This is a genomic window from Nocardia sp. NPDC004151 (genome assembly GCF_042874235.1).
Lineage (GTDB): Bacteria > Actinomycetota > Actinomycetes > Mycobacteriales > Mycobacteriaceae > Nocardia.
The window spans coordinates 113,345-170,054 of record NZ_JBIAMR010000009.1; the positions used below are offsets into that span (position 1 = coordinate 113,345).

Annotated in this window: 54 protein-coding genes, 2 tRNA genes and 1 pseudogene (2 of these 57 cut by a window edge); 27 read left to right on the forward strand and 30 right to left on the reverse strand. The window is 67.7% G+C overall.

The annotated features are described in order from the left end of the window. On the forward strand, positions 1-576 hold the 3' portion of the coding sequence (locus tag ACFYTS_RS21340) for a cobalamin biosynthesis protein (protein WP_387306886.1). 426 nt of this gene lie to the left of the window's left edge; 576 of the gene's 1,002 nt are visible here — the last part of the coding sequence; its start codon lies beyond the left edge, outside the window; its stop codon occupies positions 574-576. A gap of 202 nt (positions 577-778) precedes the next feature. After that, a complete protein-coding gene (gene sigJ, locus ACFYTS_RS21345) occupies positions 779-1,735 on the forward strand; it encodes an RNA polymerase sigma factor SigJ (RefSeq protein WP_357278237.1) in 957 nt (318 codons plus the stop codon). 57 nt (positions 1,736-1,792) lie between these two features. Here the strand turns inward: sigJ and ald are convergent, their stop codons facing one another. Then, positions 1,793-2,902 (reverse strand): alanine dehydrogenase, encoded by a 1,110-nt coding sequence (gene ald, locus ACFYTS_RS21350; RefSeq protein ID WP_387306617.1) that lies wholly within the window; start codon positions 2,900-2,902, stop codon positions 1,793-1,795. 67 nt (positions 2,903-2,969) lie between these two features. Then, positions 2,970-3,764 carry an MBL fold metallo-hydrolase gene (locus ACFYTS_RS21355; protein ID WP_357278241.1) on the reverse strand — a complete coding sequence of 265 codons (795 nt, stop codon included), beginning with the start codon at positions 3,762-3,764 and terminating at the stop codon, positions 2,970-2,972. 71 nt (positions 3,765-3,835) lie between these two features. Here ACFYTS_RS21355 and ACFYTS_RS21360 point away from each other — a divergent pair, with 71 nt between their 5' ends. From ACFYTS_RS21360 to ACFYTS_RS21385, 6 genes are all read left to right on the forward strand, one after another. After that, positions 3,836-4,792, forward strand: coding sequence for a helix-turn-helix domain-containing protein (locus ACFYTS_RS21360; RefSeq protein WP_357278243.1), 957 nt, complete (start codon positions 3,836-3,838; stop codon positions 4,790-4,792). Between the two features lie 9 nt (positions 4,793-4,801). Beyond that, positions 4,802-5,317, forward strand: coding sequence for a gamma carbonic anhydrase family protein (locus ACFYTS_RS21365; protein ID WP_357278245.1), 516 nt, complete (start codon positions 4,802-4,804; stop codon positions 5,315-5,317). A 140-nt stretch (positions 5,318-5,457) separates the two neighbouring features. Beyond that, positions 5,458-5,631, forward strand: a complete 174-nt coding sequence (locus tag ACFYTS_RS21370; protein WP_213560258.1) for a hypothetical protein — start codon at positions 5,458-5,460, stop codon at positions 5,629-5,631. 144 nt (positions 5,632-5,775) lie between these two features. Next, on the forward strand, positions 5,776-6,405 hold the full coding sequence (locus ACFYTS_RS21375) for a TetR/AcrR family transcriptional regulator (RefSeq protein WP_357278248.1): 630 nt from the start codon (positions 5,776-5,778) through the stop codon (positions 6,403-6,405). A gap of 84 nt (positions 6,406-6,489) precedes the next feature. Beyond that, positions 6,490-7,206, forward strand: a complete 717-nt coding sequence (locus ACFYTS_RS21380) for a vancomycin high temperature exclusion protein (protein ID WP_387306621.1) — start codon at positions 6,490-6,492, stop codon at positions 7,204-7,206. Between the two features lie 423 nt (positions 7,207-7,629). After that, a complete protein-coding gene (locus ACFYTS_RS21385; RefSeq protein WP_357278253.1) occupies positions 7,630-8,406 on the forward strand; it encodes a helix-turn-helix transcriptional regulator in 777 nt (258 codons plus the stop codon). Between the two features lie 93 nt (positions 8,407-8,499). Here the strand turns inward: ACFYTS_RS21385 and gndA are convergent, their stop codons facing one another. Both gndA and ACFYTS_RS21395 read right to left on the reverse strand, forming a co-directional pair. After that, positions 8,500-9,942, reverse strand: coding sequence for an NADP-dependent phosphogluconate dehydrogenase (gene gndA, locus ACFYTS_RS21390; protein ID WP_357278256.1), 1,443 nt, complete (start codon positions 9,940-9,942; stop codon positions 8,500-8,502). Between the two features lie 89 nt (positions 9,943-10,031). Continuing rightward, positions 10,032-10,244 carry a hypothetical protein gene (locus ACFYTS_RS21395; RefSeq protein WP_387306623.1) on the reverse strand — a complete coding sequence of 71 codons (213 nt, stop codon included), beginning with the start codon at positions 10,242-10,244 and terminating at the stop codon, positions 10,032-10,034. A gap of 80 nt (positions 10,245-10,324) precedes the next feature. Between ACFYTS_RS21395 and ACFYTS_RS21400 the strand changes: the two genes are divergently transcribed. Next, positions 10,325-11,056 (forward strand): hypothetical protein, encoded by a 732-nt coding sequence (locus ACFYTS_RS21400; protein ID WP_357278261.1) that lies wholly within the window; start codon positions 10,325-10,327, stop codon positions 11,054-11,056. A gap of 386 nt (positions 11,057-11,442) precedes the next feature. Here ACFYTS_RS21400 and ACFYTS_RS21405 read toward each other — a convergent pair whose 3' ends face one another. After that, positions 11,443-12,033, reverse strand: coding sequence for a TetR/AcrR family transcriptional regulator (locus tag ACFYTS_RS21405; protein ID WP_387306625.1), 591 nt, complete (start codon positions 12,031-12,033; stop codon positions 11,443-11,445). Positions 12,034-12,089: 56 nt separating this feature from the next. On the opposite strand from ACFYTS_RS21405, the gene ACFYTS_RS21410 reads away from it, so the two are divergent. Continuing rightward, positions 12,090-12,575: a nitroreductase family deazaflavin-dependent oxidoreductase gene (locus ACFYTS_RS21410; protein ID WP_357278265.1), complete on the forward strand. Its 486-nt coding sequence runs from the start codon at positions 12,090-12,092 to the stop codon at positions 12,573-12,575. Here ACFYTS_RS21410 and ACFYTS_RS21415 read toward each other — a convergent pair. Beyond that, a complete protein-coding gene (locus tag ACFYTS_RS21415; protein WP_387306627.1) occupies positions 12,568-13,362 on the reverse strand; it encodes a helix-turn-helix domain-containing protein in 795 nt (264 codons plus the stop codon). The genes ACFYTS_RS21410 and ACFYTS_RS21415 overlap by 8 nt on opposite strands. A 406-nt stretch (positions 13,363-13,768) precedes the next feature. Between ACFYTS_RS21415 and ACFYTS_RS21420 the strand changes: the two genes are divergently transcribed. Beyond that, on the forward strand, positions 13,769-14,698 hold the full coding sequence (locus tag ACFYTS_RS21420; RefSeq protein ID WP_387306888.1) for a cutinase family protein: 930 nt from the start codon (positions 13,769-13,771) through the stop codon (positions 14,696-14,698). Positions 14,699-14,727: 29 nt separating this feature from the next. Here ACFYTS_RS21420 and ACFYTS_RS21425 read toward each other — a convergent pair whose 3' ends face one another. After that, on the reverse strand, positions 14,728-15,651 hold the full coding sequence (locus tag ACFYTS_RS21425) for a MerR family transcriptional regulator (protein WP_387306629.1): 924 nt from the start codon (positions 15,649-15,651) through the stop codon (positions 14,728-14,730). Positions 15,652-15,695: 44 nt separating this feature from the next. Here ACFYTS_RS21425 and ACFYTS_RS21430 point away from each other — a divergent pair, with 44 nt between their 5' ends. The 3 genes from ACFYTS_RS21430 (at position 15,696) to ACFYTS_RS21440 (ending at position 18,004) form a co-directional block, all read left to right on the forward strand. Then, on the forward strand, positions 15,696-16,292 hold the full coding sequence (locus ACFYTS_RS21430; RefSeq protein ID WP_387306631.1) for a maleylpyruvate isomerase family mycothiol-dependent enzyme: 597 nt from the start codon (positions 15,696-15,698) through the stop codon (positions 16,290-16,292). A gap of 79 nt (positions 16,293-16,371) precedes the next feature. After that, positions 16,372-17,112 (forward strand): hypothetical protein, encoded by a 741-nt coding sequence (locus ACFYTS_RS21435; protein ID WP_387306633.1) that lies wholly within the window; start codon positions 16,372-16,374, stop codon positions 17,110-17,112. A 154-nt stretch (positions 17,113-17,266) separates the two neighbouring features. After that, positions 17,267-18,004 (forward strand): hypothetical protein, encoded by a 738-nt coding sequence (locus tag ACFYTS_RS21440; protein ID WP_357278280.1) that lies wholly within the window; start codon positions 17,267-17,269, stop codon positions 18,002-18,004. Positions 18,005-18,065: 61 nt separating this feature from the next. Here the strand turns inward: ACFYTS_RS21440 and ACFYTS_RS21445 are convergent, their stop codons facing one another. The 4 genes from ACFYTS_RS21445 to ACFYTS_RS21460 all read right to left on the reverse strand — a co-directional run bounded on the left by ACFYTS_RS21445 (position 18,066) and on the right by ACFYTS_RS21460 (position 21,947). Further along, positions 18,066-19,529 (reverse strand): glyceraldehyde-3-phosphate dehydrogenase, encoded by a 1,464-nt coding sequence (locus tag ACFYTS_RS21445; RefSeq protein ID WP_387306635.1) that lies wholly within the window; start codon positions 19,527-19,529, stop codon positions 18,066-18,068. Between the two features lie 184 nt (positions 19,530-19,713). Then, complete coding sequence (locus ACFYTS_RS21450; RefSeq protein ID WP_357278285.1) at positions 19,714-19,980, reverse strand: hypothetical protein; 267 nt, start codon at positions 19,978-19,980, stop codon at positions 19,714-19,716. 352 nt (positions 19,981-20,332) lie between these two features. Then, positions 20,333-21,532 carry a lipid-transfer protein gene (locus ACFYTS_RS21455; protein ID WP_357278287.1) on the reverse strand — a complete coding sequence of 400 codons (1,200 nt, stop codon included), beginning with the start codon at positions 21,530-21,532 and terminating at the stop codon, positions 20,333-20,335. Beyond that, positions 21,525-21,947 carry a Zn-ribbon domain-containing OB-fold protein gene (locus ACFYTS_RS21460; protein ID WP_387306890.1) on the reverse strand — a complete coding sequence of 141 codons (423 nt, stop codon included), beginning with the start codon at positions 21,945-21,947 and terminating at the stop codon, positions 21,525-21,527. The genes ACFYTS_RS21455 and ACFYTS_RS21460 overlap by 8 nt, the downstream gene beginning before the upstream one ends. A 130-nt stretch (positions 21,948-22,077) precedes the next feature. On the opposite strand from ACFYTS_RS21460, the gene ACFYTS_RS21465 reads away from it, so the two are divergent. The 3 genes from ACFYTS_RS21465 (at position 22,078) to ACFYTS_RS21475 (ending at position 25,543) form a co-directional block, all read left to right on the forward strand. Beyond that, positions 22,078-22,839, forward strand: coding sequence for a GTP-binding protein (locus tag ACFYTS_RS21465; RefSeq protein WP_387306638.1), 762 nt, complete (start codon positions 22,078-22,080; stop codon positions 22,837-22,839). A gap of 470 nt (positions 22,840-23,309) precedes the next feature. After that, positions 23,310-23,882, forward strand: coding sequence for a cutinase family protein (locus ACFYTS_RS21470; protein WP_387306640.1), 573 nt, complete (start codon positions 23,310-23,312; stop codon positions 23,880-23,882). A gap of 107 nt (positions 23,883-23,989) precedes the next feature. Continuing rightward, entirely contained in the window at positions 23,990-25,543 is a 1,554-nt protein-coding gene (locus ACFYTS_RS21475; protein WP_387306642.1) for an acyl-CoA carboxylase subunit beta, read from the forward strand. A gap of 15 nt (positions 25,544-25,558) precedes the next feature. On the opposite strand, the gene ACFYTS_RS21480 is transcribed toward ACFYTS_RS21475, so the two are convergent. From ACFYTS_RS21480 to ACFYTS_RS21495, 4 genes are all read right to left on the reverse strand, one after another. Further along, complete coding sequence (locus tag ACFYTS_RS21480) at positions 25,559-27,598, reverse strand: M3 family metallopeptidase (protein WP_387306644.1); 2,040 nt, start codon at positions 27,596-27,598, stop codon at positions 25,559-25,561. Positions 27,599-27,857: 259 nt separating this feature from the next. Then, positions 27,858-28,139, reverse strand: coding sequence for a thiocyanate hydrolase (locus ACFYTS_RS21485; RefSeq protein WP_387306892.1), 282 nt, complete (start codon positions 28,137-28,139; stop codon positions 27,858-27,860). A 77-nt stretch (positions 28,140-28,216) separates the two neighbouring features. Beyond that, complete coding sequence (gene scnC / locus ACFYTS_RS21490; RefSeq protein ID WP_357278302.1) at positions 28,217-28,930, reverse strand: thiocyanate hydrolase subunit gamma; 714 nt, start codon at positions 28,928-28,930, stop codon at positions 28,217-28,219. After that, on the reverse strand, positions 28,927-29,766 hold the full coding sequence (locus ACFYTS_RS21495) for an SH3-like domain-containing protein (protein ID WP_387306646.1): 840 nt from the start codon (positions 29,764-29,766) through the stop codon (positions 28,927-28,929). Before ACFYTS_RS21495 ends, scnC begins: the two co-directional genes overlap by 4 nt. A 304-nt stretch (positions 29,767-30,070) precedes the next feature. Between ACFYTS_RS21495 and ACFYTS_RS21500 the strand changes: the two genes are divergently transcribed. After that, positions 30,071-30,493 carry a VOC family protein gene (locus ACFYTS_RS21500; RefSeq protein ID WP_387306648.1) on the forward strand — a complete coding sequence of 141 codons (423 nt, stop codon included), beginning with the start codon at positions 30,071-30,073 and terminating at the stop codon, positions 30,491-30,493. 361 nt (positions 30,494-30,854) lie between these two features. Further along, the gene (locus tag ACFYTS_RS21505; RefSeq protein WP_387306650.1) at positions 30,855-30,998 is read left to right on the forward strand and encodes a hypothetical protein; all 144 of its coding nucleotides are present in this window, start codon (positions 30,855-30,857) and stop codon (positions 30,996-30,998) included. Positions 30,999-31,462: 464 nt separating this feature from the next. Here the strand turns inward: ACFYTS_RS21505 and ACFYTS_RS21510 are convergent, their stop codons facing one another. The 9 genes and pseudogenes from ACFYTS_RS21510 to ACFYTS_RS21550 form a co-directional block, all read right to left on the reverse strand. Next, the gene (locus tag ACFYTS_RS21510) at positions 31,463-32,704 is read right to left on the reverse strand and encodes a lipase family protein (protein ID WP_387306652.1); all 1,242 of its coding nucleotides are present in this window, start codon (positions 32,702-32,704) and stop codon (positions 31,463-31,465) included. Positions 32,705-33,182: 478 nt separating this feature from the next. After that, positions 33,183-33,313, reverse strand: a tRNA-Val gene (locus ACFYTS_RS21515). A 20-nt stretch (positions 33,314-33,333) separates the two neighbouring features. Beyond that, positions 33,334-33,498 (reverse strand): annotated as a pseudogene (locus ACFYTS_RS21520) (STAS domain-containing protein); the annotation flags it as partial. Between the two features lie 30 nt (positions 33,499-33,528). Further along, positions 33,529-34,692 carry an alkane 1-monooxygenase gene (locus ACFYTS_RS21525; protein WP_357278350.1) on the reverse strand — a complete coding sequence of 388 codons (1,164 nt, stop codon included), beginning with the start codon at positions 34,690-34,692 and terminating at the stop codon, positions 33,529-33,531. Positions 34,693-34,931: 239 nt separating this feature from the next. Next, complete coding sequence (locus ACFYTS_RS21530; RefSeq protein ID WP_357278351.1) at positions 34,932-36,191, reverse strand: lipase family protein; 1,260 nt, start codon at positions 36,189-36,191, stop codon at positions 34,932-34,934. 401 nt (positions 36,192-36,592) lie between these two features. Then, positions 36,593-36,664, reverse strand: a tRNA-Val gene (locus ACFYTS_RS21535). 28 nt (positions 36,665-36,692) lie between these two features. Continuing rightward, positions 36,693-37,157: a peroxiredoxin gene (locus tag ACFYTS_RS21540; RefSeq protein ID WP_357278354.1), complete on the reverse strand. Its 465-nt coding sequence runs from the start codon at positions 37,155-37,157 to the stop codon at positions 36,693-36,695. A 122-nt stretch (positions 37,158-37,279) separates the two neighbouring features. Next, positions 37,280-37,702 carry a DUF3052 domain-containing protein gene (locus ACFYTS_RS21545; protein WP_357098200.1) on the reverse strand — a complete coding sequence of 141 codons (423 nt, stop codon included), beginning with the start codon at positions 37,700-37,702 and terminating at the stop codon, positions 37,280-37,282. Positions 37,703-37,888: 186 nt separating this feature from the next. Continuing rightward, complete coding sequence (locus ACFYTS_RS21550) at positions 37,889-38,452, reverse strand: hypothetical protein (RefSeq protein ID WP_357278356.1); 564 nt, start codon at positions 38,450-38,452, stop codon at positions 37,889-37,891. Positions 38,453-38,683: 231 nt separating this feature from the next. Between ACFYTS_RS21550 and aceE the strand changes: the two genes are divergently transcribed. The 6 genes from aceE to ACFYTS_RS21580 all read left to right on the forward strand — a co-directional run bounded on the left by aceE (position 38,684) and on the right by ACFYTS_RS21580 (position 47,242). After that, on the forward strand, positions 38,684-41,584 hold the full coding sequence (gene aceE, locus ACFYTS_RS21555) for a pyruvate dehydrogenase (acetyl-transferring), homodimeric type (protein ID WP_357278358.1): 2,901 nt from the start codon (positions 38,684-38,686) through the stop codon (positions 41,582-41,584). A 15-nt stretch (positions 41,585-41,599) separates the two neighbouring features. Then, positions 41,600-42,931: a helix-turn-helix domain-containing protein gene (locus tag ACFYTS_RS21560; RefSeq protein ID WP_357278361.1), complete on the forward strand. Its 1,332-nt coding sequence runs from the start codon at positions 41,600-41,602 to the stop codon at positions 42,929-42,931. Positions 42,932-43,059: 128 nt separating this feature from the next. After that, the gene (locus ACFYTS_RS21565; protein WP_387306656.1) at positions 43,060-43,974 is read left to right on the forward strand and encodes an ACP S-malonyltransferase; all 915 of its coding nucleotides are present in this window, start codon (positions 43,060-43,062) and stop codon (positions 43,972-43,974) included. Positions 43,975-44,070: 96 nt separating this feature from the next. Further along, the gene (gene acpM / locus ACFYTS_RS21570) at positions 44,071-44,370 is read left to right on the forward strand and encodes a meromycolate extension acyl carrier protein AcpM (RefSeq protein ID WP_357098105.1); all 300 of its coding nucleotides are present in this window, start codon (positions 44,071-44,073) and stop codon (positions 44,368-44,370) included. Positions 44,371-44,380: 10 nt separating this feature from the next. Then, the gene (locus tag ACFYTS_RS21575; protein ID WP_357278365.1) at positions 44,381-45,631 is read left to right on the forward strand and encodes a KasA/KasB family beta-ketoacyl-ACP synthase; all 1,251 of its coding nucleotides are present in this window, start codon (positions 44,381-44,383) and stop codon (positions 45,629-45,631) included. A gap of 180 nt (positions 45,632-45,811) precedes the next feature. Next, positions 45,812-47,242 carry an acyl-CoA carboxylase subunit beta gene (locus ACFYTS_RS21580; RefSeq protein WP_387306658.1) on the forward strand — a complete coding sequence of 477 codons (1,431 nt, stop codon included), beginning with the start codon at positions 45,812-45,814 and terminating at the stop codon, positions 47,240-47,242. Between the two features lie 77 nt (positions 47,243-47,319). Here the strand turns inward: ACFYTS_RS21580 and ACFYTS_RS21585 are convergent, their stop codons facing one another. Further along, the gene (locus tag ACFYTS_RS21585; RefSeq protein WP_387306660.1) at positions 47,320-48,711 is read right to left on the reverse strand and encodes an FAD-binding oxidoreductase; all 1,392 of its coding nucleotides are present in this window, start codon (positions 48,709-48,711) and stop codon (positions 47,320-47,322) included. 294 nt (positions 48,712-49,005) lie between these two features. On the opposite strand from ACFYTS_RS21585, the gene ACFYTS_RS21590 reads away from it, so the two are divergent. After that, positions 49,006-51,498 carry a protein kinase gene (locus ACFYTS_RS21590; protein ID WP_387306662.1) on the forward strand — a complete coding sequence of 831 codons (2,493 nt, stop codon included), beginning with the start codon at positions 49,006-49,008 and terminating at the stop codon, positions 51,496-51,498. Positions 51,499-51,559: 61 nt separating this feature from the next. Here the strand turns inward: ACFYTS_RS21590 and ACFYTS_RS21595 are convergent, their stop codons facing one another. From ACFYTS_RS21595 to ACFYTS_RS21610, 4 genes are all read right to left on the reverse strand, one after another. Continuing rightward, positions 51,560-51,979 carry a hypothetical protein gene (locus ACFYTS_RS21595; RefSeq protein ID WP_387306664.1) on the reverse strand — a complete coding sequence of 140 codons (420 nt, stop codon included), beginning with the start codon at positions 51,977-51,979 and terminating at the stop codon, positions 51,560-51,562. 112 nt (positions 51,980-52,091) lie between these two features. Next, positions 52,092-52,625, reverse strand: coding sequence for a DUF3145 domain-containing protein (locus ACFYTS_RS21600; RefSeq protein ID WP_357278377.1), 534 nt, complete (start codon positions 52,623-52,625; stop codon positions 52,092-52,094). A gap of 122 nt (positions 52,626-52,747) precedes the next feature. Further along, positions 52,748-53,560, reverse strand: a complete 813-nt coding sequence (locus tag ACFYTS_RS21605) for a serine hydrolase domain-containing protein (RefSeq protein WP_387306666.1) — start codon at positions 53,558-53,560, stop codon at positions 52,748-52,750. Between the two features lie 9 nt (positions 53,561-53,569). Continuing rightward, positions 53,570-54,976: an amino acid permease gene (locus ACFYTS_RS21610; RefSeq protein WP_387306668.1), complete on the reverse strand. Its 1,407-nt coding sequence runs from the start codon at positions 54,974-54,976 to the stop codon at positions 53,570-53,572. A gap of 262 nt (positions 54,977-55,238) precedes the next feature. Between ACFYTS_RS21610 and ACFYTS_RS21615 the strand changes: the two genes are divergently transcribed. Next, a complete protein-coding gene (locus ACFYTS_RS21615; RefSeq protein ID WP_387306670.1) occupies positions 55,239-56,429 on the forward strand; it encodes a serine hydrolase domain-containing protein in 1,191 nt (396 codons plus the stop codon). Between the two features lie 3 nt (positions 56,430-56,432). Here ACFYTS_RS21615 and ACFYTS_RS21620 read toward each other — a convergent pair whose 3' ends face one another. Next, a protein-coding gene (locus ACFYTS_RS21620; RefSeq protein WP_387306672.1) for a DinB family protein crosses the window boundary here: on the reverse strand, positions 56,433-56,710 show its 3' portion. It continues 304 nt past the right edge of the window; 278 of the gene's 582 nt are visible here — the last part of the coding sequence; its start codon lies off the right edge, out of view; the stop codon is at positions 56,433-56,435.

Consider the following 56,710-nt stretch of genomic DNA (forward strand, 5'->3'; position numbering starts at 1 on the left):
TCGCTGTGCGGGCGGGATCCCGAGGCGCTCGATGCGGATGGGCTGGCGCGGGCCGCGCTCGAATCCATCGCCGAGAACACCTCGGACGCGACTGTCGCGCCGCTGTTCTGGGGCGCGGCGGCGGGTGTTCCGGGGCTGCTGGCCTATCGGGCGATCAATACCCTCGACGCGATGGTCGGCTATCGCAATGAGCGGTACGAGCGGTTCGGGTGGGCGGCGGCGCGGACCGATGATGTCGCGAACCTCGCGCCCGCGCGGGTGAGCGGGCTGCTCACGACCGCGCTCGCGCCGGTGATCGGTGGCCGCCCGGGTGATGCGTGGCGGGCCTGGCGGCGGGATGCCGCGAAGCATCCGAGTCCGAATGCCGGTGTGGCGGAGGCGTCCATGGCGGGGGCGCTCGGGGTGACGCTCGGCGGGCGCACCGAGTACCGGCACGGGATCGAGATGCGGCCCACACTGGGCGACGGCCCGGTGCCACGGGTGCGCGATCTCCGCCGCGCGGTCCGGCTCTCGGAGGCCGTCCAGCTCGGCACGGCGCTGGCCGCGGCGGCGGCTGTGTACTGCCGCCAACGCTGACCCACGTCCTCGGGGCATGGCCCTGACGCCGGAACGGCCCCGCGCTTCGCGTCCGTTTCGGCGGTCGCTCCGACCGCAATCGCGAGACCGGACAGTCGGCTTGGCTAAGTTCATCGGGTGAATGTCACACTCCGATGAGCTGTGTCGTCGGTGTTGTGAACGGTTCGCCCAACAGGCGGGCGTAAGCGAAGGCGAGGGTGCGATGAGTGGTGGGCAGCGGCCGGACGGGCCCGATCAGGCCGAGCTGGCACGGCAGTTCGAGGAGCATCGCGGCTATCTGCGGCGGGTCGCGTACAGCACGCTCGGCAGTCTCAGCGACGCCGACGACGTGGTGCAGGAGGCGTGGCTGCGACTGGTCCGGTACTACGAGACCAGCCCCGAGGACGCGCAGATCGAGAACCTGCGCGCCTGGCTGACCACGGTCACCGGGCGGCTGGCCCTCGACTACCTGGGGTCCGCCCGTGCGCGGCGCGAACAGTATGTGGGCGAATGGCTTCCGGAGCCCGAGGTCACCACCTGGGACGACCCGGCCGACCGCATCTCGCAGGACGAGCGGGTCACCACCGCGCTGCTGGTAGTGCTGGAATCGCTGTCGCCCGCCGAGCGGACCGCGTTCGTACTGCAGGACGTCTTCGGCATGACCGGTCCGGAGGTGGCCGAAGTCGTGGGCCGCACCCCCGCCGCGGTGCGCCAATTGGCCTCGCGCGCCCGTAAACACGTGGAGAACGGCACTCCCCGCTTCCCCGCCAGCGCGGACGAGCACGAGAAGGTGGTGTCGGCGTTCGCGGTGGCGTGGCGTTCCGGCGACCTGAGCGCGCTACTGGGTGTGCTCGACACCAATGTCACCTTCACCTCCGACGGCGGCGGCAAGGTGCAGGCGTTCCTGCACCCGATGCACGGCGCGGACAAGGTCGCCGCGACGCTGCTCGGGTTCCTGGAATTCGCGTCGAAGGTCGGCGGCGCGTGGGGTCGCCCGGTGCTGGTCAACGGCCGTCCCGGTCTGGTGGTGTTCGACGGCAAGAACACCGGCGTCTTCTCGTTCACCATCGACGAGGGCCGGATCACCAAGATCGACGTGGTGCGCAACCCGGACAAGCTGCGCGACCTCCCGGCCGACGGCGCGGGACCCGATTGGGCGCTGGGCTCGTCCGAGTCCTGAGCGACGGACACCGCGGGCCCGCAACCGGATTCCCCCGGTCACGGGCCCGCCGCCCGGTCAGGATGAGGTGTAGGTCGCCGGCCCCAGGCCGTGCGCGGCCGCCACCTCCGGCGAGTAGAGCCGCCCGGCGTCGGCGGTGAGCCCTTGCGCGAGACCGGGATCCGCGGCGCACGCGCCCGACCAGCCCAGGTTCGCGATGGCGCGCGCGTACGGCAGCGTCACATTGGTGAGCGCCACGGTGGACGTGTGCGGGACCGCGCCCGGCATGTTCGCGACGCAGTAGAACAGCGTGTCCGCCACGTGGAACGTCGGTTTCGCGTGCGTGGTCGGATGCGAGCTCTCGAAGCAGCCGCCCTGATCGATGGCGATATCGACCAGCACCGCGCCGGACCGCATCCGCGCGACCAGACTGTCGGGCACCAGTTTCGGGGCCCGCGCACCCGGCACCAGCACCGACCCGATCACCAGATCGGCGGCCAGCACGGCCTTCTCGACCTCGGCGGTATTCGATCCGATGGTGGTGATCCGACCGCCGAACCGGGCGTCCAGTTCCCGCAATCGCGCGATATTGGTGTCCAGCACCGTGACCCGCGCCCCCATGCCGACCGCGACGGTCGCCGCGTTGCTGCCCGCCACGCCCCCGCCCAGCACCACCGTGTCCGCGGGCCGCACGCCCGGCACCCCGCCGAGCAGCAGCCCGGACCCGCCCTGCGGCGCCATCAGGTGATACGCCCCGACCATGCCGCCGAGCTTGCCCGCCACCTCGCTCATGGGCGCGAGCAACGGCAGGGTGCCGTCGGCTGCGCGCACGGTCTCATAGGCGATGGCGGTGATACCCGAGCGCAGGATGGCGTCGGTGCATTCCCGCGAGGCGGCCAGGTGCAGGAAGGTGAACAGCACCTGCCCCGCCCGCATGCGCGAATACTCCTCGGCGATCGGCTCTTTCACCTTCAGCACCAGTTCGGCCGCGTCCCAGACGTCGTCGGCGGTAGGCGCCGTGCGGGCGCCCGCCGCGAGGTAGTCGGCATCGTGGAAGCCGGACCCGAGGCCCGCTCCGGCCTCGATCAGCACCTCGTGGCCGCCCCGCACCAGTTCCCCGGCGCCGGCCGGGGTGAGGGCGACGCGGTACTCCTGCTCCTTGACCTCCCGTGGAACCCCGATTCTCATACCGCCATCGTTCCCCGGCCGGGGCCGCGCCGCCATCAGCGCCACGGCCCGAATTCGGCGGCCGTTCTCAGCGCGCGACCGCGGCGGGGAGCTCGAGGGTCAGGGTCTCGCCGGGGCTCGGGATGCGCAGGCGGTCGGTCTGTCCCGCGAGCATGAAGCGGTGGGTCAGGTAGTCGAGGTGCTCGGAGAAGTGCGCCCAGCCCTCGGCGTGCACCGGCACGATCAGCGCGTCGCCGAGCGCGAGCGAGGCCTTGGCGGCGGTGCGGCCGTTGAGGGTCAGATCCAGATCGCCGAAGCGGTCGACGTTCGCCGCCCCCACATTGAGGATGGCGATGTCGATGCGCCCGAAGCGTTCCGCGATCCGCTGCACGTTCTCGACCGAGGCGTTGTCGCCGGAGACGTACACGGTCGGCAACCCGTCGGCCTGCAGGACGAACCCGGTGACCACACCGGTGAGCGGCTCGCAGCCCTCCGGTCCGTGCAGCGCGGGCACGCCGGTGACGGTCACCGCGCCGATCCGCACCGATTCCCAGTTCGCGAGTCCCCGAACGCCTTCCATGCGCTCGGCGGCGTCGGGGGTCGACAGCACGTGCTCGACGCTCGGCAGCAGCGCGCGACCGGCGGCGTCGAGGTTGTCGGCGTGCTGGTCGTGCGAGAGCAGCACCACGTCGATCGGGCCGATCTGCGCGACCGGGACGGCGGGTCCGGCCAGCTTGTAGAGGGTGACCGGGCCGGGGTAGTTGCCGGGCTCGTCGAAGGTCGGGTCGGTCAGGAAGGTCAGGTCGCCGTAGCCGAAACGCACGGTGGGACCGCCGATGTGGAGGATCTCGAGGGCGGCCGCGGTGTCGATCTTGTTCGTCATGGCATCGAGTTTCGTCCGCGGGACCGAGCGCCGACAGTGGCCCGAAGGCCGCGTATCGATAAGATCGGGCCATGCGTGCCGAGCACACCGTCGCCGTTCTGGCGCACGACGGGATCAGCCCCTTCCACCTGTCGGTCCCCACCCTGGTGTTCGGCCGGATCGGCGCGGGCGGCCCCGACCACAGTCCGTACCGCGTGGTGGTGTGCGCCGAGCAACCCGGAACCTTCGCCACGCCCGCGGGATTCGACATCGTCGTCGGCCACGGGCTGGAGGCGGCCGAGACCGCCGACACCTTCGTGATCCCCGCGTGGGACCGCGATCGCCCACTGCCCGAACCGGTTCGCGACGCCCTGCACCGGGCCCACGCCCGCGGCGCCCGGATCGTGGGCCTGTGCCTGGGCGCGTGGGCGGTGGCGGCCAGCGGCCTGGCCGACGGGCGCGAGATCACCACCCACTGGTCGGCGGCCACGGAGCTGGCCCGCGCCTATCCGGCGGTGCGGGTGCGGGCCGACCGGTTGTGGACCGACGACGGCGATCTGATCACCTCCGCCGGCACGGCCGCGGCACTCGACTGCTGCCTGCATCTGGTGCGCACCGATCACGGCAGCAGAATGGCGGCCGAGCTGGCGCGCAGTCTCGTACTGGCCCCGCATCGCAGTGGCTCACAGGCGCAGTACATTCCGGTCGCGGTGCCCGAATCGGTGGACGAGGATCCGATCGAGCACGCCATGGTCTGGGCCCGCACCCATCTCGACGAGCCCGTCGATCTGGACGGCTGGGCACGCACGGCGCTCATGTCGCGGCGCACCTTCACCCGGCGATTCCGCGACCGCACCGGCGCGAGCCCGCAGCAGTGGCTGCTGCAGCAGCGCGTCGATCACGCCCGGTTGCTGCTGGAATCGACCGACGACACCATGGATCGCGTCGCCGCCGATTCCGGACTGGGCACCGGCGTCAATCTGCGCCATCACTTCCACCGGCTGCTGGGCACCACCCCCGCGGCCCACCGCGCCCTGTTCCGCCGCTAAGTTCGCCCCATGAGGATTCAGCTGGGTGAGCACGCGCCGCAGATCGACGAGACCGCGTGGATCGCGCCCAACGCCACCGTGGCCGGCCGGGTGCGGCTGGAAGACGAAGTGAGCGTCTGGTATTCGGCGGTGCTGCGCGGGGACATGGACCAGATCACCGTGGGCGCGCGCAGCAATATCCAGGACGGCTGCGTGCTGCACGCCGATCCCGGCTTCCCGTGCACCGTGGGCGAGGGTGTCTCGGTCGGGCACAACGCGATTCTGCACGGCTGCACCGTCGGCGATGACGTGCTGATCGGGATGGGCGCGACGGTGCTCAACGGCGCGGTGATCGGCGAGGGCAGTCTGATCGCGGCCAACGCGCTGGTGCCGGAGGGCGCGCAGATTCCGCCGGGGTCGCTGGTGGCGGGCGTCCCGGGCAAGGTGCGCCGGGAGCTGAGCGAGGCCGAGCGTGATCACATTCGCCTGAATGCGGCCGCATACCTGCACAACTCGGCGCTGCATCGCCAGGGTCAAGAGGCGTGACTGAAGGGGGCGTGTGAGAAGCCCCACACTGATCAAGTGACCAGTCAGTCCGCTGCTAGCATCGGCGGATGCGTTCCCGGCGGCCCGCGCTGTGCAGCCGCTAGCCGGGTGCGCGCTCGGGGCTAGCAGGAGGTTTCACGGTGTCGTACAAGCACGACGGTATGCACCGACAGCGCATCAGCGTGGCCGACATCGCCGCGCAGCCAGGGGGATTCGAGGCGCTGCAACGCCGAGTCCACGAACTACGTTCCAGCGGCATCGATTTCGCGGCCAATGCCATCGAGAGCGAAATGGCCGCCCTCGACGTCCGCTGACCGGACCGGGCGTTCACTGATCGGACGGGGTACGAACCGCGACCCCGCGGCAATGAGATACTTTCGGATCGGCCTGTGCGCTACCGCGCCTCGGCCGTTCACCGCGCTGTCGCGGGGTCGTCCACCCGATCGACTGGAGACTCGATGCCGTCCGTTCCCACCATCCTGCAACGCATTCTCGAAAAGCCGCGGAGCGAAGGCGAACAGCTATTGGAAAGCGCGCTGTCGGCGTTCCTGGACTTCGGGATCAAGCGAACCAGCATGGGGGAAATCGCCCGTCGCGCCGGGATCAGCCCTGCCACCCTGTACCGGCGATTCGAATCCAAGAACGATCTGGTCGCCGCGGTCGGCGTGCGCGAGGCGCAGCTGTTCATCGCCGAGATCGACGAGCGGGTGCGGATCGCCGCGGGCGGCAAGTCCGGGCAGGCGCAGCTGGTGGAGGTATTCGCGGCGTTCATCATTCAGCTGGCCAACAACAAGCTGCTGCGGCGGCTGCTGCGCACCGAGCCGGAGACCATCCTGCCGCGGCTGACCACCGAGGCCGGGCCGGTGCTCGCGGTCGGGCGCACCTATCTGGCCGAGAAACTGCGCGCGCTACAGGCTTCCGGGGACGTGCCGGACTTCGACGCCGATCTGGTGGCCGAGGTGTTCGCGCGGCTGGGGCAGTCGCTGGTGCTGACGCCGGACGGGCTGATCCCGCTCACCGACGAGACGGCGGCACGCGAGTTCGCGCGGCGCACGGTGCTGCCGATGATCGGCGTGCAGCCGGTCTGAGCCGGAACCCTCTTCGTCTCCACGGCACCGACACGGGCGAAAAGTCGTTCGATCGACGCGGGGAGTTCCGGCACACTGGCGACCATGCAGTTGCGTTCCGCTCTCCGCTCCGCCCGCGGCCGGGTCGCCACGTGGTTGCCGCTGCGGCGGGTGGTGAAGATCTGCGCCGTGATCGCGGTGCTGGGATTCACGGTGCTGGTCGCGTCGGATCTGTGGATCCGGATGGCGCACCGGAAGTACGAGTACAGCGTGGAGAGCGCCCCGTCCGCCGATGTCGCCATCGTGCTCGGCGCGGAGGTCAAGGCGAACGGGAAGCCGTCGGACTACCTGAAGGCCCGCCTGGACCTGGGCCGGCAGCTGCTGGAGGCCGGGAAGGTGAAGGCGCTGCTGCTCACCGGCGACAACGGCCGCTCCACCTACGACGAGCCGACCGCCATGCGCGCCTACCTGATCGAGCAGGGTGTGCCCGCCGCCAAGATCGCGCTCGACTACGCCGGATTCAGCACCCACGAATCGTGTGTGCGCGCCCACGACATCTTCGGCGTCACCTCCGCCATCGCGGTCACCCAGGATTTCAGCCTGCCCCGCACCATCGCGCTGTGCCGCGCGGCCGGGATCGATACGGTCGCGGTCGGTGACGACACCATGCCGCACACCACGGTCTATCGCCAGAATTGGCTGCGCGAGCAATTGGCCGACACCAAGGCCGTCTATTCCATTCTCCTGCACCCCGAGCCGACATTCCGTGGCGCACAGGAGAGTTCGGTCCGCGACGCGATGGCCGCGGACCCGCAGCCCTGACCGGTCAGATATTCCCGGCCAGCGATCCCGCACTACCCGCCGCACCCGCGGCCACCGCACTACCCGTCATGAGACCGACCGCGGCGAGAACCAGAGCCCACATATGTAGAACCTTTCGAGAGCGAAATTGAAGACGCCTCGAAAAGTAGTGCGGCCCACCATGTCCCGACGAGAGCCGAACCCGGATTCTGCGCCGACTCCATGGCGATACCCAGCACCTTCCCAGTACCCGATCGAGGCCCGATGTGGTAAGCGCGAATATCACGCGCTGCACCGCCGCCACAAGCGCTCCGACACACACAAACAGGATCTAATGCATGACCGTCGAGAAACGAGTTATGTGGCAGCATCCCGTTATGGGTTGCTCGTCGGTGACTGCGAGCGGGAATCGGCGATGAGCATGCAGTGGGAAGGCGGGCATCGGTGACCGGAGACGGCGACCGGCTGGCGGATGACATCTCGATTCCCAGCTTCGGCCAGGCCTTACGCCGCCTCCGCGACGAACGCGGCTTCTCCCGCGAACACCTGGCCTACTCCGCCGGCGTCAGCGCCAGCTACGTCACCCTGCTCGAGAAGGGCGAACGCGGCAACCCGACCCGATCCGTCGTCGAAGCCCTCCTGCGCTGCCTCGACACCAAGGCGCCGCTGACCCCCACCGACCGCCGCCACCTCTTCGACCTGGCGGGCCTGCGCGTGGACGACGCCCCCACCTCCGAGGACCTGTACGACTCCCTCACCCCCGACCAACGCGAGGCCCTGGCCCTGTTCCACCCCGCCCTCGCCGCCTACATCGCCCCTGGCGGCGACGTCCTCGACGCCAACGACGACTGGTACGCCGCCTTCCCCGGCCTCCGCGAGGACCGCAATATCTTCCACTGGCTCTTCGGCAACCCGATAGCCAAACTCGTTGAACCCGACTGGCAAACCGAGGCCCGCCTCTACGTCCAATGGCTCCGCATGACCGTCGGCCGCCTCCCCGACGATCCCTCCCTCACCACCCTGGTCGCCGATCTGGCCCGTTACCCCCACTTCCGCCAATACTGGTCCGAAGGCACTGTCGACTTCACCCCGCCCGTCCGCACCCTCCGCCTCCGAAACCCCAACTCCGGCACAATCCGCGAATACAACGTCCAAGTAGGCCCCATCCAAAGCGAAACTTACCCCGACCGAATAGTCCTATTGCTCTGTCTCCCCCTCTGAGGCGATTCAGCTCGCAGTCGACAACGAAGGCGGGGCAGGCGCCGATTGGCGCCTGCCCCGCCTTCGTTATGAGACCGGTTGTCCTACCGCGACTTACGCGGGGACTTCGCTGCGGTCGCCGCTCCACAGGGTGTGGTACTTGCCTTCGGCGTCGATGCGCTCGTAGGTGTGGGCGCCGAAGAAGTCGCGCTGGCCTTGGGTCAGGGCGGCCGGGAGGCGTTCGGCGCGGAGGCCGTCGTAGTAGGAGAGGGAGGAGGCGAAGGCCGGGACCGGGATGCCGAGCTGGGTGGCGACGACCACCACGCGGCGCCAGCTGTCGATGGCCGTCTCGATGGCCTCGCGGAAGTAGGGGGCGAGGATCAGGGACGGGAGGGCCGGGTCGGCTTCGTAGGCTTCCTTGATGCGGTTGAGGAAGCGGGCGCGGATGATGCAGCCGCCGCGCCAGATGGTGGCGAGGTCGCCGGGGTGCAGGTCCCAGTTGTATTCGGCGGAGCCGGCGGCGATCTGGTCGAAGCCCTGGGCGTAGGCGACGATCTTGGAGGCGTAGAGGGCCTGGCGGATCGCCTCGGTGAATTCGGCGACGTCGGTGGGCTTCTCGCCCAGGACGCCGGAGGCGAGGCCCTTGGCTGCGGCGCGCTGGGTGCGGGAGCCGGACAGGGCGCGGGCGAAGACGGCCTCGGCGATACCGGTCACAGGGATGCCGAGGTCGAGGGCCGACTTGACGGTCCAGCGGCCGGTGCCCTTCTGCTCGGCGGCATCGACGATGACGTCGACCAGCGGCTTGCCGGTCTTGGCGTCGACCTGGTTCAGCACCTCGGCGGTGATCTCGACCAGGTAGCTCTCCAGGTCGCCGGAGTTCCACTGGGTGAAGACGTCGGCGATCTGCTTGGCATCGAAGCCCAGCGCGTCACGGAACAGGTTGTAGGCCTCGCCGATCAGCTGCATGTCGGCGTACTCGATGCCGTTGTGCACCATCTTCACGAAGTGGCCGGAACCGTCGGGGCCGATGTGGGTGCAGCACGGGACGCCGTCGACCTGCGCGGCGATCGACTCCAGCAGCGGGCCCAGCGACTCGTAGGACTCCTTCGGGCCGCCCGGCATGATGGCGGGGCCGTTCAGGGCGCCCTCCTCACCACCGGAGATGCCGGCGCCGACGAAGTTCAGGCCGCGCGCCTTCATCGCCGCCTCACGGCGGATGGTGTCGGTGTAGAGGGCGTTGCCGCCGTCGATGATGATGTCGCCGGGCTCCATGGCCTCGGCCAGCTCCTCGATGACGGCGTCGGTGGCGTCGCCCGCCTTCACCATGATCAGCACGCGGCGCGGCTTCTCCAGCGCGGCCACGAACTCCTCGACGGTCTCGGTGCGCACGAAGTCGCCGTCACCGCCGTGCTCGGCGAGCAGGGCGTCGGTCTTGCCGATGCTGCGGTTGTGCAGGGCCACGGTGTAGCCGTGCCGGGCGAAGTTGCGGGCGATATTGCTACCCATGACCGCCAGGCCGGTCACGCCGATCTGGGCGCGCGCTTCCGAGGTCGCCATGAAACAGCCTCTCCGTTCAGATGTCGATGACCGCACGAAGTCTCCTCGGCGGCGGCATCAGCGGATGCGTCCACGACGCCATACCTTTTCTACCGCACGCCCGATTCCGGGCTGAGCGCGGCTTCGGGGCGCGCGGCCGCGAGCCGTGCGGCCCGGCGGGCCCGCGCAGCCGCGTACCCCGCCGCCCGCGCGCCACCGCATCGGGCACGGGTGCGGCCGGACTCGACGATCCGGATCCGGCGCCGGGCGCAGGCGAGCAGGATCGGGACCCGTACCCGACCGCGAAGTCGCAGCGGACTCACAGACCACACCGTCTACCACCACCGATGCGCGGGCCGAAAACGCCTGGCCGACAAGAACGATCCACCGATACAGTGCCCGAATGACACGTTTGAATCAGATTGTCGCCGTCGAGAAAGGGATCAAGTCCCGTACCTTCTCCGAGCTCACCGAGGCCCATCACAAGCTGGCCAAAAACCCTCTGCTGAGCGGCATTTCGCGCACCTACCGTCCCAAGGACGAGGAGGGCGAGCAGCTGCCGCCCGAATCGACGCGCGTCCAGGTGAGATCCGAGGAAGTCCTGCACACCACGGCGGAAATCCTGACCAAGCTGTTCGATGTGGTGGCCACCAAGGACTGGGCGAACTGCGCCGCCACCGCCGACGTGGTCGTCGACGGCCGCACCCTGGTCGAGAACGCGCCCATCACCTACCTGCTGTTCCTGGAGAAGCAGCTGGTCGACCTGCACACGTTCGTCCGCAAGCTGCCGGTGCTGGACGCCGCCGAGTCGTGGGAGTACGACGCTGCCGCGGACTGCTACGCGACCGAGCCGGTACAGACGGTGCGCACCAAGAAGATTCCGCGCAACCACGTGAAAGCCGAAGCGACGGACAAGCATCCGGCGCAGGTCGAGGTGTATCACGAGGATGTGGTGGTCGGCTATTGGCGGACCATCCGGTTCTCCGGCGCGCTGCCCGCCAAGCGCGTCAACGAGCTGACCGAGCGCGTCGAAAAGCTCCAGCACGCGGTGAAATTCGCGCGCGAGGAGGCCAACAACGCCGAAGTCACCCAGCGCAAGCTGGGCGAGAACGTCTTCGGATATTTGTTTGGCTGAGTAGCGCGGCTGCGGCTACAGTCGGCAGTGCGCAAGGAGCGCAAGCTGAAACAGAAGTTCAACTGTGACAGGCACAGCGGCCCAGTGGAGGTTCGAATCCTCCTCCCGCCATACACGGCGGGATAGCCCAACCGGCAGAGGCACCGCGCCTTCAAACTCACACTATCGCTCCAGTTTCAGTATTCGCCGCCGAACGCCGAATCGAAGGAACGGCTTGTCAGCGTGAAGGTTGCGGGTTCAACTCCTGCCGGCCCAGCCACCAATGGGCTGTAGCTCAATCGCAGAGCGTCACGTTAACTTCAGACTCAACCCGTTCTCAACCGTGTCGGCGTGCCGCAAATGGGCGGCCACCGAGACCCCGGGGCAGGCTAGGCCCCGGGGTTTCCCTAAAGCAGTGCGGGCGCGACCCACTTCGAGAGATAGTCGCGCAACTCCGCGCCCCGTCGCGGCGGGCAGCCCGGATCGATGACGAACGACTGCACGATGCGCAGCATGTGCTCGACGAGTTCGTCCAGATCACTGTCCGAGATCCCGGCGCCCACCCAATCCACCGAGAAGCGTTCCAGCAGCGAACGCCCGAAAGACTTTGCGGTATCGGAAGTTACGCCCGCCGAGAAGGCGCTGGCCCGCCCCGGACGCAGTAGCAGACCGAGGTATTTCTCCTCCGGCAGCCGTTCCAGGGTGTAGGCGATGCCCTCCACGACCGCAGTCGCCGGTTCACGAATCTCAATCAGCCGCTCGGCCAGCACGTCCAGGAAATGCTCCGTCTGCGCGATGGCCGTCGCCGTCAAAAGCGTTTCCGCGCTGGGGAAATAGCGGTACACCGTCTGCCGGGTGACGCCGAGGTCGCGGGCCACCTCCGCGATGCTGAACTCGTCGCCGGAGCGGTCGATGGCGCGGCGGGCGGCGGCCACGATGCGGTCGACCGCCTCCGCGTCGTCGGCGGGAGCTGATCCGGACCATCCATGCGTGCGCACGCCTTGACCATACACATGGTGCTGACTGTATGGTCGAGGGGCGTGAAAGGAAGCCCATGACCACCACCCCGCCGCGGCCCCCGCAACTCGACTCCCCGGTCCTGCCCAAGATCTTCAAATACACCGGCCGCGCGCAGGTCTGGATCTACCGCCGCACCGGTGGCCGGATCGGCGGGAAATGGCGCATCGGCGCGGGCTTCCGCAAACCGGTGCCGACGCTGCTGCTCGAGCACCGCGGCCGCAAGTCCGGCACCGTCTACACGGTCCCGCTGCTGTACATCGGCGACGGCGCGGACACCATCGTGGTGGCCTCACAGGGCGGGCTGCCCAAGCACCCGCAGTGGTACCGCAATCTGTGCGCGAACCCGGACACCCACATCCAGATCGGCCGCGACCGGTTCGCGGTGCGCGCCCACACCGCCGACGCCGATCAGCGCGCCCGGCTCTGGCCGCGACTCGTGGAGGCCTACGCCGACTTCGACACCTACCAGGCGTGGACCGAGCGCGAGATCCCGGTCGTGATCCTGACCCCGATCAACTAGCCGAACCGGTGGGCAGCCCGACCGTGGCGACGATCAGGCCGGGATGCGCCACGGATTCCAGCATGCCCACCTGGATCCGGTACAGCTTCAGCTCGCCCGTGCCCCGATCACGCAACCGCATGGTCCGCACGGGCGGGGCGAACCCGACGTCACCGGTGGACCAGAAGCGCCGGAACTCCGCGAACTCGCCGAGCTCGCGCATGAGATCGCCGAACACGGTGGGGTCTGTCAGCGAGCCGACACTCCCGCGCAGCCAGCTCACCGACTTCCGCGCGTCGGCCTCCCAATCGGCCATCACCTGCCGGGCCGCCGGATCGGCGAACATCCACCGGTACAGATTCCCGTTCTCGGCCAGTCCCGGAAACGCCTGCGCCCATTCGATGTTCCCGGCCAGCACATTGCCGCGGGTGTCGTAGAACGCCGCCAGCTTGGGCCGGTGCATGGCGAGGACGCGCAGCGCGTCGGCGCCGATCGATCTCTTCAACTCCGCGACCGTCGGATATCCCGAGCCGGTGAGCCCGGCCAAATCGTAGAGATATCGACGCTCGATGTCCGACAACGGATTCCGCTGATTCATGCATCTGACGAGCGCGTCGACCACGGCCTGGGTGGGCTTGGCTTTCCCACCCTTCTCCAACTGCGTGACATAACTGGCGCTGACCCCGGCCGAGAATGCCAGCCGCTCCCGGGAAAGTCCGCGCTGGTCGCGCAACCGCCGCAACACATCACCGAATGTGGGCAGCGTGATGCCCTGATGTTCCCCGATATTCGTTGCCCGGATACTCATATCCGCCGGTTCCCTCCTGCCCTGTAGCGAATCGACGGCTCAGCGTCCGCGACCACTGCCAGAACTTCTCCCGGACGGAATACTCCCACATAATCGGCCTGGAGTCCGACCTGCCGGGCGGCGCGTCGATTGCTAGCAATGAGGAATCGGCTACCGGCCCGCGAATTAACCTCGGCGAAATCGGCGCGGCACAATGGAATTGGATTTCGCCCGCGCGCCGCCACGCCGGACAATGGGAACAGGTGTCAATTTATCCCATCCGTCCGGTTCTCGGCGTTTCCCGCGCAATCAGTCTCGAGACCGGCCCCCACCTTTGGTATGTTCTGCTCGACGTGCCGCCCCCGGCACCGACCATGCGGTGGAGAAATCGTCCGAACGATTCGAACAAGGGGTGTGGACTTTGTCCATTCGATTAACCCGAGCCTTCAGAACGGCGAGCAGCGCGCTCGCGGCGGTGGCGACCGCGGCCGGAATCCTCACGGCCACCGGCGCACCCGGCGCACAGGCCACGCCGGCGGATTGCCCCAACCTCAATGTGATCGCCGTCCCCGGCACCTGGGAAACCTCTGTCGACGATCCGAAACAGGGCATGCTCTCCCAAGTCACGCGCGGCCTGCCCGGCTCCGTGCGCACCGACTACGTCAGCTATCCGGCCACCGCCTTCCCCTGGGACGGCGAGGTCTACGGCCGCTCCAAGCACGAGGCCGTGAGCAATGCCCGCGGGCTCATCTCCGCCATGGCCGCCCGGTGCGCGGCAACACGTTTCGCGCTGATCGGCTACAGCCAGGGCGCGGACGCGGCGGGCGACCTGGCCTCCGAGATCGGCACCGGCCTCGGTGTCGTCCTGCCCGATCGGGTGGCCGCCGTCGGACTGGTCTCCGATCCGCGCCGCTCCCCCACCGACGCCCTGATCGGCCCCCACGTGGCCGGCACCGGCGCGGGCGGCGCGCGGGCGGGCGGCTTCGGCTGGCTCAGCCCGCGGGTCCGCACCTTCTGCGCGGCGGGCGACCTGTACTGCTCGGTCCCCACCGACGACCTGGCGGGCCGCTCGGCCGGGCTGCTCACCCAGCTCACCGCCCAGGACCCGGTTCAGATTCCCAGCTATGCGCTGACCTTCCAGTCCATCCTGTCCGAGGCCCTGGTCCAGGGCGGCACCGCCATCATCAACGCGCCGGGCGACAACCCGGCGGGCGAGCAGTGGATCAAACAGGTCCAGGACTTCCTGGACTCGGGCGTGCACCAGTCGTATCCGCGGTACGTCGTCGACAGCAACGGCACCACCGCCACCGTCTGGCTGCGCAACTGGCTGGCCGAGACCGCGGGCGAAACGCACTGATCCCTGGCCGTTCCGGTGGGCCGGACCACCTACTCCGGCCCACCACCCACCGATCGTTCCAACGCGCCGTGCAGCCATTGCTGCGCGGCGCCGGTCGTCAGGGCACCCGTCACCTCCGCGGTCAGGCTCCAGTAGCGCAGGACCAGTTCGTCGGAATCGATTGCGCCGGACAGTAGCCGCCGCCGGAAACCGGGACTGTCGCTTTCGCCGCGCGCCCGGGCGTGGACGTCGACGAACTGGTCGAGTTCCGGTCCCGGGCCCGGCGGCCGGTTCGCCACCACCTGCGGCCCGGCCGCCGCGCACGCCCACGCGACACCGTCGAGCAGCGCCCGCCGATGCGTGATGCGCTCCTGGTCCGCCCGCCACAGCTGCCGCGAAACCGCCTGATACAGGCCGGGATCCCCGACCGCGTTGACCAATTCCGCGAAGGCCAGCAGTTCCGCCGAGGTGGGATCGATCGGCTCCGGGACGTTCATATCGACGAACGCGTCGAACATCTCCGGTGTCAACGGCTCCAGGACCCGACGCCAGAACCGCACCACCGTGTCCGTGGCGCGTCCCCGATCCCGCACCACCGCAACCAATTCGAGCCGCCTCGCCCGCTCCCCCGGCGGCGCGTCCGCCACTGCCGTCAGCGCCGCCTGCCGCCACGTCAGCGCGGCCAGTTCCGCCTCGACGACCCGCCGCTCGCCGAGCACCGCGTCCTCGACACTGCGCCGCCCGTCCACCACCTCGATGATCGCCGCGAGTCCCACCCCGACCGCCCGCAACCGCCGGACCAGCAACAACCGTTCGAGCGCACTCACGGGCTCGAACATCCGATGCCCGCCGGTACTACGCCGCGCCGCCAATACCCCTTCGTCGCAATAGAACCGGATGGTCCGGACCGGCACTCCCGATCGCCGCGCCAATTCGCCGATCCCGATCAGCCGCTCGCGTGTGTCGTGGATCACGTTCACTTGAACCTCCACCCCGGTGGAATTCCTACGGTACGGGAATGACAACTCCCACCCTGACCACCGAACAGATCTGGCGGGCGGTCGCCGCCGAACGCATCAGCCTCCACGACCTGCTCGACTCGCTGTCGGAAGCCCAGTGGAATCATCAATCCCTGTGCGCGGATTGGCGAATCCGCGACGTGGTCGCGCACGTGGTCCTGTCCGCTCAGCCGAGCACCGCCGCCATCCTGATCGGCCTGGTCCGCGCGGGCGGCAACCTGCACACCATGATCCGCGACACCGCCATCCGCCACGCGGCGACCTCGACCACCACGCAACTGCTCGACGAACTGCGGGCCACCGTGCCCGCCCGGGCGACCGCCCTCGGCTCCACTCCCGCCGACCGCCTCATGGATCTGCTCGTGCACGGTCAGGACATCACCATCCCCCTCGGCATCCCGCGCGACGTCCCGATCGACGCGGCACGGGTATCGCTCGATCGGATCTGTGCGGCGGGGACTTTCGGGATTCGCGAGACCCTGGCCCGGCAACGGCTCGTCGCGACCGACACCGAATGGGCTGCGGGCGGCGGCCTCCCGGTGCGAGCTCCGATCGGCGAGTTGCTGCTGCTGGCCACCGGCCGTTCGCGGCCATGAGTTTCTCGTTGGTCGTTCATTGGTAGCGGCCCGCATTCTCGGTGCATCCGCCCCCTCCGATAACGAAGGAACCGCACCGATGATCGCCACCCACGCCCGTACCGCCGCCCGCGCCGCGCTCGCAGCGGCCATCGTCGGTTCCGCCAGTTTCGGTTTGTTCGGCAGCCTCACCGTCGCCAACGCGGGCGGCGACTACGGGCCCGACACCTGTCAGGAAGGCTACGTGTGGCGGGAGGCCAACTCGGCCGACCACGTGTGCGTCAGCCCCGGCACCCGGGATCAGGCGCGGGCCGACAATGCCGCGGCCGCGTCCCGGAAGGCGGGCGGCGGCGCGTACGGGCCCAATACCTGTGTGAACGGGTATGTCTGGAGGGAGGCCTACACCGGTGACGTCGTCTGCGTCACCCCCGCCGTGCGGCAGCAGGCCAAGGACGACAATGCCGCGGCGGCCGCCCGCAAGGCGTCGCTGCACATCTGGCTGACCACCTACACCGCGGGCAACAAATGCGACGGCGACGTGTGCACCTCGGTCTCCGATGCCGGAGCGCAGTTCAAGATCAACGGTGATCACTTCGACAATGGGACGGTCACGCTGATCGTGAATCGGAACAACGGCACGCGGCTGGCCACGTACACGGTGAAGGCCGGGCCGCACAACGGCTACGCGGGCGCCTCGTTCGGCTATCAGACCCCGATGTGGGATCCGAAGTCGGGCTTCCACGGGCCCTGCACGGGCGGCGACGACTCCTACATCCAGGCCTACGATCCGACCTCGCAGCGCTGGTCGGAGCGGCTGTCGTTCAAGCACGACTGCCACTGACCGGGGACGTGCGGGATCACCTCGGTGGTCCCGCACAGCAGTGAGCACACTCCGAAAAAATCGGAAACAAGTTCATTTAAAAACAGCCCGGCCGGTACCCCACTCGAGGTACTTTCCTGCCGAGTCCGTCACCGGACCGGAAGGGTTGAAACACGTGTTCATTGGGCAAATCGGGTCGACCGCGATCCTTGCGGCCGGAGATTCGGCCGACTCCTCCGGCTTCTCCGCCGGCAGCCTCCTGATCCCAGCGGCCGGCGTGGTCCTGCTGATCGTGGGGCTCGTACTGCGCAACCGGTCGAAGACGACCCCCGTCGCAGCGGAAGAGGGCGGCCTCCCCGCCAAGACCGCGTCATCCGGCCTGCCCAAGCACACGGGCACCATCGTCGCCGTCGCCGGCATCCTGGTCCTGGCGCTCGGCCTCGTCGCGGGCCTCACCAAGTCCGGCACCATCTCGGCCAAGGATCCCGAACTGGCCGTGGGCAACTGCGTCACCGCCACCGACTACCGCGGCGCCCAGATCGGCAAGATCAAGCCGACCGCCTGCGAGGACAACTCCGCGGTCTACGAACTGGCCGCCTCGGTGAAGAACGGCGCCACCTGCCCCGACGGCAAGCTGCGCGACGCGGGCTACTTCGTGCTCACCAATGGCAATAGCTCGCTGTGCTTCGCCCCCAACGTCAAGGTGGGCAGCTGCTACAGCATGCAGCCCGACGTCAACCAGATCGCGCCCATCGACTGCGCGGCCAAGAACGGCACCGCCATCACCGTCCAGATCGGCGGCCGCTTCGACGGCACCACCGACACCAACCAGTGCGCCATCCCGGCCGGCGCGACCGTGACCCCGCAGCCCGCCCGCGTGGTGTGCTGGCAGCCGGTCACACCGGTCAGCTAGTCGACACCCAGCGAAGGGCCCCGGCGGTCACACCGCCGGGGCCCTTCGTCACATCCGGGGACTAGCCCGCCGCGACCGCGACACTCTCCGCGCCCACGCGCGGGTAGGTCGGGTACTCGATGCCCGAGATGTACTGCACGGTCCGCACGACCTGGCACGAGTAGCCGAACTCGTTGTCGTACCAGAGGTAGAGGATCGCGGTGTCGCCGTCCACGATGGTGGCGTTGGCGTCCACGATCGACGCGGCGCGCGAGCCGATGAAGTCACTCGAGACCACATCGGTGGCCGCGGTGAAATCGAGGTTGCGGCTCAACGGACCCGACAGCGACATCTCGCGCAAGTACTCGAGCACCTCGTCCTTGGAGGTCGCGCGCTCGAGTTGCAGGTTCAGAATCGCCACCGAGACATCCGGGGTGGGAACGCGAATCGAGCTGCCGGTGATCTTGGCCGAGAAGTCCGGCATGGCCTTCTTGACCGCGGACTGCGCGCCGGTCTCGGTCAGCACCAGGTTGAACGGCGCGGAACGGCCGCGACGGTCGGAGCTGTGGTAGTTGTCCAGCAGGTTCTGGTCATTGGTGAACGAGTGCACCGTCTCCACGTGACCGCGCACGATGCCGAACTCGTCCTCCATCGCCTTCAGCGGCGGGACGATCGCGTTGGTGGTGCAGGACGCGCAGGAGTAGATGGTCTGCGACAGGTCCAGCTCACGGTGGTTGACGCCGTGCACGATGTTCGGGACGTCGCCCTTGCCGGGCGCGGTCAGCACGACCTTCGAGATGCCCGGGCGCAGGTGCTGTTCCAGGCCCGCGCGGTCACGCCACTTGCCGGTGTTGTCGATCAGGATCGCGTTGTCGATCCCGTACTCGGTGTAGTCGATCGAGGTCGGGTCGTTGCTGTAGATGAACTTGATGGCGTTGCCGTTGGCGATGATCGTGTTGTTCTCGGCATCGACCTTGATGGTGCCGTTGAACTGGCCGTGCACCGAGTCGCGGCGCAGCAGCGACGCGCGCTTGACCAGGTCGTCCTCGCCGCCCTTGCGGACCACGACGGCCCGCAGGACCAGGCCGTTGCCGGAGCCGACCTTCTCGATGAGCAGGCGCGACACCAGGCGGCCGATGCGGCCGAAGCCGTACAGCACGACATCGCGCGGGCCCTGCGCCTCGGCCTTGTTGCCGTCGGTCACCTCGGCGAGCACGTCGGCGGTGAACTCGGGGACCGACAGGCCGCGCTCGTCGGCGCGGTAGGCCATCACCAGACGACCCAGGTCGATCTTGCTGGGGCCCAGGTCGAGCGAGCGCAGCGCCTCCAGGAAGGGCAGCGTCTCGTCGATCGACAGTTCCTCGCCCTCGATCTGCCGCGCGAACCGGTGGGTCCGCAGGATGCTGATCACCGACTTGTTCACCAGTGACCGGCTGTGCAGCAGAATCGTCACCCCCTTGTCCCGATACAAGCTGCCGATGATCGGAATCATCGCCTCCGCCGCAGCCTCGTGAGCGTTCCAGCGGTCAAGATGGTCGGTAGTCAACACAAGTCCTCGGGGTTTCCTCGATCTGCACGTGCTGTCGACTCTATCCAGCCCCGAAGTCGCACAATCCTCGGCTACCCGCATGTGAGATCCACGTCGCCCTCACGAGGGGAACGGTCGCCGTGACGCACGACGGCGGTCGCGGGGCCAGAACCGCCCTGCGACCGCCGTCGCGACTCCGACGCTAGTGCGAGGAGATGCCCGCCGAGAGGGTGCTGAGGACACCGTCCGCGTACCCACCGCCGAACGCGCTGCCCAGGCTCGCGCCCAGCGCGGTCAGGCCCACCGACCCGGTGCCCACCGCGTTGCCGAGCTCCGAGGCCGAACCGGACGTGACGGGCAGGTCCACGGGGGCGGCCGGGGTCAGCGGAATCCCGTCCGCCGCAGCCGTTCCGATGCCGGCCCCGAGCAGCGCCGCCGACGCGATGCCCACAAGAATCGTTCGTTTCATAAACTGTCCCTCTTATCCAGGTTGTCGGAGCGGGACGCGGTCGTCCCACTCCGCGGGCCAGAGCATATGAAATATCGCTAATTCACATGAGTGTTTTGGACCGTTTGGTATCCCAGCCACAGTCGATCCCGGACCGCGGTTGTGAATAGTCCCGATTAGCGAATAAATCGCCGGGAAGCACTGGGGCGACACGATTTCCGTGAACCGAAGGGTTGTCGGTATGAAAACCTGACGCGGGATCTTTGCCGATGGCAACCGGCAACCGGCACTACGACCCCGGGCACGAAAAAAACCCGGGCCTGGGCCCGGGTTTTTTCGGAGTGGACTCGAACTCAGCGCGTCACGAGGGTCCTCAGCGCGTCACGATGGTCGCCGAACCGTGGCCGAACAGGCCCTGGTTCACCGCGATGCCGGCGCGGGCGTTCTCCACCTGACGGCCGTCGGCCTGCCCGCGCAGCTGCCAGGTGAGCTCGCAGATCTGCGCGATGGCCTGGGCGGGGATGGCCTCGCCGAAGCAGGCCAGACCGCCGGAGGGGTTGACCGGGACGCGACCACCCAATGTGGTTGCGCCGCTGCGCAGCAGCGCCTCCGCGCCACCGACCTCGCACAGGCCGATGTCCTCGTACCAGTCCAGCTCCAGGGCGGTGGACAGGTCGTAGACCTCGGCCATCGACAGGTCCTCGGGGCCGATACCGGCCTCCTCGTACGCGGCGTGCGCGAGGGAGGACCGGAAGGTGTGCGGCGGCGGCTCGACGGCCAGGGCCGAGTCGGTCGCGAAGTCCGGCAGGTCGAGCACGGTCTTCGGGAAGACCGGGGTGACCGTCGACAGGGCGCTGATCCGGACCGGGTCGGCGATGCCGTGCTTGCGCGCGTAGTCCATCGAGGTGAGGACCAGGGCCGCGCCGCCGTCACTGGTGGCGCAGATGTCCAGCAGCCGCAGCGGATCCGAGACGATGGCCGAGGCGGCGATCTCCTCGACCGACACCTCCTTGCGGTAGCGCGCGTACGGGTTGTTCAGGCCATGGCGGGCGTTCTTCACCTTGACCGCGGCGAAGTCGTCGAGCGTGGCGCCGTGCAAGGCCATGCGGCGGCGGGCGTACAGCGCGAAGTAGATCGGGTTGGTCGCGCCGAGCAGGTGGAAGCGCAGCCAGTCCGGGTCGTCGCGGCGTTCGCCACCGACCGGCTGGAAGAAGCCCTTCGGGGTGGTGTCGGCGCCGATCACCAGCGCCACATCGGTGAGCCCGGCCAGGATCTGGGCGCGCGCGTTGGCGATGGCCTGCGCACCGGAGGCGCACGCGGCGTAGCTGCTCGAGATGCGCGCACCGGACCAGCCCAGCGCCTGGGCGAAGGTCGCGCCGGCGACGAAGCCCGGGTAGCCGTTGCGGATGGTGTCCGCGCCGGCGATGTAGCCGACGTCCTCGTGCTTGATTCCGGCGTCGGCGAGCGCGGCGCGGGCGGCGACCAGTCCGTATTCGACGAAGTTGCGTCCCCATTTGCCCCACGGGTGCATGCCCGCGCCGAGGACGGCGATATCGCGATTCGTGTCAGTCATTGACCGGCCTCCACTTCCACACCGTGTGCTCCGCCTCGTCGTCCTCGTACAGGGTGCCGATGGCGAGTTCGACGGGCATGCCCACGGCCAGGTCGTCGACGGTGAACCCGCGCACCACCTGTCCGAGAATGACCATCTTCTCGACCTCGAGCTCAACCGCCGCGATCACGTACGGTTCGAACGGGTCACCCGAGACGTACGGGGCGGGCGGCTTGTACCGGGCATCCGCGTACGACCAGATCCGGCCACGGGTGGAGAACAGGTAGTCCTCCAGCTCGGAGCCGTCTTTCGGGCCCGCGCACCAGGGGTTCCGGCAGGCGAGGGTGTTCTTCGGGAAATACGGTGTGCCGCACTCCTTGCAGCGGCTGCCGCGCAGCCGCGCCACACCGTCATCCGCAGTGAACCAGTCGGCCACGGCGGGGCGTTGTTCTTTCTGCACAAGCCCGACGGTATAGGAACACGTTCTACTTTGGGGGCGAATTCCCCACGCGCGATCCACCCCCGGAGGTACGGTGAACCCTCGGATTGAGGAGTAACCCACCGCGATGGCCACCAAAGCTATTGACCCGCAGTCGATCCGCAACGTGACGCTCATCGGCGACCCCGCCGACACCACCCGACTGCTGCACCGCCTGCACGGCTCCGCCCACCCCGGCCCCGAGCTGCGCTGGTCCGCCGACCGAGCCGATCACACGATCCGCCTGTCCGAGGTCTCCAGCCACGCCCCCATCCCGATCCTGCAACGCGCCATCCGCGTCGCCGACAGCGTCATCGCGGTCGTAAACGCCGCCGAAACCAACGCGCCCCGCCTGGAGACGATCCTCCAGATCGCCGACGACCACCAGGTCGCGCGCCTCTGCCTCGTCACCTCCCTCGACCACGCCGCCGCCAACTTCCCCCGCTGCCTCCGCACCATCGCCGACACCCGCGGCGCCATCCCGCTGCCCCTGCAACTCCCGCTGGGCGCCGGCCCCACCTTCGAAGGCGTCATCGACCTCCTCCCCCTCTGGGCCCTGGAACCCCTGGCCGCCGAAATCTACGGCCCCCATTGGAAGTCCGCCGAACACGGCTACCGCGCCCTGATCCGCACCCTCACCGAGGACACCGAGAACTCGACCCCCGCCGAACTCACCCTCGACCACCTGCACCACCGCATCCGCTCCCTCACCCGCCTCGGCGACGTGGTCCCCATCCTGTGCAGCGCCGCCCCCCGAAGCAACGACACCGCCCCCCTCCTCGACGCGATCGTGCGCTACCTTCCCTCCCCGCTCGACGTCTGCCAACCGGAGCACGCGCTCGATTACTGATCCGGGTCAGATCCAGACCGGCGCCACCGGAACCGTGTCGGCGCCATCGGCCACCAGATCGGTGTTCTCACGGTGAGCCGACCTACCGTCGCGATGAATCGTTCGGTCGATGCCGCGATCGGTTCGAGCCATCCGGTCCTGGTATTCGACACGAACGCTTCTGCCAATTCCACTCCAATTTCAAGAAGTTCACGCTATTGGCACTCAATTATGTTGCCCTCGAGTCACTTTGCACCGGGCAGCCTCGCTCGGTCAAGGCGGAAGGAATGATATACGAGGGGCCTCGCCCGGCATTCCGGGTCCGCGGGTGCCGGCATTGCCGCCCGGACCGACCCATCCGCTGCCCGAGCCGCACCCTGGTCGAGCCACGGCACCGGTCGGATCATTTTTGCGTAAGCTGAAGTCGGATTCGCCGTGTACGAGGAAGTACGACTATGCGTAGAGCAACGGCGCTCCTCGCCGGACTGCTGATGACCATCCTCTTCCCCATCGCCCCCGCGATGATTCCCCAGGCTGGCGCGGACAGCTGTACCGGGACCTGGACGATCGGAATCGGTGGTGGCGACAGTGTCCAGTCGGCATTCGCCCCCTATACCGACCGGGTCATCACCTACAGTTCCGCCGCCTTGGCAGCGGCGCTCGACGAAGTCGACCGGCTCTTCTGGTCGCACCGTGCAGAATGCCCGGGCGACCATATTCGCTTGATTGGACACAGTCAGGGCGCGGCCATATTGCACGCGTGGATTACGGCGCACCCGAACGCCGCCAACACGAACGCCATTCTCCTGGCCGACCCCAAGCGTGCCCCTGGTCCCGGCGAAGGCGGGGTGTCCGCGACGCCCGGCAATTCGCTCGTCGGCTACCCCCTCTCCGGCGTGGACGATTGGTTCGGGAGCGTCCCGGTTCTCAGCGTCTGCAACCACGACGACCCGATCTGCGACACCTCGGCCGATTGGCAGGGTTACGCCGCGGGCGCCCACATCCGCTACGACTTCGACGTCCACGACTACGGCGACTGGGATTCCGGAGTCTGGTACCGGTAGCCGACGGGCTCCGACGGCCGTGCCGAGGAAAAGGTGGGCCCCCGTTTCGGGGCGATACCGATTAACCTCGCTGGCGCACAACGGTTCGGCTCAGAAGGTGGCACTAAGTGATCGGTACGCGGGCGAAGCTCGATGAACTGGCCAAGATCCTGGAGATCGCGGCGGAACCGGCGGGGGAAGCCGGGATCGTCAAACGGGAGAAGAAGGGAATTCCGAGCGTTCGGCAGCGGGTGCACATGCTGCTCGATCCCGGGACGTTCATCGAGACCGGGGCGCTGGCTCGCCAGCCGGGTCAAGCGGACGCACTGTACGGTGACGGGCTGGTGACCGGTCGCGGCCTGATCGGGGGCCGCCCGGTGGTGGTGATCTCGCATGATCAGACCGTGTACGGCGGGTCGGTCGGGGTGACGTCGGCGCAGAAGTTCATGCGGGCATTGCAATTCGCGTTCGACACCGCGTGCCCGGTGGTGACGATCAACGATTCCGGCGGTGCGCGCATCCAGGACGCGGTGGGTTCCATCGCCTCGTTCGGCGATATCTCCCGGGTGCTGGAGAAGCTGTCCGGCTATGTGCCACAGGTGTCGATCATTCTGGGGAAATGCGCCGCCGGTTCGGTGTACGGGCCCATCAATACCGACGTGCTCATCGGCACCAAGGATTCCTACATGTTCGTCACCGGGCCGGACGTGATCAAAGCCGTCAATGGCGAGGACGTGAGCGCCGAAGAACTCGGCGGCGCGGAAGTGCAGGCCAAACGCGGCACCCTGCACCACGTCGCCGACACCGAGGACGAGGCCTACCGATGGGCCCGCGACTACCTGAGCTATATGCCGACCAGCTGCCTCGAGCAGCCGCCGATCGTGAATCCCGGCCTGGAGCCGGAGATTACGGCGCACGACCTGGAACTCGACACGATCATCCCGGATTCCGATCGCGCCGGTTACGACATGCACGAGATTCTGCTGCGCCTCTTCGACGACGGCGAATTCCATGAAATCCGTGCGGCATTCGCGCCGAATCTCATCACCGGATTCGCCCGCGTCGACGGCTATCCGGTCGGTGTGATCGCCAATCAGCCTCTGGCGCTGGGCGGTTCGATCGACGCGGCCTGCTCGGACAAGTCGACCTACTTCATCCGGCTGTGCGACGCGTTCAACATCCCGCTGGTGTTCGTCGCCGACACCCCGGGCGTGCTGCCGGGTCTCGCGGAGGAGGCGGCCGGCGTGATCATCCGCGGCGGTCGCACGCCCCGGGCGATCATCGAGGCCACCGTCCCGATCATCAACCTGGTGGTGCGCAAGTCCTACGGCGGCGCCTACGGCATGATGGCGGCCCGGCAGGTCGGCGCGGATATCAGCCTCGCGTGGCCGACCGCCCGCATCGCGGTGATCGGCGCCGACAGCGCGGTCGACCTGCTCGGCAAACGCCAGTTGGCGGCGATGCCGGAGGAACACCGCGCCGCCGCCCGCGAATTCATGGTCAACCAGTACAACGAGACGATCGCCACGCCGTGGATCGCCGCCGAACGCGGCTACATCGACGCGGTGATCGAACCGTCCCGGACCCGCCTGGAAATCCGCCACGCCCTCCGGCTGCTACGCGACAAGCCGAGGGTGAAGCCGGAATTCAACCCGCGCAAGCACGCCATCTACCCGATGTGAGCCGAGGCGGCCCGGTCAGGCGGTCAGTCCTCGCCGGGTCAGCAGGGGTTCGATGATCGGCGGGCGGCCTCGGAACGATTCGAAGGCCGCCATCGGGTCGACCGCGCCGCCGCGGGAGAGCAGTTCCCGGCGGAACGCCTCACCCTTGTCGCGGATGGACGCGGCCTCGTCCTCGAACCAGGTGACGGTGTCGGCGTCGAGCACCTCGCTCCAGATGTAGGAGTAGTAGCCGGCGCCGTAACCACCCGCGAAGATGTGCGAGAAGTAGGCGGTGCGGTAGCGCGGCGGGATCGCGGGCAGGGCGACGCCCGCCTTGCCGAGGGCTTCGGCCTCGAAGGCTTCGGCGTCGACGCCGTCGGTGGCCCCGGCGGGCAGGCGATGCCAGGCCCAGTCCAGCAGCGCGGCCGCCAGGTATTCGACCGTCCGGAAGCCTTCACCGAACTGGCCCGCCTCGAGCATGCGCTCGACCAGCTCGGCGGGCATCGGCTCCCCGGTCTCGACATGCTTGGCGTAGTTGGCCAGCACCTCCGGGCGCGACATCCACATCTCGTTCACCTGCGACGGGAACTCGACGAAATCGCGGGGCACCGCCGTCCCGGAGAAGAACGGGTACCGCACACTCGAGAACAGCCCGTGCAGCGCGTGACCGAACTCGTGGAACAGGGTGCGCACATTGTCCCAGGTGAGCAGGGCCGGTTCGCCCTCCGGCGGCTTCACGATATTGAGGTTGTTGACGACGACCGGGCGCGTGCCCAGCAGGGTCGACTGACCGACCAGGCTGTTCATCCACGCGCCGCCCCGCTTGGACGGGCGAGCGAAGAAGTCGCCGAGGAACAAACCCAGCCCGGAGCCGTCGGCGTCGAAGACCTCGAACACCCGGACTTCGGGGTGATAGCCGATCAGATCCGGGCGCTCCTGGAAGGTGACGCCGTACACCTCACCGGCCGCGAAGAAGACGCCGTCCCACAGCACACGTTCGAGCTCGAAATAGGGACGCAGCGCCTCGGCGTCGACCGAGAATTGTTCCGCGCGAATCCTTTCCGACCAGAACTGCCAATCCCAGGAGCGAAGCTCCTCGTCGTCGCCCGCCGCGCGCATGGCCGCGGTGAGTTCGCCCTGTTCCCGCTCGGCATTGGCCACCGCGGGCGGAACGAGCTGCGCCAGCATCTCTTCCACCGCGTCCACCGTCTTCGCGGTCTGATCCTCGACCACGTACGCCGCATGATCGGAGTACCCCAGTAGCGCTGCCCGCTCGGCCCGCAACGCCGCCATCCGCACCGCCAGCTCGGCATTACCCCCGTCGCCGAAACCGCGCCCCAGTGACGCCGCCATCATGCGTTCCCGCACGTCGCGGTCTGCCAGCTCGGCCAGCACCGGCTGGTTCGACACGTTCTGCAAACTCAACGCCCACGCCCCCGCGTGCCCGAGCGCCGCCGCGTTCTCGGCCGCGGCCGCCACCGCCGCGTCCGCGAGCCCCTCCACCTGTTCCGCGCGATCCAGAATCAGCACCGCGGCGTTGGTGTTGGCCAGATTGTTCTTCTTGAACAGCGTCGACGCCGACGCGAGTTCGGCATTCAACTCCCGCAACCGGGCCTGCTGCCCCGCGTCCAGCCGCGCCCCCGCCCGCACGAACCGCAGCCGATATCGCTCCAGCAGCCGCACCTGCTCCGCATCCAGACCGAGCTCCTCCCGCCGCTCGTACAGTCCCTCGATCCGCTGGAAGAGCTTCCCGTCCAGCAGAATCGAGTCCTCGTGCGCCGCCAGCCGAGGCGACACCTCGGCCTCGATCGACTCGGTCCGCTCCGTCGAATCCGACGACGCCACATTGAAGAACACCCGCGACACCTGCCCCAGCAACTGCCCCGAGAGCTCCAGCGCCTCAACGGTATTCGCGAAGGTCACCGCCCCCTCCCCCGCCGTGATCCCCGCGACCTCGGCCAGCTGCTCCGCCATTCCCCGCTCGAACGCGGGCAGATAATGCTCGTCCCCGATCTCCGCGAACTCCGGAAGCTCATACGGCAGCACACTGCGCTCAAAGAAGGGATTCCTCGACATACGCGCCACCCTACGTACTCCCCACCCCCACCGCCCATCCGTAAGTAGTCGACCAGCAGAAATACCGGAAACTACGGATTCCTCCCCGGCCCCGACACCCCACTATCGATATCAGCAAGTACTTGGCAACACCGTCACCCCCATTCGGCGGAATCGCCCGACAGATCTCGCCGACGACGTCGAGATCAGGCTCGACGAAGCGCCGCAGTCGTCCGACCAACCGAATGGGGTTGTCACATCCTCAGCTCACCCTCCGTGGTCAGGCTTCCAGTCTGGCTCGGATGGTGGCGAGGCGTTCCTGGAGTTCGGATTCGTCGATGACGCCGCGGACCACCAGCGAGTGCGCCAAGGCGACGAGCTGGTTTTCCGGGTAGGGCAGGTCGGCGTAGATGGTCGACGACAATGAGTCCTCTTCGTCGCGGCGCTCCTTGAAATCAGGGATATTCGCCGCGCAGGCCGCATTGTCCAAGGCGTCGCACATACCGTCCAGGCTGGTCTTCCAGGGCGGCACCGGGTTGCTGACCCCGTATTTCGCCGCCATCCGCGGCCAGACCTGGTTTCGTTCCACAATGCTCCGCAGCGACGAGATTTCTTCCGTGCTCACGATTGCCCGCTCCTTCAGTCGACCGGATGGATGGCCGGACGCGTGTCGGTGATGACGTTGCTCGTCACGCCCACCTTCGGCAGCGCGACACCGATCAAGCAGTCGCGCGTGACGATGTCGGCGAGCTGGTCTTCGTCCCAGCCGTTGGTTCCCTCCGGCCGCATGGGCATCACCATGAACCGGTGCTTCTGGTTGGAGTCCTGCACTCGCACCGAAACACCCTCGGGCAGTTCGAGACCGAATTCCGACAGCACTTGGCGCGGCCAGCGGACCAGGCGCCGCCGGTAGTTGGGCGTGCGATACCACTCGGGGGAATTGCCGAGGATCGGCCGCGGATAGCACGAGCACAAGGCGCAGACGATCACGTTGTGCAGGGTCGGCGTGTCCTCGAGGATCTCGAATGCGGTGAAATCGCTGGGTGTTCCGAAGCCGGTGGGTTCCAGCCAGTCGACGCCGACTTCGCGGCTGGCGGTCATGGGTTCGGCGAGAGCGAGCGCTTTGAATTCGGGGTCGAGCCACGCCCGGGCCACCAGGTGCGCGGCCGGGGTGGGCCCGATCTGCTCGGCGAATTCAGTGAAGCGGCGGTGCTCCTCGGCCGTGAAGATGCCTTTCTCGATGCACAGTTCGCGTAGTGCGATCTCCAGGACTTCGAAGTCGGTTATCTCGTCGACCATCGGCGCGACCGTGCGCGCATGGTCATGGTCATGGTCGTGATCATGGCCGGTCATTCGATCCCTTTCAGCCAACGCTCGGGCAGCTCGGTTTGCAGGGTGTCGGTGCTCGTTCCGGTGTAGCCGTACCACAATTCGGAGAGATTGAACCGAACGACGTAGAACCACTCCGGTTTCGCGTCGGGCCGGTCCCAGGTTTCATCCTCGGCGGCCGGGCTTTCATAAGCGACAGAGGCGATTTCACCTGTGGCGCCGCGGACGTACTCCGGTGTCCGGGTGTAGAACAGTGCCGGCAGTTCGCGCACCATCACGGTATCGCCGACGCGGAACTTCGGTTCACCGGCACGCCCGGCGAACACCTGCGGATCGCCCCTGCCAACCGCCTCGATGTGATGCCGGTTCCGTTCGACCCCTGAACCGTCCCCTTCGAACTTGGGGCGAGCCTCGATGGGCCTGCCGTTGAGACCACCCGCGTAGCGGTCCTGGACCTCGACCATCCGCTCGCTCAACTCGGTGAGGCCGATGTGGTGCTTCTCGACCAGGACGCGCGCCACGGCCAGCAGCCAGCGAGCGTAATACGGAATCCCCAAGTAGATCGCGCGACCGACGTCGACATTGCCCATCCGGCGCCGCTCCTCCGACAGCCAGATCCCGCGCCAAGCGAGCACCTCGCACATCACATAGGTGTTGTGCTCCCACACCTCGTACTGCTTGTTCTCATACTTCATCGGCGCATCCGGCTCACCGCCGACGTCATGCACCGTCTTCATATAGGCCGCCAAGTGCTCGTGATCCAGGAGATCGGGAGTCGGCGCGTCCGGAATTTCGGAATACGAAGATTTGAGTCGAGCGACCAAATCCAGCTGGGCTGCCCGTTCCGCTGCAGTGCTCATCACGGCTCCCTTCCTCGGCGGATAGCAAACCAAGGCAGATCCGGGCCGCACCACATCAGGTGTAGAAGGAGGTCAGAGCTGAGACACGAAGACCCAGGTGCGCTTCCGACCTGGACCTAGGCACATCATCCTACGCGGCCCGCTCCCCGCATACCGCGCTCGCTGCGGCCCCTAGGTCTCACGGACCTCCGCCGGCACCGGCCGCGCTTCGGGTCGGAGACCCTGTCGGCCGCACCGATTACTTTCTTCGTGCGGCCCCGTCTGCACCCACGACCCCCGGTTACCGCGAGGAAGAAGGACAGCCATGACCACCGGAAAAGATCTCGTACTCACCCACGTCGCCGTACTGGTCGGCGATCAGCAGCAAGCCCTGGAGTTCTACCGCGACGTGATCGGCCTCGAGGTACGCCAGGACATGCCGTTCTTCGGCGACGTCCGCTGGCTCACCGTCGGCCCGGCCATCCAGCCCGGCATCGAGTTCCTGCTCGAAACCCCCACCATGAACCCGAACGAGGCTGCCGTCCAAGCCAATCGCGCCCGCCTGGAAAGCCGCGCCATGGGCACCCTGATCTTCGTCACCGAGGACGTGGACGCGACCTTCAAGCGCCTCGAAGCCGCGGGCGTCCCGGTCGAGCAGCCGCTGATCGACCAGCCGTACGGCATGCGCGACTGCGGTTTCGCCGACCCCTGGGGCAACCACCTGCGCTTCTCCCAGCCGCAGGGCTGATCCGTTCGAGGACAACGGGACCCGCGCATTCTCTCCGCCCGGGTCCCGCTGCCGTCCGCTGCCGACTGGCATCGGCTGCGAGGGTCTGGGATTCACATGCCGATCAGGGCTGCGGATACAGCCCTGATCAGGTCATCTATCGAACTTCGTTGGCTTTCCGGCTAATTCGACCGAGACTCCTGATGCCCGTGACTAACCGCTGCCCGAGGCGGAGCCGCTGGGCAGGCGCGGGAATCGCATTGGGGAGTAGGGGATTCCGGCGGCGTTGGTGCCCGCGCCGTCCTTGGCGTACCTGCTCTGGCCCGGTGGGGCGGTCAGGGTGTTGAGGTGCTGTTCGCTCCGTGTCGCGCCGCGGGGTGTCTTGCTGCAAGTTCTGTTCTTCTCCGGATTCGACTACGAGAACAGAGACTTCGACGTTCTCATCCTCGGTGCGGCAGCCAACCGGGACCCGCTGTTCACCGAAGAATTGGGCACCAACATCATCGAAGAGACCGTCGACCGGTAAGGCACGCGCCCGGGTGTGTGCCGGATCGGTAACCATCCGGGCAGACGTCGGGCCCACTGCCCGATTGGGATGCGGGGGAAGAGGAGCTTTCGTACCGCCAAGCCCAGCTCGAAGCGATAATCCGTCCGGTAACCGGCGAGGAAGCCGCCGACTGGCCCAGCGCTTCGGGCCGGACGATCGTTACGGTCTCGCGTGGACTCTATTGCACCTCATCGAGACCGGCCCCAAACTAGGCCGGCATCAGGCCATCCCGACAAACGGGGGCAGATGCTCTCCTAAAGCGGGTGTGCAGGTTCGAATCCTGCCGAGGGCACATTTATCCAGGTCAGAGCGTCGAGCTCGGCGGACCCCCGCCGGGGCGGGAAGCCGGAGCCGCCCGATCCCGTCTGCTCGGCCCGGTCCGGGCGACCTGCCAGGCCGCCCGGACCGTCTGAGAACGCCGGCCGTGAAGTCACGGCAACCCGTCAACAGTTACTGGGTGCCGGCTCGCCGCGAACCCGGCCGTTGAGCCACGCCAGGACCTCAGGGGCACCCATCACCGCTCCCGACAGATGCTCGGGCGCGGGAACGTGCAGCGTCTGCACCGGAACGCCGGCCGCACACCACCGGTGGTTGGTGTTGTCGATCGCTTGGACCGGAATCAGCGGGTCGCCAGGTGAATGCCATTCGAACACCGGTGTTTGCGGCACTTCGCCGAAGAGTTCCAAGCTGTTCTCCCTCAGCACCTCCCGGCCTTCACGGACGTTGAAGCTCGAGGCATCGGTCATCAATGCCCCCGCGCCCTCGCCGACGCCCTCGGCGAGGATCTGATTGGTGCAGTCATTGGCCATGGCATCGCGGATCGCCAAGCCACGCTGGTTGAGGTAGGAGCTGATCGGCAGTTGGCTCGGATATTCGCGCTCGAGTCCGATCGCCGCCGCCATGGCCAGCCCGAAGGCCGGGTGCGGGTCGTAGCCCAACGCCTCGACCATCGTCTCCAGGTTCATCGGGGCACCGCCGATGGCCGCGCCCGCGAGTTTCAGCTCCGGCGCGTACGACGGTTGGAGCGCCGCCGCCGCCCCGGTGGCCATGCCGCCGCCGGAGTAGCCGGCCAACGTAATCGGACTCTGCGGGGAAGCGAGTTCCGGGACCTGTTTCACCGCTCGGACGCCGTCCAGAACGATCCGGCCACCCAGACGCGACGCGCCGAATGCGAAGTACGGACCGAGATGATCCGGCAGCGCGATGCTCCAGCCCTGCGCCAGTACCGCATTCAGAATCGACGCCGTCACCAAGAGATTCGGATCGTCGGAGTACAACATATGCGACACCGCGCAACGGGTGCCGAGCGCATTGATAAAGTGCTGATACGACATCAACGGCGCGTCGGGCTGGTGACCGATCGGAGTGAGGACCGTGGTGGTAGCCGCGATCGGCTCATCCTGGGAGTTGGTGGATCGGAATTGCACCAGAGTAACGGTGGCGCCGGGAAATACGGCCACCGGCGGCAGTTTCTGCGTGCGGAGCACATCACCGGGCCGATGTGCCGCCAGATCCGCCGGCGCGGCGTAGAACGGATCCGGATCGGGGATCGGATATATCGGATCCGCCGCAGCCGTCGTCGTCATCGACAATCCGAGAACCACACCACCCAGCGCAGCCACAACTTTCGCCGACCCGCTGCGGAGGAAAAAAGGAAACCGAGCAAGCACGTGTCTGACCTCCATGAATAGTTCACGTCGTTCGACAAGCCAGTCCGAGTTCTGACGCGACTATATAGGCCAACTTCCAGCAACACATCAAAATACGCGTTTGTGTCATTGATCAGCCAACAGTCCTCCCCGAGACCGGGATTCACCTGCTCGCCTGCCCGACGCCGGCCACCCGATCAACGAGCCCTCGCGCCTGCGCAACCCGAGGACCCCTAATCTCGTAGGGCGCACAGGTCATTCATAGACATCCCCGAATTGGCAATGCCGACACGAGGGGCAATCCCATAACGACACGCGGTGGGCCGACGTGAGTTCGGCGTTTCATCCACTGATTCACAAAAGCCGTCAACCCTGCGTATAGCCTGGACACCCGATTCGAGATGCCCTGGGTCCCTCACAATCACAGGAAGGATCGGAAAAGGACTGCTTGGATTGGCCGCAGCCTTGACTGGAACCCTCATCATGGTCGGCGGAGACGCCACGAACTCGGTGCTGGGCGCAGAGGGGATCGAACCCCCGACCGCTGGTATGTAAAACCAGTGCGGCGGTGCGGCGGGTGTCCGCCCACAGTGCCGCCAGGGTTGCCCCTGACGGGACTGTCGCGCGACCACCCCGCCACCGCCCGGGGCGCAGATGCCGGCCACGCCGAAGAATGTCACCGCGGTCAGGTCGACGACGGTCGTTTCTCCGATGGCGATGCTGTCGAACAGCGCCTTCCGCAACATCGGGGCGGCCCGGACATCGATCTCGCCGCTGACGGTGCAGACGTGGATGTCGTCGAGGGTGGTCGTGATCGAGGTGGTCAGCAGAGCAGGGTTGGGGTCTTACCGGGTCCCGAGTCAACGGTGGCCGGCATACCAGAGCGCAGGGAGTGGGAAGCGGCGTGCGGCTTCTGGTTTGGTGTTCATGAGGGACTGGTCGCCGCCGTAGTGCTCGAGGACGCGGTGGTCCATGACTGCGCGCCAGAGTGGAGGAACGACGGCGAGCAGGATCATGGTGGCGTATCCGGCCGGGAGTTGTGGTGCCTGTTCGGAGCTGCGCAGGGTTTGGTAGCGGCGGCCTGGGTTGGCGTGATGGTCGCTGTGGCGCTGGAGGTGGAACAGCAAGATGTTCGTGACGAGGCGATCACTGTTCCAGCTGTCGCGGGGGGAGCACCGTTCGTACTTGCCGTTGGCGCGGCGCGGGCGCAGCAGTCCGTAGTGCTCGATGTAGTTGACGGTTTCCAACAGGCCGGCGCCCAGCATTGCCTGCACTACGAGATACGGAATCAAGCCGGGGCCGAACATGAGGATCAGAGTGCCCCACAGGGCAACGGACATCATCCAGGCCTGCAAGAGCTGATTGTCTAGGCTGAGCCAACGTTTTCGTTTGCGGTGCAGTCGTTCCCGCTCCAGGTTCAGGGCGGAGCGGAAGCCACCCATCGCGCTGCGTGGCAGGAATCCCCACAGGGACTCGCCGAAGCGGGCACTGGCCGGATCTTCGGGCGTCGCCACGCGCACGTGATGGCCGCGATTGTGTTCGACGAAGAAGTGCCCATAACACGATTGTGCCAGTGCAACTTTCGCGAGCCAGCGCTCCAGGTGTTCGGCCCGGTGCCCCAGTTCATGGGCGGCATTGATGCCGATCCCCGACACGAACCCGAGCGTCACAGCCAATCCGAGCTTGTCGGCTACGCTTAGCTCGGGACTTGCCCACAAATATCCTGCCACGAACAGCCCGGTGAACTGCAGCGGCAGAAAAAGAAACGTACACCACCGGTAATACCGGTCCTCGGACAACGACTGGTAGTCCTCGTCGCGTGGATTGCTCCCGTCATCGCCGACCGAGAGATCCAGCAGTGGGATCAGGCCCAGCACGAAAACCGGACCGATCCACCAGAATATGGGGAGCCCGGTGCGGGCTACCAATTGCGACGGAACCACAGCGCACGACGGAGCGATCAGCCCCAGAATCCATAGGTACCGCTTGGGGTCGCGCGCCCTCGAATCCTGAAAAATTGACATGTGTGTGCCTTCTGATCCAACGGAACAGCACTTGGGTCGAAAGTGTGTGCGGTCGAAATCGTTTGGGCCCAAACCTTGATCCAGGCTAGCGGTTTCCACCGCGAATTCTGCTGGAACTGCCAAAAATACGGACTGACCGGGCAAATCAACCTTGTGCTCGAACGCGTGATGCCCGGTAGCCGGATCGGCAAGAGCACCGAATCGCAGCTACCGGGCATCGTGGCCCGAACGTCACAGGTTCAGGGCAGCGCCCAGCAGTTGTTCGGGGCGGGCACGCCGGCGAGCCGATCGGTCACCCACTGCTGTGAGACTGCCAGCGCCGGGAAAAAGGCCATCACATGCGTTCCCACCATGCCGGAGACGGAGGGGATCTCGGCGTTGGCGTCGAGCTGGACAGGCACTCCGTTACCACACCACGCCGCCGCCATCGCCCGCACCGGCGCGTACGGCGCCCCTTCGTCGTTCAAGGCCGAGGCGGTGAGGACCGGTACCGACGGGGAAAGCGTGCCGAGGCGCTGTTCGGCGAAGGCCGATTGCAGCGCGGGGTTCCGATCGATGACCACGGTGATCGGATCGCCGCTGGTAGTCCATTCGGAGGTGCTCGGATGTGCCTGGGCCAAGCCGATCGGGACAGCGCATTTGCCCAGAGATTCGTACAGGATCGCCTTACCGGTGTCATTCAGCTCGGCGTCGAGGATCGGGCGGGTTTCGGGATAGTCGGCGGCAATGCCGTTGAGGATCCACGCGGTGGCAGGTGCCATCAAGGATCGTCCGTCGTTGTACCCGATGAAGTACTCGTCATCGACCACCGGACCGCCTACGTAGGCACCGCGGACATTCAGCTCCGGCGCGTAGCTCGACTGCAGCTCGGCCGCTCCCGCAGAGGCCATCCCGCCCTGGGAGTATCCGTAGAGAGCGACCGGCGTACCGGGGTTGAGGCCGCTGCCGGGTAATTGCACCGCGGCGCGCGCCGCATCCAGCAGGGCGTAGGCCTGTGCCTTGCGATTGAGGTAGTCGTGCACGTCAGGGGTACCGAGCCCGTGATAGTCGGTGACCACCACCGCCATTCCGCGGATGAGCAGGGACGTGATCGCCAGCAGGTCGTATTCGAATGTGATGTCGGCCGGAGGCTGGTATTGCACGATCTGCGTCATCAGTTTCGACGGCGCGCATTGGTCGCCCTGGCCCTTCGTACCTCCCGCATACGCGATCAACGGGCGCTCGCCTGGGCCGGTCCACGGCACAGTCGGCTGCAGGTAGGTGCCCACGACCGCCGTCGGCGCATCGTGGGTATCGCTGCTGACGTACATCAGCCGCGTCGCAGCGGCCGGAACGACGCCCGGCATTCCCGGCGCGGAGAGAGCCACCTGCGCCGGTTCCGCGCGCACGATGGCTCCCGGTACGGGCGGCAGCGGTGGCGGCAGGTAGAAGTCGTCCCCTGCTGCGACGGGTTCTGCCCTGGCGAGTAGCGCCGTGTTCGCGGCACCCCCTCCGATCATGATGAGAGTTCCTGTCAAAGCTGCTGCCAGTCCAAACAGTCGGCTCCGCAATTTCTCTTCCGATCCTTCCTGCGATGTGAGGGACCAGGGCATCGAATCGGGTGTTGAGGCTATAAAGGCTATACGCCGGTTTATCGAATCCTTGTGAACTAGCGGAAGAAACGCCGAATTCTCAACCATCTACGGCGATTCGACTGCGTATCGCTGCGGGGCCGCCGGCGGTGCAGGTGTCGGACGATGTCCGCGAAAGACCACGATGTCGGCAGGCGCCGAGCGCACGGTGTCGAGTGGGCATGGGACAGGGCCGGCCGACGGCCGAAGCCTCCCAAGGACTTCGAGCGGCGCGTCATCCCTATCGGTGAATCGATGAGGACCGAGGCCGTGACCTGCTTCTCCAAGAGTGGGCGCAGAGGGTTTCGAACCCCCGACCGCTGGTGTGTAAAACCAGAGCTCTACCACTGAGCTATACGCCCTGATCGCCCGAACATGCCGGGCGACGGGTTATGAATCTAATGTGGCGAGGGCTTTTTCCCAAGCCTGCTGGTCACGGGGCTCGCCGGGGCCGTTCATTTCGGCGAAGCGGATGATGCCGTCCTTGTCGACGACGAAGGTGCCGCGGTTGGGGTAGCCGGATTTGGCGTTGAAGACGCCGTAGGCCTGGGCTACCTCGCCGTGGGGCCAGAAGTCGGAGAGCAGGGGGAAGGTGTAGCCCTGTTCGGCTGCCCAGATCTTGTGGGTGGGCGGAGGGCCTACGGAGATGGCGAGGATTTCCGCGTTGTCGTTCTGGAACTTGGGGAGTTCGTCGCGGACCTTGCACAGTTCGCCCTGGCAGATGCCGGTGAAGGCGAGGGGGTAGAAGACGATGAGGACGTTCTTCTCACCGCGGAAGCTCGACAGGGTGACTTCCTGGTTGTTCTGGTCCTTCAACGTGAAGTCCGGTGCGAGCGTACCGATCTCGAGCGGCATGCGTTCCCCTCCATCCTGATGTGGCGACGCAGCGTGCGACGCGGCGCCGCGTGCGACCCGGCGGATCGGACGAGCCGATCCACCGGGTGCACCCGGTTCACCGAAAACCTTAGTGGAAGGCCTCAGCGCTGCTTGGAGGGTGTCTTGGGCTGGGTGAGCTTGGTGCCCGTCCAGGTGCCCAGGGAGACCGGAGTGGTCGAGGTGAGGCCGGCGGGGGTGGCCGACTCGGCGATCTCACTCGGATCGACATGGCCGGATTGACCGGTCTTGGGCGTGAGCACCCACACGACGCCGTCGTCGGCGAGCGGGGTGATCACATTGAGCAGTTCATCGACCAGGTCGCCGTCACCGTCCCGCCACCAGAGCAGCACGACGTCGACTACCTCATCGGTGTCCTCGTCGAGCAGCTCGGATCCGGTGGCCTCTTCGATGTCGGAGCGAAGCGCGTCGTCGGCGTCTTCGTCCCAGCCCAGTTCCTGAACCACCATGTCGTGTGAAATGCCAAGCTTCTGAGCGTAGTTCTGCGCGTCCGCCGCGGCGACCACGGTGGTGTCCTCCTCAATTCCCGACAATAGGTAGTTGCAAGCGAACATGGTAAAAGCCCCCAGCGCAAGCCGATCGGCCGAAATCGCACCCTAAATGTCGTATGTGAGACCGCCGGGGCTCAGCGGACAGCCCGCTCACACCCCCTCCGACCTGGTCGATCGATCGGGCTCGAGCGGGACCGGCGTTCAGACCGGACAGGCGTTGCGAACCGCGGTCAACGTGTCGTTGACCTTCCGGCTCGCGTCGTTCAACGGCGCGACGGAGGAATTGGCGGTCAGCTTCCGCACCGACGCCGCCAGATCCCGGGCCGCGGACACGTAGTCGGTGAACTTCTGCGCCACCTCCGGCGCCAGGTCCGGCCCCGACGCGGTCACCTGAGCCTCGACCGTCTTGGCCGCGTCCTCGAGCGCCTGGGCCGCGGTGTCGCGCTTGGCGTTCTTGTCGGCCGCGCTCACGTCGTTCGCGTCGTGCGCGTCCACGAACTCGTTGTAACGGTCGACCTGGGTGCCGGTGGTCTTGCGGAACGGACCGCAGTTGTCCGCGGTCGCCTTCACCTTCGCCGCGGCCGCCTTCGAGGAGCTGGCCGCCGCCGCCGAGGTGGCCGCGTCGGCCTTGTACGACGACACCTGAACCTGATTCGCCGTCGGGGTACCCTCGACCGTGTTCGTGCACCCGGCCAGCGCCAGTCCGGCCGCCACCGCCGCGGACGCGCACAGCAGTCCGAACCCCCTCGGGTTCAGCAGCTTCACTCGGTTCCTCCCCGATCCAGCCCGGAAGTGATGGAACCAATCGCGAGCGGCGCGGTTCCCTGCGCCACCGTACTGGATTTCCGGCTGACATGATGACCTGGGCCGCATCATCGGCAAGGATGTGAGATGCGCCCCAACCAATCGTTAACGGGTACGCCGCGCACCAACGGCTACCCGGGGTATTGACGCCACACCAGATGTCCCACCCCATGTGTACGAGGAGCAATCGTCTTGACCGACTTGATGCACCCTACGTCGTCGAACTCCACCAACGGGTCACAGGAACCCCAGGGCGGATCGGCACGCAAAAGCCCGGCGGGGGGCCGGGTTCGAGTGATTCGCGAGGGGGTGGCGTCATACCTGCCGGACATCGACCCGGAGGAGACCAGCGAATGGCTCGACTCCTTCGACGAAATGCTGACCCGCGAGGGCCCCGGCCGCGCCCGCTACCTCATGCTGCGCCTGCTGGAGCGCGCCGGTGAACGCCACGTCGCGATCCCCGCGCTGACCTCCACCGACTACGTCAACACCATCCCCACCGAGAACGAGCCGTGGTTCCCCGGCGACGAGGAAGTGGAGCGCCGCTTCCGCGCCTACATCCGCTGGAACGCCGCCATCATGGTGCACCGCGCCCAGCGCCCGGGAATCGGTGTGGGCGGCCACATTTCGACCTACGCGTCCTCGGCGGCGCTCTACGAGGTCGGCTTCAACCACTTCTTCCGCGGCAAGGACCACGCCGGCGGCGGCGACCAGGTGTTCATCCAGGGCCACGCCTCCCCCGGCATCTACGCCCGCGCGTTCCTCGAGGGCCGGTTGTCCGAGGATCAGATGGACGGCTTCCGCCAGGAGTACAGCCACGGCGGGCCCGGCGCGGGCCTCTCGTCCTACCCGCACCCGCGCCTGATGCCGGACTTCTGGGAATTCCCCACGGTCTCCATGGGTCTGGGCCCGATGAACGCCATCTATCAGGCCCGCTTCAATCACTACCTGCACGACCGCGGCCTCAAGGACACCTCCGATCAGCACGTGTGGGCGTTCCTCGGCGACGGCGAGATGGACGAGCCGGAGTCGCGCGGCCTGATCCAGGTGGCCGCCAACGAGGGCCTCGACAACCTGACCTTCGTCATCAACTGCAACCTGCAGCGCCTCGACGGCCCGGTCCGCGGCAACGGCAAGATCATTCAGGAGCTGGAGTCGTTCTTCCGCGGCGCCGGCTGGAACGTCATCAAGGTGGTGTGGGGCCGCGAGTGGGACTCGCTGCTGCAGGCCGACCGCGACGGCGCGCTGGTCAACCTGATGAACACCACCCCCGACGGCGACTACCAGACCTACAAGGCCAATGACGGCGCCTACGTGCGCGAGCACTTCTTCGGCCGCGACCCGCGCACCAAGGAACTGGTGAAGGGCCTGTCGGACTCCGAGGTCTGGAACCTCAAGCGCGGCGGTCACGACTACCGCAAGATCTACGCCGCCTACGCCGCGGCCATGGCGCACAAGGGCCAGCCGACGGTCATCCTCGCCAAGACCATCAAGGGGTACGGCCTGGGCAAGCACTTCGAGGCCCGCAACGCCACCCATCAGATGAAGAAGATGACCCTCGACGATCTGAAGGCGTTCCGCGACGTGCAGCGCATTCCGATCACCGACGCCGAGCTCGAGGCGAATCCGTACCTGCCGCCGTACTACCACCCCGGCATGGACGCCCCCGAGATCCAGTACATGATGGCCCGCCGCGGCCAGCTCGGCGGTTTCGTCCCCGAGCGCCGCACCATGTCCAAGCCCCTGCAACTTCCGGGCGACGAGGCCTACCGTTCGGTCCGCAAGGGTTCGGGCAAGCAGAGCGTGGCCACCACCATGGCCTTCGTGCGCCTGATGAAGGAGCTGTTGCGCGACAAGGAAATCGGCAAGCGCATCGTCCCGATCATCCCCGACGAGGCCCGCACCTTCGGTATGGACTCGTGGTTCCCTTCGTTGAAGATCTACAACCGCAACGGCCAGTTGTACACATCGGTCGACGCGGAATTGATGCTCGCCTACAAAGAGTCGAGCGTCGGCCAGATCCTGCACGAGGGCATCAACGAGGCCGGTTCGACCGCCAGCTTCACCGCGGTCGGCACCTCGTACTCGACGCACGGCGAGCCGATGATCCCGCTCTACATCTTCTATTCGATGTTCGGCTTCCAGCGCACCGGCGACGGCCTGTGGGCGGCCGCGGATCAGATGGCCCGCGGTTTCGTGCTCGGAGCAACCGCCGGGCGAACCACACTGACCGGTGAGGGCCTGCAGCACAACGACGGTCATTCGCTGCTGCTGGCGTCCACCAACCCCGCCTGCGTCGCCTACGACCCGGCCTTCTCCTTCGAGATCGCCCACATCGTGCGCGACGGCATGCGCCGCATGTACGGCGGCGGCGTGGCCACCGGGTACCAGGAGGCGCTGCCGGGCACCGATCCCGAATCGCACTCGGTGCACCACGAGTTCGGCGGCGAGGACATCTTCTACTACATCACCCTCTACAACGAGCCGTATGTACAGCCGGCCGAGCCGGAGAGCATCGACGTCGAGGGCCTGCTGAAGGGCATCTACCTCTATCAGCCCGGTTCGGCGGGAATCCTGCGCGCGAACATCCTGGTCGCGGGCGTCACCATGCCCGACGGCCTGCGCGCCCAGGAGATGCTGGCCCAGGACTGGAACGTGCAGGCCGATGTCTACTCGGTGACCTCATGGGGCGAGCTCCGCAAGGAGGCGCTGTCCAAGGAGATCGCGAAACTGCGCCACCCCGACCAGGATCAGGGCCTGCCGTACATCACCGAGGTGCTGTCCAAGGCGCAGGGACCGTTCGTGGCGGCCTCGGACTGGATGCGCGCGGTGCCCGATCAGATCCGCCAGTGGGTGCCGGGCGAGTACATCACCCTGGGCACGGACGGTTTCGGTTTCTCCGACACCCGCCCGGCCGCGCGCCGCGTCTTCAATGTGGATGCCGCGTCCATCGTGGTGGCCGCGCTGCAGGGACTGGCCAATCAGGGCCGGATCGCACAGGCGACGGTGGCCGAGGCGGCCCGCCGGTACGGCGTCGACGACGTGAACGCCGCGCCGAAGGCGGCACCCGGTACCGAAGGCGGCGACGCATAGCCGAACATAAGAACTGTGGAACGTAAACCGCCGAGGCCGCGCCGGATAAACGAAGAGGGCACCTCCTCCCACGAGGTCTATCTTCCGACCGGCGCGCTCTCCCCGAATCGGCAGACGCGCGACCCGCTTCCGGACACCCTCCTGAAACGGGTCAAGCAGTTCTCCGGTCGCCTGTCGACCGAGGCCGTGGCCTCGATGCAGGATCGGTTGCCGTTCTTCGCCAATCTGGATGCCGCCCAGCGGGCCGGGGTGCAGATGCTGGTGCAGACGGCGGTGGTGAACTTCCTGGAATGGCTGCAGGACCCGGAGTCCGACATCCGGTTCAGTCTCGATGCCTTCCAGGTGATTCCGGACGATCTGGCGCGGCGGCTGACGCTGCGCCAGACCGTCGACATGGTCCGCGTGGCCATGGAGTTCTTCGAACAGTGGCTGCCGGCGCTGGCCCGCAACGACCGGCAGCTGGTGGCGTTGACCGAGGCGGTGCTGCGCTACGGGCGTGAGCTCGGGTTCGCCGCCGCCTCGGTGTATGCCTCGGCCGCGGAGTCGCGCGGCGCGTGGGACACCCGATTGGAAGCCTTGGTCGTCGACGCCGTGGTGCGCGGCGACAACGGCCCGGAGATGCTCTCCCGCGCGTCCACCCTCAATTGGGATGCGACGGCACCGGCCACGGTCCTCGTCGGCACTCCACCCAAAGATCAGGTGGCCGTTGTCAGTTCCGTACATGCGGTGGCCGCCCGGCACGGCCGTAACGCGCTCGCAGTGGTGCAGGGTTCGCGGCTGGTAATGGTAGTCAGCGGACATCTCGGGGACCCGATGTATCCGTCGCAGTTCCTGGCGGATCTGCTGGCGGATGCCTTCAGTGAGGGCCCGGTGGTGATCGGCCCGACCATGCGCGCACTGTCCGCGGCGCACGTGAGTTCGGTGGAGGCGATGGCCGGGATGGAGGCCGTGGTGGGCTGGCGGGGAGCCCCCCGACCAGTGCATGCGTCCGAATTGTTGCCCGAACGTGCCCTGCTCGGGGACCGCGCCGCCATCGACGCCCTGAACGAGCTTCTCGTGCTACCGTTGGCCGCCGCCAGCGCCGATTTGTCGGACACGCTGGACGCGTATCTGGATTGCGGTGGAGCCGTCGAAACCTGCGCCCGCCAGCTGTTCGTTCATCCAAACACGGTGCGCTATCGCCTCAAGCGGATCGGCGACATCACAGGTCGGGATCCGATGAATCCGCGCGATGCCTATGTGTTACGTATCGCGGCCACAGTAGGCCGGCTGACACGAACCCGTAACGAATCACCCACTCCTGCCACTGATATGACTCCCGTCACAGAGCCCAAGGATGGGGTGTAACGAGATTCGGGGATCGGGCGATCCGGGCAACCCACATGGTCTTTTGTGGACTCCTCACAAAACTGCCAACGAAGCTTCATTCGCGCCGACATCTCGTGAGAGCCGCCTCACAGTGTTTTCTTAAACCCGTGATCGCATTGCTCACGCCCGGACAGGGCTCACAGACACCCGGCATGCTCACCTCATGGCTGGAGCTTCCCGGCGCCGCGGACCGCGTCGCGCTGTGGGGCAAGGCCGCGGGGCTGGACCTGCTGCGGTTGGGCACGACTGCGACCGCCGAGGAAATCGTCGACACGGCTGTCACCCAGCCGCTCGTCGTCGCGGCCGCCCTGCTGGCTTTCGCCGAAATCCCGCAGGATTCACTGCCCGCCGATACAGTCGTCGCCGGACACTCGGTCGGTGAGTTCGCCGCCGCCGCCGTCGCCGGAGTCATCTCCGCCGACGACGCGGTCACCTTGGCCGCCATCCGCGGTGCGGAGATGGCCAAGGCGTGTGCGCTCGAGCCGACCGGAATGTCCGCGGTGCTCGGCGGTGACGAAGCGGAGGTTCTCGCTCGCCTCGAGGAACTCGGCCTGGTTCCGGCCAACCGCAATGCGGTGGGTCAGATCGTGGCCGCGGGTAAGCTCGAGGCGCTCGAAGCCCTGGCCGTGAACCCGCCCGAAAAGGCCCGCGTCCGTGCTCTGCCGGTCGCCGGCGCCTTCCATACCGCGTTCATGGCACCCGCCCAGGACGCGGTGGCGGAGGCCATCGCCCAGATCGTCCCGAACGAGCCGGTCCGGACCCTGCTGTCGAACTTCGACGGACAGCCGGTCAGCTCGGGCAAGGATGCGATCGACAAGCTCGCTGCTCAGGTCACGCGCCCCGTGCGCTGGGACCTGTGCACCGAAACGATCCGTGCGGCAGGGGTTTCCGCGGTGGCAGAGTTGCCGCCGGCGGGCACCCTGGTCGGCATCGCCAAGCGGGAGCTCAAGGGCACCCCGAACCTGGCGCTGAAGACCCCCGCGGATCTCCCCGCGCTCGCCGAGCTGACTTCAGCAAGCTAGCTTGGCTGGCGGCCCGCTCCCATCAACGGCGATGGAGCAAACCGGGTCGCAAACAATGAATCCCCACCCCTCTACAGAAGATAAGGAGCCACCACAGTGGCCGCTCTGACCCAGGAACAGATCGTCGAAGAGCTCGGTAAGATCATCGAAGAGGTGACCGGTATCGAGCCCTCCGAGGTCACCATCGAGAAGTCCTTCGTCGACGACCTGGACATCGACTCGCTGTCGATGGTCGAGATCGCCGTCCAGACCGAGGACAAGTACGGCGTCAAGATCCCGGACGAGGACCTGGCGAGCCTGAAGACCGTCGGCGACGCGGTGGCGTACATCCAGAAGCTCGAGGCCGAGAACTCCGAGGCTGCCGAGGCCCTCAAGGCCAAGCACCAGGGCGAGTAGGACCGACACCGTGACCACTCCTTCCACCTTGAACGGGAACTTTCCCAACGTCGTCGTAACGAGCATGGCGGCGACCACGTCGATCGCCGGTGACGTCGATGCGACGTGGAAGGGCCTCCTCAATGGCGAGAGCGGCATCGAGACGCTCGAGGACGACTTCATTGCGGAGTACGACCTTCCGGTTCGTATCGGCGGCCACCTGAAGGTGTCGCCGGACACCCTGCTCGAGCGGGTCGAGATCCGCCGCATGGCGTATGTCGAGCGACTGGCCACCGTGCTCGGTCGTGAGGTCTGGAAGAACGCCGGCACCCCCGAGGTCGACCCGCTGCGGCTGGGTGTGGCCATCGGTACCGGTCTCGGCGGCGGCGACGCGCTGATCGATTCGGTGGACAAGCTGAAGAACGGTGGCTACCGCAAGGTTTCGCCGCTGGCCGTTCAGATGGTCATGCCGAACGGTCCGTCCGCCGTGGTCGGCCTCGAGCTCAAGGCCCGCGCGGGAGTGGTCACTCCGGTCTCGGCCTGCTCGTCGGGTTCGGAGGCCATCGCCAACGCCTGGCGGATGATCGTCATGGGTGACGCCGACATGGTGGTCACCGGCGGTGTCGAGGGCTTCATCGACTCGATTCCGATCGCCGCGTTCTCCATGATGCGGGCCATGTCGACTCGCAACGACGATCCGAAGGGCGCCTCGCGTCCCTTCGACAAGGATCGCGACGGCTTCGTCTTCGGCGAAGCGGGCGCGCTCATGGTCCTCGAGACCGAGGAGCACGCCAAGGCTCGTGGCGCCACCATCCACGCCCGCCTCATGGGCGCGGGTATCACCTCCGACGGGTTCCACCTCGTGGCTCCCGATCCGGAGGGCAGCGGTGCGGCTCGCGCCATGCAGCGCGCGATGCAGACCGCGGGTCTGTCCGCTTCGGACATCACCCACGTGAACGCTCACGCGACCGCCACCCCCGTGGGTGACACCGCGGAGGCCAACGCGATTCACAAGGCCGGCGTCAAGCACGCCTCGGTCTACGCACCCAAGTCGGCCCTGGGCCACTCGATCGGCGCCGTCGGCGCACTCGAGTCGATTCTCACGGTGCTCAGCATCCGGGACGGTGTCGTCCCTCCGACGCTGAACCTCGAGAACCAGGATCCGGCGATCGATCTGGACGTCGTGCACGGCACAGCGCGCCATCAGGACATCCAGTACGCGATCAACAACTCCTTCGGTTTCGGTGGGCACAATGTCGCGCTCGCCTTCGGCCGGTACTGACGCGCAGTTTTCACGATCAACCGTCTAGACGAACCGCGCACTTCTAGAACCGGTCAGTAAGACAAGCGGTCCCGGCAGGGGATTTTCGGATCGAGATCCCAAACCTTGATCCCCTGCCGGGATTTCGACATTTCGCAGCCGCTCTCAGCGACCGCATTTTCCTCATGAGGAGAGTTTGCGATGACCATCATGGCCCCCGCACACGCGGACACCACGACCGATCCCCGTGACCCGCTGGGTCGGTTGCAGCGCTTCTTCGATCCCGGAACCGTTCTCCCGCTCCACCCCCGCGACAAGTCCGGCGTGCTCGCCGCCATCGGTGAGATCGACGGTGTCCGCACCGTCGCCTACTGCTCCGATGCGACCGTGATGGGCGGCGCCATGGGCGTCGAGGGGTGCAAGCACATCGTCGATGCGATCGATACCGCCATCGACTCCAAGATTCCCGTTGTGGGCCTGTGGCATTCGGGCGGGGCGCGACTGGCGGAGGGCGTCGAGGCCCTGCACGCCGTCGGCCTGGTCTTCGAGGCCATGGTCCGCGCGTCCGGTCAGGTCCCGCAGATCTCCGTGGTGCTCGGCTTCGCCGCCGGTGGCGCCGCCTACGGCCCGGCGCTGACCGACATCGTCATCATGGCTCCGGAAGGCCGGGTCTTCGTGACCGGTCCGGACATCGTGAAGACGGTGACCGGTGAGAGCGTCGACATGGAGACCCTGGGCGGCCCGGTCACCCACGGCAAGAAGTCCGGCGTCTGCCACATCGTCGCCGATGACGAGCAGGACGCGATGCACCGTGCGCGCCGCCTGGTCTCGATGTTCGCCGAGCAGGGCGAATTCGACCTGGCCGCCGCCGCGCACGGCGATGTCGACCTCAAGGCCATGATGCCGGAGTCGGCCAAGCGCGCCTACGACGTCAAGCCGATCATCAACGAGCTGCTCGACAATGTCGACGGCGAAAGCACTTTCGAGGAACTGCAGGGCGGGTACGCCCGGTCCATGGTGGTCGGTCTGGGTCGCCTCGGCGGCCGCACCGTCGGCGTGCTGGCCAACAACCCGATCCGCCTGGGCGGCTGCCTCAACTCCGAAAGCGCCGAGAAGGCTTCGCGTTTCGTGCGCCTGTGCAACGCGTTCGGCATCCCGCTGATCGTCGTCACCGACGTGCCGGGCTACCTGCCGGGCGTCTCGCAGGAGTTCGAGGGCGTGGTGCGCCGCGGCGCGAAGCTGCTGCACGCGTTCGCCGAGGCCCGCGTCCCGCGCGTCACCCTGGTGACCCGCAAGATCTACGGCGGCGCCTACATCGCCATGAACGCCCGCTCACTGGGTGCGACGGCCGTGTACGCGTGGCCGGGTTCCGAAGTCGCGGTCATGGGTGCCAAGGCCGCCGTCGGCATCCTGCACAAGAAGGCTCTCGCGGCCGCCCCCGAGGAGGAGCGCGAGGCCATGCTGGAGCGGCTCACCGAGGAGCACGAGCGGATCGCGGGCGGCGTCGAGCGCGCCATGGCGATCGGGGTCGTGGACGAGGTCGTCGACCCGGCCAAGACCCGTTCCACCATTGCCGCCGCGCTGGCCGCCGCGCCGTCGCGGCCGCAGCACAACAAGAACATTCCGCTGTAATTCGTTACGCGGCAACGTCATAGCGGGCGGTCTCTTCGGAGACCGCCCGCTTTGCGTTGCGAGGGAACCGATCCGGGTCAGACCGGAGGAATGTTCGCGTTGTGGTGGAAGACGTTGTCCGGATCCCACTCGGCCTTCAGGGCGGTGAGGCGGGAGTACTTCTCGCCGTAGGATTCCTGGAGACGGGCGGGGTCGTCGTCCACGAGGAAGTTGACGTAGCTCGCCGAGGAATTGGCGTACGGGCGCAAGGCATCCCAGAAATCGCGGGTCCACTGCCGTTCCGACGCGAAATCGGCCGGGTCCGGGGTGATGGCGCTGATGTTGATGGCCCAGCAGGGGTTGCGGGAACCGCTGAATGCCGTTGTGTCCTCGTGGGTTTCGCTGTAGCGGCCGCGTAGCGGGAAGATCGGGACCAGGGTCAGCGGGGAGCGGCGCCGCGGGAAGGTGCTGATCAATGTAGCCAGGCAGGCATCCGACAGATCGTCGACGTAGAGGGACTTCTCGTACGCGTGCAGTCCGGGCGGGGCGGACTCGTCGAACATCTGCTGCAGCGCGGTGTACGGGAGCGGGGTGACCAGCTCCCAGGCCGGGGGCGGGGCGGCATCACGCAGCGGCTTGACGATGGCCTCGAGCTCCTCCGGATCAGCGAAACCGGCCACCGCCACCACGAATCCCGGCTGCCCCTGATAGTGCTCGGGCACGAACGGGGCGGGCGGCGCGCTGACCGCCATGATCACACCGCCGTACCCCTTGGGCAGGCCGGCGATGAGTTCACGCCCGGCGGCCAGACCCTCGGCGGCGTGCTCGGGAGTCCAGCACAACATGGTGAGCTGGGCCAGCGCCGGGACGTCGTGCAGGGCGAAGGTGAGGGTGGTGACGATGCCGAAATTGCCTCCGCCGCCACGCAATCCCCACAGCAGTTCGGCGTTCTCACGCGGTGAGGCGACCACGACGCGGCCGTCGGCGGTGACGACCTCGGCGGCGACCAGGTTGTCGCAGGTCAGGCCGCAGCGCATGGTGAGCCAGCCCATGCCGCCGCCCAGGGTCAGGCCGCCGACACCCGTGGTGGAGATGAAGCCGCCGGTGACGCCCAAGCCGTGCGCGGAGGTCGCGGCGTCGGCCTGCGCCCAGGTCGCGCCGCCGCCGATGTGCGCGAGTTCTGCGTCGGTGTCGACGGTGACCGAATCGAGGGCTCGCAGGTCGATCATCATGGCGTTGTCGGCGACCGCGTGGCCCGCGTAGTTGTGGCCGCCGCCGCGCACGGTGATCTCGAGGTTGTACTGCCGCGCGGCCAGCACGGCGGCCGCGACACCCGCCGTGGAGGCGGGGCGGACGATGACGGCGGGGCGGCGGTCGATGCCGCCGTTCCAGACTTGACGGGCCGTGTCGTAGTCGGGGTCGGCGGGCGTGATCACCACCCCGTCGACGGCCGAGCGCAGTCCCTCGATATCGATTTCCGCAGTGGTCATGGTCCGCTCCTCAAAGGTGTCGGTCTGCCTCCGTGGCGAAATTCAGGCTGCGCTGTACGGGTTCCACAGCACATCGGTCATTCGCCCTATTGAACGCCGCCGCTCGGGTGTCCGGAAGTACGCAGGAGACGCGGAACGGGTTCATGGGCCGGAGCGCGCCGAAATGGTCGGCGAGTCGTCCGTGGCGCGTGTCCCGCTGGTGCGGCGGGCCGGGTGGCCAATCGCCGGGCGGGGGCCGATGGCCGGGCGTATGGTGACCTGGCTGGCATTGGGGTGACTGGCGGAGGCGGCGGTATGCGGCTCGATCCGGGGGCGGAATTCTCGGGGTTCACGATCGAGCGAACGCTCGGCACGGGCGGCATGGGGGTCGTGTATCTGGCCCGCAATCCCCGGCTGAACCGGCTGGTCGCGCTGAAGGTGCTCGGTGAGCTGATCGCCGGGGACACCCGGGGGCGGGCCCGTTTCGAACGGGAGGCGGCGCTCGCGGCCCGCCTGGAGCACCCCAACATCGTGGCCGTCTACGACCGCGCGGCTTCTGACGCCGACCTGCCGTGGATCAGCATGAAATACGTCGGCGGCGGCGATGTGGCGCAGCGGATGACCGAGCGCGGCGGCCCCCTCCCCGACGACCACGCGGTCCGCATCCTCACCGACGCCGCCCGCGCGCTGGACTACGCCCACCGCCACGGCATCCTGCACCGCGACGTGAAGCCCGGCAACATCCTCCTCGACGACGACCCCGCCCACCCCGGCACGGACCGAAAGCGCGCCGTGCTCACCGATTTCGGCATCGCCCGCGCCCTCGATGACACCCTCACCCTGACCGGCACCGCCGCGACCTTCGCCTACGCCGCCCCCGAACGCTTCCACGGCGCCACCGCCGACCACCGCGCCGACATCTACTCCCTCGGCTGCACCTTCTACGAACTCCTCACCGCCCGTCAGCCGTTCCCGCACACCGACCAGGCCGCCGTCATCGCCGCCCACCTCAACACTCCCCCGCCCCGCCCCACCGACATCCGCCCCGAACTTCCCTCCGGCATCAACGACGTCATAGCCATAGCCCTCGCCAAGAACCCCGCCGACCGCTACCCCACCTGCGCCGCCCTGGCCGAAGCCGCCACCCAGATCCTCATCCGATCCCGCCCCGCAAACCCCCGCACCGCCCCAACCCTCGCCGCCGCACCCCAACCCGAACTCATCGACACCCTCCCCGCCGCCTCCGCCTCGCCCCCCGAGCCCGATCTCCGCACGGCGAGAAGCGCCGAATCCACCGGCACTCCATCCGGTTCCGCCGATCCCGATGCGTTGACCGGCATCCCCGAATCGATCCGAGCAGCCCTCGACAGCCCCCACCCGGAGATCCGTCGCGGCGCAGTACATGCCCTGAGCAGCCGCCTCTCATCGATCGACCGGCCCCAAGCCGATGCCGCCCGAAAAGCCCTGCACTACATAGCACTCCACGACAACCCCGCCGTCGCGTCCTACGCCCGCGAGGTCCTGGGCGGAGCCTCGACCATGGACAGCCCGCGCATGCCCGGCAGCCGCCCGAGGCGCGACCATCCGCAGCCCGCGACGCTCGCCGAAATGTCCGGAGCCACACCGGCCGTTCGGGGCACGGACCACCCGGATTCATTGTCGAGCAGGCAATTCGGCGGAGCGCCAGGATCGCACGGCGAACCCGACCCGCTCCGCGATCGCGAAGGCCCAGCGGGAGCGGGAGACGTAGCCCGGCACAGCCGGCTTCGGCGGGCTGACTCCGGTCGCGCGAACCATGGCGACGCGGGGCGAAATCCGATTCCTGGCGAGCAGAACAGCATCCGAACCGGACCGGGGGCCGAAGCGATCCCGAAGGGTGAGGACACGGTCGCGGCGGCCGGGTCTCCCCAGAGGGCGCGACGACGCGAGGCGAAGCAGCGTGCGCGACCAGACCGTGGGCTCGCGGGTCGGCGGGGCATGGTCGCCGGTGTCACCACCGCGCTGTCCGGAGTTGCGGCGCTGGTCGCGGGTGGCGTGTTGCTGGACAGTCGGCATATGCCCTTCGCCGATTCCTCCGAGTACGACGCGGCGTACCGGTTCGATGACGTTCTCGCGCACGGTTCCTGGTATCTGGCGGCCGTGACCTGGCTGTCGGTCATCGCAGGGCTGTTCACATTCTTCCCACGGCCCCATCGGACCACGCGGCAGGCACTGGTGGCGGGGTTCGCCTCGACCAGTCCGTGGGGCGCCATCGTCATCGCCCGGCTGGAGGGTTGGATCGCCTCGGATCGCCCGGGGTTCGCGACGTCCACCGGCGCTCACTTCGCGCTGAACGCGCACCTGCTCCTGGGTCTGGCGGGGTTGCTGGCCGCGGCGACAGTGCTCCTCGGCGCGCCTCGATTCGAATTCCGGTGGCCGAGTGGCAGATGCGCGATCGCGACGGCGGCTCTGGCGGTGTCGGGTTGTGTGCTGCTGAGTGCCGTCCTCGTGTTGTCCACCATCAGCCCGCCGATCCTGCGCACGGATTTCCTCTGGCAGTTCGCCTCGGCGGCGGTCCTCGCTCTGGCTCCGGCCGCACTGTCGGCTCTCCATCCGCGACGGCTCGCCATCCTGCTCACCCTCGGTTGCGTGGCAGGTGAAGCGGTGATCAGCGTTCTGCTCATCACTCAGTCGGTGTCGATCGGCGACAGCACTGCCGAGCATTGGATTCTCGCCCTACCCGTGCTGTTCTCGACGACGCTGCTCGCCTTGGGCGTGGTCAATGCGGCCGAGCTGGTCCGCACCGGCGATAACCAGCGATCGGCGTGATCCGTCCGGTCGAATCAGTGCGGTCGCACCGGCGAGTGGTGCGCGAATCCGTTGACCGGGTTCAGGACTGGAGTCGGACCCTGTCGGCGGATTCGTTCTGGCTGGCGCATTCCTGGTACGGGTTGGGGTTGCCCGCGCGTTCGCCGCAGACCCAGCGGATGGTGGCGACGGTGACGGCGATGTCGCCGCTGGATTGTTTGGCGCGTTGGTCGGCGTAGGCGCCCGCCACGGAGAGGGCGGTGGGGCAGAAGTCGTTGCCCTTGGCGGTGGAGGCGACGACGGCGAGTCCCCAGGGGCCGGTGCCGCACTGGACGGCGTCGTGGCCGGCGGCCGGGAAGGCGGCGGCGGAGGTGGCGGGTTTGGCGGCGCTGCTGGTGGCGTCCGAAGAACTGTTGTTGGTGGCGTCGTTGCAGGCGGTCAGGGTGAGGGCCGTGGTGATGACGGCCAGTGCCGTGCCCGCGATCTGCGCTGTGGTCCGCACGAATCCTCCTCGTCGGCTGCCCCTCCCCTGGGCATTCTGCCCGTTTCGGGGCGTTTGCGACGGCAGGCTCGCATGGTTCGGCGGTCCGCGCGGTGTGTCCGGTGGTGCGGGTCTAGCCGACGTCGCGGCGCAGCCAGGTGACGTCCGCGCCGTCGCCGCCGAGGCGGTAGGGCTCGAGGATGTCGTCCCAGGCGGTGCCGAGGGCGCGATCGATTTCGGCGGTGATCTCGGCGGCCGAGCCGCGGCCGTGGGCGCGGGCCTCGGCGACGATGGCGCGCAGTCGCATCTCGCCGACCATGACGTCGCCGCTGGCGCCGGTGGCACCGCTCCACATGCCGAGGCCGGGGACGAAGCTGAAGCGTTCGCCGTCGACGCCCTCGCTGGGTTCCTCGGTGACTTCGAAATGCAGAACGGGCCAATCGCGCAATGCTCTGGCTAATCGACCTCCGGTACCGACTGGCCCGAACCAATCGGTGGTGGCGCGCAGATGTCCGGGATCGGCGGGCTGGACGGTCCAGCGGAGTTTGGCGGGGGCCTTGAGGGTCGAGGTGAGCGCCCATTCGATATGCGGGCACAGCGCGGCCGGCGACGAATGGACATAGACAACCCCAGACGTCGCCTCCGCGAACTGACTAGACGCACGCACCACTGACACCTCCGGCTCGACGAGGTACGTCTTCCCCAACGACCCCTGGTCCGAGCGCGGTGTGGCCCGAGCTTACTGGAGTGCCCGATGATGCGTGTGTTACTCCGCGACCGTGTCGCCGTCTACGCAAACTCCGCGATCGCGGCATCACTGAGGGGCGGCCACGCGGCCCGGGCCCAGTCCCCGAAATTCTCGTCCGCGAGCGCGAGACACGCCATACCGACGTCCGGATCCACCCAGAGGAACGTTCCGGATTGCCCGAAATGCCCGAAGGTGCGCGGCGAGTTCGCACCCCCGGTCCAGTGCGGCGCCTTGTGGTCGCGGATCTCGAATCCCAGTCCCCAGTCGTTGGGCCGCTGCGAACCGTAGCCGGGCAGTACGCCATTGCGTCCCGGGAATTGCACTTCGCTTGCCTCGGAAGCCAATTCGGCACTTAGAATCTCCGGTGCCAGCAATTCCTCAGCGAAGCGCAGCAGATCTGCGACCGACGAACGGCCCGCGTGCCCGGCCGGACCCGTCAACACCGAGGAAGTCATACCCAGCGGTTCGAACACCGCCTCGTGCAGATACCGGTCGAACGCGATACCGGTCTGCGCCGCAACGAAATCCGCGAGCACCTCGAAGCCGGCGCTGGAGTAGATCCGCTTCGCGCCCGGCGCGGCCAGCACCGCGTCGGTGTCGAAGGCCAGCCCGGAGGTGTGGGCGAGCAGGTGCCGCACGGTGGATCCGGGCGGCCCGGCGGGCTGGTCGAGCTCGATCGCCCCCTCCTCGACCGCCACCAGGACCGCGTACGCCACAAGGGGTTTGGTCACCGAGGCGAGCGGAAACACTCGCGCGGCATCCCCCTCGGTGTCGACCACACCCTTGCCCCGGACGACGACACCCGCCGCCACGTTCCGGACCGGCCACTGTCGAATCTGCTCGAGCGCTCGCATACGTCGAGCCTAGGCGGCCCGGTTCAGCGCCGATCGCCGCCTGCCGTAGCCGAAGTACACGAGCAGCCCGACCGCCGACCACACGGTGAACGCCAGCCAGGTCACCCCGGGCAGATGGACGAGCAGCCAGACGCACATGCCCACGCCGATCACCGGCACCACCGGCACCAGGGTCCGGAAGGAGCGCGGCAGGTCGGGCTTGGTGCGCCGCAGCACCAGCACCCCGATGTCCACCAGCCCGAAGGACACCAGCGTGCCGATATTGGTGGCGTTCACCAGTTCTCCCAGCGGCACCAGCGCCGACAGCACCGCCACCACGCCGCCCACGATGAGCGTGTTGATCGTCGGCACCCGATTCTGCCCGACCCGCGACAGCACGCTCGGCATGAGCCCGTCGCGGGACATGGCGACCAGGATGCGGGTCTGCCCGTACAGCACGGTCAGCACCACCGAGGCGATGGCGATGACCGCGCCGGCCGCGAGGATGGTGGCGGGCCAGCCGCGCCCGGTGACCTGGTCGAGCACGGTGGCCAGGGAGGCGCCGGAGCTGCTCACGTCGTCCACCCCGACCGCGCCGACGGCGGTCAGCGCCACCAGCACGTACATCAGCGTCACGATGCCGAGCGAGATGATGATGGCGCGCGGCAGATCCCGCTGCGGGTTCTTGGCCTCCTCGCCCGCTGTCGAGGCGGCGTCGAAGCCGATGAAGGAGAAGAACACCATCGACGCGGCCGCCCCGATCCCGGACATACCCTCCGGCGCGAAGGGGTGCAGGTTCGAGGAGTCGAACGCGGTGACCGCCACGGCCACGAAGAACACCAGCACCGCGACCTTGATCACGGTGGTGACGGTGGTGACCCGCGCGCTCTCCCGGATGCCGCCCAGCAGCACCGCGACGGCCAGCAGCACGACGACGGCGGCGGGCAGGTTGATCACCCCGCCCTCGCCCGGCGGCTGCGCGAGCATGTCCGGGATCCGCCAGCCGACGGTGGATCCGAGGAATTCGTTGAGGTACGCGCCCCACCCGACCGCGACGGCCGCCACCGAGACGCCGTACTCGAGCAGCAGGCACCAGCCGCACACCCAGGCCACGACCTCGCCCAGCGTCGCATAGGTATACGAGTAGGCCGACCCGGATACCGGCACGGCACCGGCGAGTTCGGCGTACGACAGCGCCGAGAACAGCGCGGCCAGCGCGGCGATGACGAAGGAGATGACGACGGCGGGCCCGGCCAGCGGCGCGGCCTCGCCGAGGACGACGAAAATGCCGGTGCCCAGCGTCGCGCCGACCGACAGGGCGATCAGCGGGATCAGGCCCATGCTGCGGCGCAATGCGGTGTGCTCGCCCTCGGAGGTGAGTTCTTCCACCGGCTTGGTGCGCAGCAATGATGCGGTAATCCGCGGGATTCCGGGCATGTCCGGCCACGATACCGGTTCGGACCGGCAGGAATGCCTCGCGCCCACCAGGTCCGGGAAGTGCACGACCAAACAGCAGCTATGCCTTGGCTTCACGAGGTGTGCGCCGCGTCTACCGCCTGACCGATGCTCCGGCTGCGCGCAGCAGCGCGGTGGTGACACCTCGCCTGCGCGGGCGGTCTCGGCGTGGACCCCCGTGCCGGCGGACGGCGAGGTCACCGCCCTGGCGCTCCGCGGGAACCCGGTTACGATCGTCCCCATCATGAGTGAGCAGGTCACGGTCCACGGCGAGGTGGACGCGGGTTTCGGTCCGGTCGCCGACGCGTTCCGCCGCAATTTCTCCTGGCACGGCGAGATCGGTGCGGCGGTCGCCGTCTTCGACGGGGATCGGCCGGTGGTGGACCTGTGGGCGGGGTACCGCGATCGCAAGCGCACGGTGGCGTGGGAGCGCGACACCATGGCCCCGGTGTGGTCCTCGACCAAGGGCATGACGGCGTTCGCGGTCGCGTCGGCGGTGTCGAAGGGCCTGCTCGACTACGAGGATCCGGTGGCGTTGCACTGGCCCGAGTTCGCCGCGCACGGTAAGGAGTCGATCACCGTGCGCCAGCTGCTCGACCATCAGGGTGGCCTGGCGGCCCTGGATCGCCCGTTCCGGCTCACGGACATGGCGGATCTGGACGGCATGGCGGTGGTGCTGGCCGAGCAGAAACCGTTGTGGCGGCCGGGAACCCGGCACGGCTATCACCCGATCACGGCCGGCCTGTACCAGGGTGAGCTGCTGCGACGGGTGGATCCCGCGCATCGCACGCTGGGCCGCATCTTCGCCGAGGACATCGCCGCCCCGGTGGGCGCGGAGTTCTATATCGGTCTGCCGGAGGAGATCTCGCTCGATCGGGTGGCGACCCTGTCGGCGACCGAGGGCCTGGACATCCTCCGCTACGAGCGGGATCTCCCGGTGCGCATCGGAATCCAGCTCTACAGCAAGCGCGGCCTGTCCTACCGTGCTTTGAACAGCCCGCAGGTCGGCGCGCCCGCCCGGGCCGCCCGCCGCGAGTTCCTCTCGGTGGAGAGCCCGGCGACCAGTGGCGTCGGCACGGCCCGCGCCCTGGCCCGGGTCTACGGCGCGGCGGCCGGGCAGACCGATGAGCTGCCCATCGACCGGGCGCTGCTGGACCGCCTGGCCACCGCCGACACCGCCGACGACGTCCCGGCCGAGGACCTGGTGCTGCTCACCCCGAGCCGCTATCACCTGGGTTTCCGCAAGTCCCGCGGAAGTTTCCGATTCGGCTCCGACAAGCGCGCCTACGGCACCACCGGCTACGGCGGCTCGTTCGGTTTCGCCGATCCGGCAACGGGTCTCGGCTTCGGCTACGTGATGAACCGGCTGGGCATGGCGGTGCTCGACGATGTCCGTTCGCGCAATCTGCGCGACGCCCTGCTGCGCTGCCGCTGATCCTCAGCCGCGTTCGACGTCGTGCACGTGGTGCACGAGGTCGTGCAGGAAATACCGCGCCATGGAGTCGATGGTGAACGCGGAGCCGTTGCTGCGCAGTGCGGCCCGGTCGTGTTCGTCGTCCGGCACGGCCGCGAAGGCGCCGGCGACCACGTCGACCGCGGCCGCGAGTTCGGCTGCCACGGTGGCGGTCTCGGATGCTCCGTAGTTCTCGGCGAGCGCGGTGGCGTCCTGATCCCAGTTGGCGAACATGGGAATCCCGTTGTCCCCCACGGTGACCG

Bases quoted from the DNA above. Each gene is read 5' to 3' on its own strand.
- ACFYTS_RS21465 (WP_387306638.1), top strand. From the start codon at position 22,078: ATGGCCACCAAAGCTATTGACCCGCAGTCGATCCGCAACGTGACGCTC.
- ACFYTS_RS21360 (WP_357278243.1), top strand. From the start codon at position 3,836: ATGCGTGCCGAGCACACCGTCGCCGTTCTGGCGCACGACGGGATCAGC.
- ACFYTS_RS21410 (WP_357278265.1), top strand. From the start codon at position 12,090: ATGACCACCACCCCGCCGCGGCCCCCGCAACTCGACTCCCCGGTCCTG.
- sigJ (WP_357278237.1), top strand. From the start codon at position 779: ATGAGTGGTGGGCAGCGGCCGGACGGGCCCGATCAGGCCGAGCTGGCA.
- ACFYTS_RS21530 (WP_357278351.1), bottom strand. From the start codon at position 36,191: ATGATCGGAGGGGGTGCCGCGAACACGGCGCTACTCGCCAGGGCAGAA.
- ACFYTS_RS21610 (WP_387306668.1), bottom strand. From the start codon at position 54,976: ATGCCCGGAATCCCGCGGATTACCGCATCATTGCTGCGCACCAAGCCG.
- ACFYTS_RS21375 (WP_357278248.1), top strand. From the start codon at position 5,776: ATGCCGTCCGTTCCCACCATCCTGCAACGCATTCTCGAAAAGCCGCGG.
- ACFYTS_RS21380 (WP_387306621.1), top strand. From the start codon at position 6,490: ATGCAGTTGCGTTCCGCTCTCCGCTCCGCCCGCGGCCGGGTCGCCACG.
- ACFYTS_RS21580 (WP_387306658.1), top strand. From the start codon at position 45,812: ATGACCATCATGGCCCCCGCACACGCGGACACCACGACCGATCCCCGT.
- ACFYTS_RS21400 (WP_357278261.1), top strand. From the start codon at position 10,325: ATGACACGTTTGAATCAGATTGTCGCCGTCGAGAAAGGGATCAAGTCC.
- ACFYTS_RS21585 (WP_387306660.1), bottom strand. From the start codon at position 48,711: ATGACCACTGCGGAAATCGATATCGAGGGACTGCGCTCGGCCGTCGAC.
- ACFYTS_RS21485 (WP_387306892.1), bottom strand. From the start codon at position 28,139: ATGGCGGCGAAATACGGGGTCAGCAACCCGGTGCCGCCCTGGAAGACC.
- ACFYTS_RS21455 (WP_357278287.1), bottom strand. From the start codon at position 21,532: ATGACTGACACGAATCGCGATATCGCCGTCCTCGGCGCGGGCATGCAC.
- ACFYTS_RS21510 (WP_387306652.1), bottom strand. From the start codon at position 32,704: ATGGAGGTCAGACACGTGCTTGCTCGGTTTCCTTTTTTCCTCCGCAGC.
- ACFYTS_RS21525 (WP_357278350.1), bottom strand. From the start codon at position 34,692: ATGTCAATTTTTCAGGATTCGAGGGCGCGCGACCCCAAGCGGTACCTA.
- ACFYTS_RS21470 (WP_387306640.1), top strand. From the start codon at position 23,310: ATGACCATCCTCTTCCCCATCGCCCCCGCGATGATTCCCCAGGCTGGC.
- ACFYTS_RS21495 (WP_387306646.1), bottom strand. From the start codon at position 29,766: ATGAGCACTGCAGCGGAACGGGCAGCCCAGCTGGATTTGGTCGCTCGA.
- ald (WP_387306617.1), bottom strand. From the start codon at position 2,902: ATGAGAATCGGGGTTCCACGGGAGGTCAAGGAGCAGGAGTACCGCGTC.
- ACFYTS_RS21590 (WP_387306662.1), top strand. From the start codon at position 49,006: ATGCGGCTCGATCCGGGGGCGGAATTCTCGGGGTTCACGATCGAGCGA.
- ACFYTS_RS21615 (WP_387306670.1), top strand. From the start codon at position 55,239: ATGAGTGAGCAGGTCACGGTCCACGGCGAGGTGGACGCGGGTTTCGGT.
- ACFYTS_RS21355 (WP_357278241.1), bottom strand. From the start codon at position 3,764: ATGACGAACAAGATCGACACCGCGGCCGCCCTCGAGATCCTCCACATC.
- ACFYTS_RS21605 (WP_387306666.1), bottom strand. From the start codon at position 53,560: ATGCGAGCGCTCGAGCAGATTCGACAGTGGCCGGTCCGGAACGTGGCG.
- ACFYTS_RS21415 (WP_387306627.1), bottom strand. From the start codon at position 13,362: ATGAGTATCCGGGCAACGAATATCGGGGAACATCAGGGCATCACGCTG.
- ACFYTS_RS21430 (WP_387306631.1), top strand. From the start codon at position 15,696: ATGACAACTCCCACCCTGACCACCGAACAGATCTGGCGGGCGGTCGCC.
- ACFYTS_RS21365 (WP_357278245.1), top strand. From the start codon at position 4,802: ATGAGGATTCAGCTGGGTGAGCACGCGCCGCAGATCGACGAGACCGCG.
- ACFYTS_RS21435 (WP_387306633.1), top strand. From the start codon at position 16,372: ATGATCGCCACCCACGCCCGTACCGCCGCCCGCGCCGCGCTCGCAGCG.
- scnC (WP_357278302.1), bottom strand. From the start codon at position 28,930: ATGACCGGCCATGATCACGACCATGACCATGACCATGCGCGCACGGTC.
- ACFYTS_RS21480 (WP_387306644.1), bottom strand. From the start codon at position 27,598: ATGTCGAGGAATCCCTTCTTTGAGCGCAGTGTGCTGCCGTATGAGCTT.
- gndA (WP_357278256.1), bottom strand. From the start codon at position 9,942: ATGGCGACCTCGGAAGCGCGCGCCCAGATCGGCGTGACCGGCCTGGCG.
- ACFYTS_RS21500 (WP_387306648.1), top strand. From the start codon at position 30,071: ATGACCACCGGAAAAGATCTCGTACTCACCCACGTCGCCGTACTGGTC.
- ACFYTS_RS21450 (WP_357278285.1), bottom strand. From the start codon at position 19,980: ATGAAACGAACGATTCTTGTGGGCATCGCGTCGGCGGCGCTGCTCGGG.
- ACFYTS_RS21540 (WP_357278354.1), bottom strand. From the start codon at position 37,157: ATGCCGCTCGAGATCGGTACGCTCGCACCGGACTTCACGTTGAAGGAC.